The following is a 57,671-nucleotide window of genomic DNA, read 5'->3' as shown; positions in this document are numbered from 1 at the left end:
AAGGGCGAGAAGTTCGACGGCACCGGCAAGTGGATCAAGCTGGTCACCGTCAAGGAGGACGGCTCCGCCGAGTCCCACGTCGACGGCATGTCTGCCGAAGAGGTCATCGTCTTCACCCGTGAGGCTGGCGACAAGGTCGGTGCTACCAAGATGGACCGCCCGGAGGATGTCGAGCCGCACCCGACCACGGGCAAGATCTACGCTGCACTGACCAACAACAAGTACCGCGGCACGCAAGAAGAAGGCAAGAACAAGGAAAACGTTCGCGAGTACGCCCCGGTCAAGGAAAACAAGAACGGTATGGTCATCGAGATCGAAGATGACTTCACCGGCGAAGACCTCAAGTGGAACCTGCTGCTGGTTTGTGGTGACCCGGACGAGGCCGAGACCTACTTCGGTGGCTTCGACAAGTCCAAGGTCTCCCCGATCTCCTGCCCGGACAACGTCACCTTCGACTCCTTCGGCAACCTGTGGGTCTCCACCGACGGCAACGCCCTGGAATCCAACGACGGCCTGTTCGCCGTCTCCCTGGAAGGCGAGACCCGCGGCCTGACCAAGCAGTTCCTGACCGTCCCGGCCGGCGCCGAGACCTGTGGCCCGCTGGTCTTCGACAAGCGCGTGCTGGTCAACGTTCAGCACCCGGGTGAGGATGAGGAAGCTACCGTCAAGACCTCCAAGTCTCACTGGCCGGATGGCGGCGACTCCATCGCCCGCCCGGCTACCGTGGTTGCGTGGAAGGAAGACTTCGGCACCATCGGCGCCTAAGTTGTTGGGTTAGCTGCCTAACCCTCCCCAGCTCCCTCTCGCGGTTTTCCTCGAGAGGGAGCTTTTCTATACCGTGGATCGAGTAGAGCGAAAGGAGCACCAACGGTGACCGGCCCCCGCGAAGACACCGAGACCACCAACGGCATTCGCCCTCTCACACCGGAGGACAACGGCTACAAGAAGGCCCTCATCGCCTCCCTTTGCTCGGGTCTGGCCTCGTACAACGCCCTGTACGCCACCCAAGCAGTCCTCCCGGCACTGTCGGAGGACTTCGGTGTCTCCCCCTCGCTGGCTGCGCTGACGGTCTCCGCCACCACGGGTGGCCTGGCGCTCATGGTCATTCCGCTCAGCATCGTCTCCGAGCGCTTCGGGCGGCGCCGGGTGATCCAGGCATCCGTCCTGGCAGCTACCCTCTTCTCCCTGGCGCTAGTCACGCTGCCGTCGATCCAGTCGATCATCGCGGTGCGCCTCCTGCAGGGCATCGCCGTAGCGGGCGTGCCAGCCGTGACCATGGCCTTCCTCTCGGAGGAAATCGACCGGCGCTACCTCCCCCGCATCATGGGCTTCTATATCGCGGGTAATTCGCTGGGCGGCCTCATCGGCAGGCTTATCCCAGGCATCGCCCTGGAGTTCACGGATTGGCGCCTAGCCACCCTGCTCAGCGCCCTCTTCGCCTTCGCGATGGCCTTGATGACTACCTGGGTGCTGCCCAAGCAGCGCTTCTTTACTCCGAAGAAAATCACGCTCGCCCACGAACTGCAGGCCTTCGCCAATCACCTGCGCGACCCTATCCTGCTGAAGCTTTTCCTGTTGCCGTTCCTACTGATGGGCAGTTTCGTTTCCCTGTACAACTACATGACCTTCCGGCTGATCAACACCTTCGGCCTGCCGGAATCCCTCGCCGCGCTCGTGTTCGTCATCTACCTGTCGGGCACCTGGACTTCCACGCGCACGGGCACGATGGTCAATCGCTACGGCCAGGCAAAGGTCGTGGTCGCCTGCATCGCCCTGGCGCTGGTAGGCCTCTTCCTGGCCTTCATCCCGACTGTCCCCACCACGCTCGCAGCCGTGCTACTGTTCACCGCCACGTTCTTCCCCGCCCACTCGATCTCCAGCGCGTGGGTCGGCGAGGTCGCACGTCAGGATCGCGCCGAGGCTTCGAGCATCTACATCCTGAGCTACTACCTCGGTTCCTCTATCATCGGCTGGGTCTCCGGCTATTTCTTCGCCCACAGCTGGGGATTGCTGGTCGCTTGGTTGATTCTGTTGACCCTTATCGCCCTGGTCACGGCCGTTGCCGCCATGCGGCGCGATAAGGCTATTTCTTCTTGACGCCCCACGCGCAAACCGCTCTTTAATCCAGAAAAATATTAAGAATAGTTGATTTTTTTACATAGAAAACCTCCTACCGCCGAGCTGTGTGTCTAAGATCACTCGCATGGGACATACTCGCAAACTTCGATTCGCATCGATCCTCGGTGTAGGGATGCTGGCTACCGCTGGGATGGGCGTCGCAGTCGCCCAGGGTGGCGTCTCTGCACACCTCGCACTATCCGGCACGATCTTCAACATGGAGGTCGGTGAGCTGGACGGTAAGGGCTTCGACCTCTTCACCGACGTTGACGAGATGCACAACGGCAAGGAAGCTATCTCCCGTCTGCGCATTAAGGATGCCAAGGTGACTGACGTCTGCATGACGGCGCCGATAAAGATCCCCGGCGTTGGGGAAAAGAAGTTCCAAATGACCGTTCCGGGGCAGAACTTCTCCGCGGAGAACATGCTGATTGGTGCGCGAAAGCTCTCCGGTGATCTAACCCTGATTAACCCGCAAATCGGCGTTGATGCCGGCAAGATTGATAAAGACGCTCCGGACGGTGGCTGGGGTATCTTCGCCGACTCCCTGCAAGCGAAGGGGCAGGGAATCGAGGCGACCTCTCTGTCTGCGGATAAGATGACCGCCGGCGGCAGCAAGATTGCAATTGTGGATAGCGACAATGCCGAGTGCTAACCCCAGCGGTTTCGGTCATTGGCGCCGCAACCGCCCGTTCGGGGCAGGGCTATTCATGCTGCTGTCGGGCATCATCATGATCGTTCCGGCATACCTGTCGTTCGAGGTATCGAACATCGTCATCCAGGTCTCCACGATCTCCGGCGTGTCCACCCTGTTGATCGGCGCGTTGTTGATCACCTCTGGGCTGATGACGTGGTTCAAGCCAGACACTCGCCTGCTCACGGGCGTAGCCTCCCTGATCCTCGGAATCGTGGCGCTTCCCATGTCGAACATCGGCGGCTTCGTTCTGGGCACCTTGTGCGCCGTTATCGGTGGAGCTTTGGCGCTGTCGTGGACGGAGGAAGAAAAGCCGCCTAAGGGCGTCAAGAAAAGGAAGGTAGATGAGCAAGCAGCGTAAACGCGGCGGCTCCAGCGCTGCGAAGGCCGTCGTTGCAGCGGCGTCGATGTGCGGGCTGGTGGCGGCGCTGGCGGTCGAGGTTGCCCCGAGCGCCGAGGCGCAATTGCAGCTGCCACCGCCTCCTGCGCTTCCGGCTCCGCCAGCACTTCCGGCTCCGCCGCCACCTCCGAAGCTTCCGCCACCCCCGAAGCTCCCGGCGCCCCCGGCTCCTCCCGAGGTGCCGGAGAACCTGCGGGTGGACCTCACCCCACCGGGGCCGATCAAGGGCGAGAAGCCCGTTCAGCAGGGCACCTACGTCATCAAGGCGGACAACACGCGCCTGCTCGGGCACGTCAAAATGTCGCTGGTGCAGCAGCCCACACCCCAGGGGCCTAAGCCGGCACTGCGCATTGATGCGGACAAGGCGATCCTAACGAACCTGTCGGTGCAGTTCCCCACGCCGGGAGCTGGGCCTGAAGGCGGAATCTGGCAGCGGACTGGTCCGGGGCAGACTACGACGCTCACCGGGCATTTTCACATCGTGGTGAGTTCGCTGAACGTCACGCCTCGCGTGGCTGGACTGCCTCTAATCCCGCTGCCGATCGATGCCAACATGGCACCGAAGGAGCTGCAGGAAGCAGCAAAGAAAATCGGCCTTGGCACTCCGGATGCTCTCTCCGAACACCTGGAAATGACCAACGGCACGATGCACACGTATTTCGTGAAGGCCGACGAGCTGAAGCTGCCTGCCAGCACCAAGATCGGGATATAGTCGGCCACAGCGATGCTGCATGCATTCATCGATGAGTCAGAGTCGGGAGCCAACTATTTCTTTCTTGGCGCGCTCATTGTCCGCGAAGAAAACCTGGCCAAACTAAACCAAGCGCTGGACAAAATAATGGTGGAGTTTTCCTCCACGACTTCAGTCCAACCGGAGGCTGAGTTACATGGCTATGACATGATGCAGCAAAAAGGTGACTGGAATGGCATCCCCCTCCGACTTGCCACAGCAGTCTTTACACAGGCGATGAAGGCGATCGACGCCTATGCGGATGCATTTTATGGAGAGGGGATAGACAGGGTTAAACAGGCCGAGCGGTACAGAGTTCTTTACCACCACCGCACGGTCGCTATTGGTTACGTCTTAGAGCGAATTCAAGAGCATGCAAAGCGTCTAGACGAAAGGGCAATTGCCTACCTGGACAACCACTACACCGCACCCGAAGGCCGCAAGGAGTTCATCCAATACAAGAGCAAGGGAACCTTCGGCTACAGAAGCTCAAAACTCGACAGAATCGACGAGATGGATTTCTATGATTCCCGAAGCTATCGCGGGCTCCAGGCGGCAGATCTCTGCACCTATATTTACAACCGCACTGTGACCTGTACGCACGCCGCTCCCAAGGCACTCAAAACACAAAACTTACTTTGGGAAATGATCGCGACAATTCGAAACGAAGGGCGCTGCCGGATCTGGCCTTAGATGCACGAAACCCGCCGGTCAATCCGGCGGGTTCGGCGATGTGGAGTCGCTTACAGGCGATCTCTACATTCATCATCCTACGGGCAGCAATCCAGTGGATCAACTACTTTCACCGATCAAAACCAGCTACATCGGCATGATGGTGTGCTTCTTCGGTGGCTCCTGCACCTGCTTGTTGCGCAGCTGACGCATCGCTTGACGCAGTCGGATACGTGTCTGGTCTGGGGTGATCACAGAGTCCACGTAGCCACGCTCGGCCGCCACATAAGGGCTGGTCATGTTGGCGTTATAGAAGTCCATGAACATTTTCTTGGCGGCGGGGCGCTGCTCCTCCGGCATGGCAGCCAGGGCCTTGCCCTGCATCATCACCACGGCAGCCTCCGCGCCCATCACGGCGATCTGCGCAGTCGGCCACACCAGGTTGATGTCCGCGCCCAGGTTCTTCGAGCCCATCACGGCATAGCCACCGCCGAAGGCCTTGCGTACCACCACGGTCACCTTCGGAACCGTCGCCTCCACCGTGGCGAAGCCCAGCTTCGCTCCGCGGTGAATCAGGCCAGCCTTTTCCTGCTCCACGCCCGGCATGTATCCGGGTGTGTCCACAACCCAGACGAGGGGGACGTTGTAGGCGTCACAAATACGGATAAAGCGCGCAGCCTTATCCGCAGCGTCGGCGTCCAGGCAACCGGCCAGCTCCATCGGCTGGTTCGCCACCACGCCCACCGAGTGTCCGTCGATACGAGCGAAGGCGGTGACGACGTTCGAGCCGTAGTCGCCCTGGACCTCCAGCACGTTGTCGTCGTCGAAGATGCGAGTCAGCACCTCCATGATGTCGTAGCCCGCGTTCGGGTCATCCGGGATGATGTCGTTCAGTTCGAAGTCGCGCTCAGTGAGCTCGTCGTTCGGCGCCCAGAACTCCGGAGTCTCGTCGAAGGTACTGGCAGGCAGGAAGTCCAGCAGATCCTTTACATAGTTAAACGCATCTTCTTCGCTGCTCGCGACGTAGGAAACGTTGCCGTTGCGGGCCTGTTGACGCGCACCGCCGAGCTCCTCCATCGAGATCTTTTCGCCCGTCACCGATTCGATCACGGCCGGGCCAGTAACGAACATCTGCGTGCGACCTTCGACGGCCACCACGAAGTCGGTGGTCACGGGCGCATACACGGCACCGCCGGCGGACGGGCCAAGCAGAATGGAAATCTGCGGGGACTGGCCGCTCAGCGGCAGCTGGCGGCGGGAGATCTCGGAGTACATCGCCAGGGACATCACGGCGTCTTGAATGCGGGCGCCACCGGAATCGTTAATGCCGATCACCGGGCAGCCAATGCGAATGGCCATGTCCATGACCTCGCAGACCTTCTTGCCGAAGGTCTCACCTACCGAGCCGCCGTACACCGTCTTATCGTGGGCATATACCGCCACGGTACGGCCGCCGACCTGGCCGTAACCGGTCACCACGCCATCGCCGTAGGGGGCATCGTCCTCGCCGGGGGTGCGACCCAGGGCGCCGATCTCCACGAACGTGCCCTCGTCCAGCAACGCGGCAATACGCTGGCGGGGCGTGGTCAGCCCCGCTTCGTCGCGCCTTGCCTTTGCCTTCTCAGAGCCCGGATCCTGCGCCTGTTCCAGCCTGCGGTGCAGCTCCGCCAGCTTTTCGGCGGTGGTGCCGGTGGTGCCGGTGCCGTTGGCGCCGGTTGCTCCCTCGTCGGCAGCAGTCACAGTGAAAGTCCCTTCGTTTCTCGACAAGCCTGGTTAAAGGTTATCTAGTTAATCGCCGTCTAGTCGCCATCCGTGATGTGCTTGGCGATCACACGTCCCACTTTAGAGATCTCTGGTTCATCCACAATAGCCAGGTGGTCGCCGCGGAGCTGGATGATTTCCAGGTCCTTGACGATCTCGCCCCAGCCACCGTCCGGCGCTACCTCGGCGTAGGCCGGCTCCAGCTCAATCGCGCCGTCGTGCATTCGCTCCGCGCGGAACAGCGTGACCGGTGCCTGCACGTCCGCCCAGGCTCCGAAGTCCAGGGATTCCAGGATGCGGTTGTCCACGAAGCTGGCGCGCTGGTGCTCCAGCACGCCCGCGGGCAGGCCGAGCCCCTTGGCCTCCGGGGAAGCCAGGAACTGCTGGAACATCTGCATCATCACGCCTTCGCCCTGCTGGTCCAGCAGCTCGTGCGGCACCTCCAGGGGCAGCCCGTAGGTCTTCTGGGCGAACGCGGCGTAGCGGTCCCAGCGCGCGTGCATTTCTTCCTTCGTATCCGGTGCGGGGTTCTTCGGCTGCACAGTATCCAGCAGCACGATGCGCTCGACCTCTGCGCTCGGCTCACCTGCGGTGGCTCGCTTGCCTAGCTGGTAGGCAACCTCGTAGGCCAGGGCACCGCCGAAGCTCCAGCCACCCAGCACCACCGGGCGGCCGTCGGACAGCTCGATGATCTCCGCCAGGTAGGCGCTGGCACGATCCGCCAGCTCGCCCTCGAGGCGCTCCACGCCGTACACCGGCACGTCCTCCGGCAGGCGGCGCATCAGCGGCGCATATACCACGGACGAGCCACCAGCCGGGTGGAATAGGAATACCGCCGGTCGGGTGCTGCCTTCGGGGCGTGCCCGCAACACGCGGATGTTGCCCTCCACTTCGCTTTCCAGGCTGCTGCGCACCTTTTCGCTCAGCGGCTCGAGGGTCTCGGCAGCCAGCACATCTTCCGCGCTGACCTCCGCCCCGGAGCGTTCGGACAGGCGCTCTGCGATCCCGCGCGCCTGCTCCTCGTCGATCTTCGGCAGCTCACTGGTCACGCCCGCGGCGGCCTTGCCGGTCACCTTTGCCCAGGTCGCGAACACCAACCTTTCGCTCGCGTCGCGCGGGGCCACGCCGCCGGCGGTGGCGGTGTAGTCGGTTGCCGCCTCGCCGCCGTTGTTGTCGCTATTGCTTTCTTCCTTAGTGACGCCACCTTCTCCACCAGCAGCCGCATCAGCCGACTCGCCGGTCTCCCCGGCGTGACGCTCCGCGATCATCTGCTCCACGAGTGCGATCACATCGTCCACCGAACCATCGCGCAGCGCCTGAACCTGCAGCGGTGGCAGGTCGAAGTCGTACTCCACACGGTTCTTGATGCGCATTCCCATCAGGGAATCCAGCCCCAGGTCAATGAGGGGAAGCTCGCCGGGCAGATCCTCGATGTCGTAGCCCATGGATTCGGAGACGATGGCGCGCAGGCGGTCACCGGCGGACTCCCCGGAGTTGGGATCCCAGCGGTCAGCGGTCTCGTCGACCTCGGGCAGAGTGTTGCCGGCGCTCTCCTTCGCGGAAGCCTTGGCGGCGGAAGCGCTCAGCTCCTCGTTGACAGCGGTGGCGGCTGGGGCCGAGGTGGCGTCATTAACCCCAAGAGTGGCGATAAAAGCCTCCGCAACCAGCGGCATTGCCTGTCCGGCAGGGCCATCGGCGGCGTAGACGGACAGGGACCAGCCGCCGAGGGAACCGGTGGCGATAGTCGTCAGCTGGCCTGCGGTCGGCAGTGGGGAGTGCTCGCGCGTGGCGGCGACGGTGGCGTTCTCGGAAGCGCCAGTAGTGCTGCCAGAAAGCACCTCGGCGGCGGCCTCGGCGAGCAGCGCGATGCTGGGTACGTCCTCCGCCGCAGCGCTGAACACAACGCGACCATCGGGCAGGTTCACGCGAGTACCGGGCAGCTCCACGGCAGGGTCCGACGACGGGCGGGCGCTGGTCCAGTAGCGCTGCAGGTTCCAGGTAGTGCCCGGCACCTTCGGCAGCGCCTTAGAGCGGGTATTAGTGCCAGCGCCAGCGCCAGTGCCCGCACCGGTAGCCGAGCCCTGCGCGCCGCCCATCGCAATGTCCTGCAGGGTCCGCGAGCCCGCAGCCAGAGCCTTGAGGTTCAAGTTAGCGCCCTGAACGTACAGCTCCGCGAGGGTGGACAGCAGAGTCTGCGCGACCGGCTCCTTGCGCTTCAGCAGGAACAACAGCTTGGAATCGCTGGCGTTGTGCGCGAAGGAGTTGTTCATCAGCGGCATTAGGGCCACCGGGTTCGGGGAGATCTCGATGAAGGTGCGGAAGCCATCGTCGAACTGCTTACCCGTCGCCTCCGAGAACCAGACCGGCTGGCGGGTGCAGCGCAGGAAGTAGTCGGCATCGTGGACGACCTCGCCCGGGGTGTACACGCGACCGCGATCCACGGTGGAGTACAGCGGGGTGTGGATCGGCTGGGGCTGCAGATCACAGATCTCGTAGTGCAGCTCGCCCAGGATGGGGTCCAGCATGGAGGTGTGGCCAGCGCCCTTGACCTTCAGCAGGCGGGCGAACTTGCCCTCGCCCTCCAGGTATTCGACCAGCTTCTGCACCGGCTCCGCGGGGCCACCGACGGTGGTCATGCCCGGCGCGGCGTACACGGCGGGCTCCACCTTGGCGTATTCCGGGTGCTCGGAGGTAAAGGTGGCAAGTTCCTCCACGCCGAACTCCACCACAGCCATGGCACCCTGCTTGTCCTCCGGCAGCAGGCGCTCCCCCTCGCCCATCAGGCGGGCGCGGTGGCAGGCGATGCGCACGGCTTCCTCGGCGGAAATGCCGCCCACGGCGTAGGCCGCTGCGATCTCACCCATCGACTGGCCGACGACTGCGGCGGGCTGCGCACCCAAGGTGCGCAGAAGGTCGTTCAGCGCGATCTGCACGCAGGTGATGCCCACCTGGGCGCGCTCCGTGTCGTAGTTCTGCTCGTCGTCCAACACCATCTCGGTGAAGGACCAGCCGGACTCGGCCCGCACGACCTTATCCAGCTCGTCCAGGCGGGCGGCGAAGAACTCAGAGAGTTCGTATAGGTCCTTGGCCATCTTGCGGTGCTGCGAACCGAAGCCGGAGAACACCCACACCGGACCATTGGCCGACGGAGAATCAGCGGTCTTTACCGTCGCGCCCTGCTTACCCGCGGCGATGCGCTGCAGGCCAGCGATAGCTTCGTCGACAGTGGCGGCGGACACCACACCGCGGGAGCGACCGTGGTTGTGCCCTGCCAGCGCCAGTGCCAGGTCGCGCAGGTGCAGCGCTTCCGTGGCTCCGTCGCCAAAGGATGCCCGGTTGTCCTCCAGGTATCCGGCCAGTGCTTCGGCGGCCTGGCGGCGGCGCGAGGGCAGCAGGCCACTGACGGGCAGCAACACACGCGGGGCCTCCCCCGCCGCATCCTCACGGTCCAGCCCAATCGGGGCACTGTCCTCGGTCTCAGTGACAGCCGCGTAGCCCACTCCCGCCGCAGCTTCCTCAGCCAGGTTCGGCGCCGCGATCACGACGTGCGCGTTCGTGCCACCGAAGCCGAAGCCAGAGACACCGGCGATGGCGCGCCCGGAGTACTCCGGCCATTCGCGCGGATCCTCCACGACTTCCAGGTGCTCGCGGTCAAAGTCGATGTACGGGTTCGGGCCGCTGTAGTTCAGGCTCGGCGGCAGCACGCCCTCGCGCATCGCCATGACAACCTTCATCACGCCCGCGACACCCGCAGCGGCTTCAGTGTGCCCGAAGTTAGTCTTCGCGCTTCCCAGCAGCAGCGGCTCTGCCACGTCGCGCTGGCGCCCCAGCACGGTGCCCAGCGCGGTGGCTTCAATCGGGTCACCCAGAATGGTTCCAGTACCGTGAGCCTCCACGTAGTCCACCGACTGCGGGTCGATCCGCGCGTCCGCGTAAGCACTGCGCAGCACGTCGACCTGCGCATCCGGGTTCGGGGCGGTCAGACCGTTGGAGCGGCCATCGGAGTTCACCGCCGAGCCCTTAATCACGGCCAGCACATTGTCGCCGTCGCGGCGGGCATCCTCCAGACGCTTTAGCACCACCACCCCGGCTCCGTCGGAGCGCACAATGCCGTCCGCGTCGTCGCTGAAGGCACGGATGCCACCCGTCGGGCTCAGCACACCGAGTTCGGAAAACGCCACGGTCGCAAAAGGACTGCATAGGAGGTTGACGCCACCCGCCACAGCCACATCAGAATCACCATCGCGCAGGGAACGCACCGCCTGGTGAATTGCCACCAGCGACGAAGAGCAGGCCGTATCCATCGCCACGGACGGACCACGGAAGTCGAAGGCATAGGAAATGCGGTTGGCAATGATGGAGCTGGAGTTACCCGTCAGGGCGTAGGGGTGCGCCTCCGCCGGATCGGCGGAGATCAGCATGCCGTAGTCGTTGTTGGTATTACCCATGAACACGCCGACGGGCTTGCCGCGCAGCTCGTTGGCGGGGATGTGCGCATCCTCCAGCGCCTCCCACGTCAGCTGCAGCACGATGCGCTGCTGCGGATCCATGTTCGCCGCTTCCAGTGGAGACAGGCCGAAAAACTCCGCGTCGAAGGAGGCGATGTCCTCGATGTAGCCACCCGTCAGCTGGGCTTGCTCCATGCGGCGGGTCATCTCCGGGTCGCGGGAGTACTCCGCCCAGCGCCCGGCGGGCAGCTCGCCCACGCCGGAGCGGTAGTTGGAAAACAGCTCCCACATCTCATCGGCGCTATCGGCACCGGGGTAGCGGCCTGCCATGCCGACCACTGCGATATCCCGCTTACCCAGCGGCAATGGGCCACCTGCGCTGGCATCGGTGGTTGCGGAGGCGGTGGCGTCACTACCCAAAACAGCGCCAGAACCGCGGCCGTTCATCAAGTGATCGGCCAGCGCGGCAATGGTGTTGAACTCGTAGGCAATCGTGGCATCCAGGGTGGTGCCCAGCAGGCGTTCCAGGTCGCCGGACAGCACAACGACATCGCGGGAAGACAGGCCGAAGTCCTGCATAGAGCGTTCGTCGGAAATCTCGGCGGCATCCAGGCCAGTAGCGTCCGCAACCCACGCGCGCAACCATTCCCGCATCTGCTGAATCGTCGCGGGGCGGGGGTGCTGGCTGTTCTGCTGGCTGTTCTGCTGGCCGTCCTTCTGGTCGCCCTGCTGATTGTCTGCCATGGAAAGTCGCCGTTTCCTTTCGTGCATTAATTCGTGAGTGAGCCGTGTGCAGTTATGTGGGTGTGTGCCACAAAGCAATAAACGACCACCGAGATACCGGCTTAAACGCTGTCGAAGGCCGCACGGGGGTCGCTAGTATCGCTATATTTTAACGCGCCTGAAGCGCTTTATGGATTAAGCGCCCAGCGTGCCCTCCAGATACGCCTTCGCAGCTACGCGGCGGGCGATCTTGTTGGCGGAAGAACGCGGGAGGGTGCCCGGCGCGATGATGCGCACGTCCGAGGGCTGCACGCCGTGGGTGGCGGTGACGGCGGCTCGCATGGCCTCGATGGCCTCCGCATCGCCATCTTCGGTGGCCTCCGGGTCGCGCTCGGCGATGATGACCAGCCCCTCGACGGATTCGCCGTCGGCGCCACGGGCCGCAGCGGTGCCCTCGCCGGCGCCCACTGCGAAGGCGGCGATAACGGCCGGAGCGGTCTGCGCGGTGGCTTCGTCGGCGGTGGCCTCGATGTCCTGCGGGTAGTGGTTGCGGCCTGCGACGATGATGAGGTCCTTCAGTCGGCCGGTGATAAACAGGTGCCCGTCGACGATGACAGCCAGGTCGCCGGTGCGCATCCAGTTGTCCTCCGGCACGTCGCCCGCGTGGCCACCAGATTCCAGACGGTTGGCTACGGGCAAGTTGTTGCGGAAGGTTTCTTCGGTTTCCTCGGGGCGGTTCAGGTAGCCCGCTGCCATATTGTCGCCGTGCACCCAGATCTCGCCAACGTTGCCGTCGGCGAGCTCCTTGCCGGTCTCCGGATCCACGATGGCCAGCGTCTGCGGGGAACAAACCTGGCCCAGGGAAACCAGGGAGAGGCTGTCTGCGTCGTCCGCACTGCCCTCTTCTACGGCTCCGGCGGACAGCTCTTCGCGCTTAAACCACTTCGTCAGCGGGCGCTCGTCAGTCTGCGGGGTGGTGACGATCAGCGTGGCCTCGGCCAGGCCATAGGACGGACGCATGGCCTCCTTCTTAAAGCCGTAGGGGCCGAAGGTATCCAGGAACTTCTGCACAGAGCTGTGGTGCACCGGCTCGGAACCATTGATGATGCCGTCGATAGCGGACAGGTCCACGTCGGCGAGCTCCGCGACCTTCGCCGGGTCGGCGTAACGGACGGCCAGTTCCAGGGCGAAGTTCGGAACGACGGTGTAGATGTTCTCGTCCTCGCTCTTGCGGTTCAGCTGACGGACCCAGCGGCCCGGATCCTGGATGAAGTCGCGCGGGGACATTAGCTCGAAGGGAAGTCCCAGGATGATCACGAAGGCGGACAAGATCACGCCCATGTCGTGATGCAACGGCAGCCAGGTGGAAAGACGCAGAGGGGTCTTCAGGTTAACGGCCTTGAAGATCTGCAGAACGTTGGTGACGATCGACTTATGCGTCAGCACCACGCCAGCCGGGGTGCGCGTGGAGCCGGAGGTGTACTGCAGGAATGCTTCCTCACTGGACTTCGGGGCCAGGGATGGATCCGCCATGATGGCGGCCATGGGGTTCTGCCAATCGTCGGCCAGCGCATCCGGCAGCGCGTCCACCGTCAACACGCGCGGGCGCTCGGTCGCAGGGATGGCAGCGAAGTGCTTGCGTACCGCAGCCGCGGAACGCTTGTTAGTCAGCACTACCGTCGGCTCGGAGGAACCCAGCACGGCGGTTAGATGACCGGTGTGGCCCGGCTCGTTGGGGTCGTACAGCGGAACCGGCACCATGCGGGCGTACATCGCGCCGAGGAAGGCGTACATGTACTCCGGGGAGTTATTAGCCAGAATCGCCACGCGGTCGCCGGGCTTGGCGACCTGCTGCAGGCGCACGCACACGGCCTTAATGCGGGTGTTCACTTGCGCGCGGGTGATCTCGTGTACCGTTCCCTCGCGCGACTCGGAGAAGTCCCAGTGGCGGATCAGCACATTATCTACGGTGCCTTCCATCTGCGCCATCGTGTACAGCATCTCGCACATACCGGAAAGGGTCAGCTGATCAGGGATGTTGATATTGCCCTGCTCGTCGTAAAACTGCCCCATTGCCGAAGTGATATCCACTGAGATCTCCTCTATCTGTTTCTATAAACACTTAGTTTTACTTGTGAAACACATCGTACCGGGAAAGGCATTCGTTACCCTGCAATTGCGCAATGCTGTGTCTCGCACCCGGCGGCATGTGGTGCCCTCGCCCCCGGCGGCATGCCAGCTACTTCCCTGTGCGCTCGTTAATCAAATCCCGAGCCCAACCAACGATGTACTCCGGCACGGTCTTCCCGTCCACGACCGCGCCATTCGTCGCGTACTGAGAGTGGACAGCATTGGCAGCCACCAGGTCCTTAGCTCGCACAAGAGCGTTGCCCAGATCCCCTGGGGCGTCACAAATAAGATCGGCAGGCGCACAGAAGTTATTCACGCGATCGTTGAGTTCACCAAAGCCATCCGGGCGCGGACCGCGCATCGTCGCCCCGGGGACGATCGTCTGGATCAGCCCGCTCACCGGGTTCAGCGCAATCTCCGCGCCCGTACCGCGGATGCCCTTCGCACCGACCAGCGTGCCCTTATCCAGCTCCTGGCGACCATCGGCGATCAGAGCCACACCCAGGATCCTGTCTGCAGGAACCGGCCCCCGGTTGTTGCCGATCTCCCCAGCCATGTCGCCCGTAATCACCGCACCCTGGCTGAAGCCGGTCAGCACGAAGGACGTCGCCGGGCATGCCTTGTGCATCTCCCGCAGCTCGTTTTCCAGCCGCTTGAAGCCCTGGTTACGGGAGTCGTCGTAGGTCATCTCCCCTCTCGCGTTGATGTTGCGGAACTGCGCGGTGTACGGCAACGTCCACACCTTCACCTTCTCCTTGGGGAACTCCTCGGTCAGGGGGCGGGTGACATTCAGCAGCAAGGACCGCGGGTTGGCGCGCGGAGCCAGCGGATCATCGTCCGCCTTGGATTCCCACGTACCCGGGGCCGCCAGCACCTCTACATCCGCACACCCCGGCGGGTTCTGCGCTTCAGGGCTCGGCGGTGCAGCGGGCTTGCCCGGACCGGGGCCTCCCGGTTGATCATTTGTGAGTAGCCAATTCCCCACGCCCACCACGATCAGAGCAAGGAGGACGAGCACGGCCAGAATGGTCAAGACCTTTTTCATAAATTCCTTCTAGAACAAAACCAGGCTGCCCGCGCGTAAGTGTGGACAGCCTGGTTACTCGAGACTTCGGAAGCGCTGAAGTCCTAACAATACGCCGATTTCGCTGCGTTGCGAATAGCTTCCTCGGCCTTTTTCGGATCACCGTCGATCACGCCGTTCTCCTTCAGCTGCCCCGCAGCCAACGGAGTGTAGACGTCCGCCTTGCCGCCGCCTTCGGCGGTGCAATGCGCTTGACCAGCTGCAATGACCTGATCTTCCAGGCCACCAATATCGGAGGCATCATCGGCCTTCGTCAGGTCAATGCCGCCATCCTTCAAGCGGTTCAGGAAGTCCTTGTCCTTGTCGCTACGCTGCGCGCCAGTGGGGATCTCATCCACCTCATCCACGCCGCCGTCGTGCGCTGGCGCACCGCCTTGGCCGGCGGAGCCTGGGGCGTCACTACCTTCCGTAGAGCTAGAGCCCGACTCACCGTCACCGTCCTTGCCGTCTTTGTCTTCGTCAGACTTGGACTCAGACTCGGGCGCAGACACCGACGGCACTGAGGATTCGGTGGAATTGTCCACCGTCTCGTCGTCGCCGCAGGCCGTCAGCGCACCGAGGGACAGCAGTGCCACGCACGCAGCACCGACAACGGCACCGCGGGACGTGCGTCCGGTGTTTTTCTTCGTGACGCCCACCGTTAGAGCACCTCTACGCGTCCGTTGACCTCGCGGATCTCACCGTGCTGGAACTTGATCCGCGTTCCGCCGGCCGGGATGTCCTCGTGGTCGCTGGTCGGGTAGCCGAGCTTGCCCTGCTCCCAGCCACGCTTGCCCCACTCGTCGAACACGTTGCCGTAGTAGATCACGTGCGCGCCGGTGAACGGGGACCAGTAGATGTTGCCGTGCTCGAACTCGGAGAAGCGGCCGCCCTTGATGGCCTTTTCGCCGCTCTTCGGCTTGCCCAGCTTGGAGGTCAGGCCACCCAGCTGCAGGTACTTCTCGGCGATCTTGCCCTGGACGTAGTTGGTCTTGTTGTCCTTATCGCGGACGATCAGGCCGTTCTGGAACTTCTGCATGTAGCTGTCGCCGACCTTCTCGACCTCAGCGATCGGGTAGCCCAGCGGGCCGTTCTCCCAGTTGGTCTTACCCCACTCGTCGACGAAGTCCTTCGGCACAGCGAAGGCGCCGGTCTCGTGGGTCCAGTAGATCGCGCCATTCTCGAAGGCCGTGAAGCGACCGCGACCGTTGGAAATGACGTGCTCTTCGGAGGTCGGGTAGCCCAGCCAGGAGTCCGGGCCGTTCATCGACGCGTAGCGGGCGCCAATGCGGCCCCATACGAAGTGGGCGCCGGTCTTCGGGGACCAGTAGGCACGGCCACCACGGAAGTCCTGAACCTTGCCGCCGTCCTTAGCGTCGTACTCGTTAGAGATGCAGGCGCCCAGGTTCGGAACTTTCTTAACGTTCTCGGCGATAGCGCCGCCGACCTGGCACTTCGCACCGCGGTCAGCTTCCGACAGGCCGAGGGCATCGGCGATGTGCGGCCATGCCTGGATCATCTCGTACTGCCAGTACGGCCAGTCGTGGGTGCCGGACGGACGGAAGGCGGTGATCGGCTTGACGCCCGCCTGCTTAGCGCGCTTGACAAAGGTCTCGGTGGTCATACGGGACATGGCTTCCAGACCGAAGCCCGCCATGTTGCTCGGCAGCCCGGGGATAGCACCCGGCTTGTCGTACTTGCCGGCGTTGCCGTTGCCTGCGGAGACGTAGACGGTCATCTTCTTCAGAGCTTCAACGCCCAGCTTCGGATCGTGGTCGATCCAGTCCTGGGAGCCGAATTCGCCCCACATCTTCTTGGCGTCGTAGCCATTGCCGTCATTGGTGGCATAGGCGATGGCCTCGGGCATGCCGTAGGAAGTCGTATCTAAGTAGCCGGAGAAAGAACCAACGAACTTCCACATCTCCGGGAAGCGCTCGGCCAGGTTCATCGCGGCGGTGCCGCCCATGGACAGGCCGGTGATGGCGCGGTCTTCGTTGGCACGCCAGCCTTCGCGCAGCACCGGCGGCAGTTCCTTGGTCAGGAAGGTCTCCCACTTGTAGTGCTTGCCTTTGTCTGGCTGCTGCCAATCGGTGTAGAAGGAGGACTCGCCGCCGACGGGCAGAATCACGTTGACGTTGCGGTCCGCGTACTGGTTAGCAATGTTGGTGGACAGGGTCCAACCCGACTCGTCCTCGCGGGCGCGCAGGCCATCGAGGGCCCACACGGTCGGGAACTTGCGGTCCGGCTGGGAGTACCAGTCGCGAGCCAGCAGGATCTGCACCTTGATCGGCTTGCCCGGCATGGCGGCAGAGTTAATGAAGACGTTCGCCCAGCGCTCGGTGATCCACTCAACGCGATCCACGCTGACACCCTCCGGCAGGCCCTGCAGGTGCTGTTCGGTGACCTGGCGCGGGGTGCGCTTCGGGATGCTCTCGGGGTCCAGGTAGCTGGTGCCGGAGCCGGGGCCCAGAGATCCGCCCAGGGAGCTCTGGGCGGCAGCGACCGGGGTTAGCGGCATTGCAAGTGCAACGGAAAGCGGCAGTGCCAGGAACGCGGCGCTTCCGCGGCGGAGGTTGCTGCTGTTCGTGCTACCGGTCTTGCTGCTGGCGGAGCGAGTGCGACGGGAAATTTTCGCTGCAAGGCGCATAGTCTTCATTCTTTCTGTTGCTCTTTGGTTGTTTGGTTGTAGTTCTGCAGTTGCCCTGGAGCCACCCTGCAGTTGTGCTGGTCGTGCGTAGTTGTAGGCCAGCTCAGCGCTGGTGCTGTGTCAGCCGAAGCAGGTTCCCCTCCTGCTTCGCACTGCCGGCCATTACTGAACTTTTCGATCCAGGTACTCTATTCAGATTCTGTTTATTGCTGTCAATCACGGCCTGGGGCTTCCCGCCGGGACGCCTCGCTGAGCAGTCACGGCAAGCACTTCCCACAGGCGCGCTTCAAGCACGTCAGTAATTATGGCAAGCAAAAGCGTATTCACATGGACAACACGCGGATCATTTAAAGTTTTACTTTAGGGTTAGCCTAGCACGTAACCACTGTTACCCATGTGACCCTTTTTACTCTTCCTTTTTCTTGACGCCGCCACGCCCCAACCGCCCCGCCCCAACCACCCTTCAACCATGCTCAGCCACCCCAACAACCAGCCTTCACCAACCGCCGCCGAGTCAGAATGTCGTTAGAACGAGAATCTGTTACCGACCACCATTGCCAACACCATAAAAGCGCAGGTCAGGCGTCTAAGACATTGAGCAAAGATTCTTTCATCAGCCACACATTCTCGTTCTAACGACATTTACCCTCCAAGAAACGCAAAAAGCCACCGCCGAAGGCGACCGGCTATTCAAGCCGGCACCTCAGACAGTGGCTTCGGGAGCCTGGCAAGCCCCCAGTTAGCAAGGCCTCCGTTTAACAAGACCCCAGGCTAACTAGTCACAAAATTAACTAGGCACCCAGCGCGCGGAGGATGTGCGGGCGAGCCTTGCTCAGCTCCGCATCCCAGTACGGCCATGCGTGCAGGCCGTTGATCGGGTAGCTCACAACTGGGCGAGCACCAACCGCACGAGCAGCCATCTCAAACTTCGCAGTGGAGGTGCGCGCCATCCACTCCAGGCCGATGCCGGCAGCAACGCCACGCGGGTTCTCCAGGAACTTCTCGCCGCGAGCCGGAACTCCACCGGATGCAGCCAGGTACAGCGGCATACCGCTGAAACGGCCAGCCTGAACAGTCGGATCGTTGCGGAAACGCAGCGGGTCTACCGGGCTGCCCCACATGTCCCAGATGTTCGCACCCTTGTCCGCATCGGACATCGCGTACTGGATTCCGGCGTACATGCCCGGCCAGGTCGGGTTCAGGTAACCAGACAGGGAGGTCGCCTGCTTGAACTGGTCGCGGTGCCACGCAGCCAGGTTCATCGCGGCGGTACCGCCCATGGACAGACCGACAATGGAGTTGCGGTTCGGGCTCACGCCGAAGTTACGCTGCAGGTAACCCGGCAGTTCGCGGGTCAGGAAGGTCTCCCAACGCGGCTTCTTCGGGCCACCCTTGCCACCGTACGGGCCCTTCCAGTCCGTGTAGAACTGAGCCTGGCCACCAACGGGCATAACCAGGGTCACGTTGTCGTTGACGAACTTCTTCACAGCGTTGCCAGACCAAACCCACGCGTTGTAGTCCTGGCGTGCGCGCAGGCCGTCCAGCATGTAGACGCCAGCGTTACCGCCACGCGAGGAAGGCTTGATCTGCACCTGGATCTTCTGGCCCATCGCCGGGGAGTAAACCCAGCAGTTCTGCAGGTAGTACTTGTGCTTGCTCCAGCTGCAGCCCGGGCGCAGGTGGCCGCGGTTATCCGCAGCAGCCGTAGGTGCAGTTACAACAGCCATGCCCAGCGCAGTGGCCACTGCAACCAGGAATGCAGTGAGCTTCGCGCCCAGTCCCTTACTCTTCATCGTCGAATTCATACAGTCCTAAACAGCTCTAGTCAGTCTTGAAATCTCTCGAAACGCAGTTGCTCTGCCGAGAAACACAGAATGCGAGTACGTTATCAAATCTTTACGATCCTGCTCAAGGTAACTATCGAATCCACTAAGCGAATCGCTACATCTTCCAAAAATTAAGGCCTCTCCTCCCCTCCACCGTCACAGCAGCCACACATCTATCTCTCGACGCCACATTTTCACCCCCAAAAGTGTAACGTCGTCCACGCCCAGCCCGGCTGCTTAAGAAAAGCAAAAGACGCCAACCTTCCGCGGGGGAAGAGTCGGCGTCCAAAAGAAAACAGCTAGAACATCGGCACGATGTAGACAGCCATCGCCACACAGAACAACCAGGCCAGCGCCAGCAACTGCAGGGTGCGATCCTCGAGGGCGATCTCGTCGGGCGCGCCACCCTCGCCGCGGTCAACGTCCGCGGCATAACGCAGAATCGCGATGGTAAACGGCACCATCGAAACCTGGTACCACACGGCAGCCACTCCGGAATCGACGGTCTGCGCCAGACCAAAGCCCCACAGCGCGTAGCTCAGCACCACGGCGGTGGCGGCCAGAGTCCAGACAAAGCGCAGGTAGGTCGGGGTGTAGCTCTCCAGGGACTTGCGGATCTTCGCCCCCGAACGCAGCGAAAGCTTCAGCTCCGCATAGCGCTTACCCGCCGCCATAAACAGCGAGCCGAACGCCGCGACCAGCAGGAACCACTGCGACAGAAGAATCGCCGCCGCCACACCGCCGGCCATGGCGCGCAGCATAAAACCGGAGCTCACCAGTGCAATGTCGATCACCGGCTGGTGCTTCCAACCGAAGCAGTAGCCCAGCTGCAGGGCGATGTACACAGCCACGACGATCGCCAGGTTCGTGCCCGACGAGGCCAGCAGCGAGCCGCCGATCGCCGCCAGGATCAGCACCACCGACATCGCATACGCCAGCCCCACCGGCAGCACGCCAGCCGCAATCGGACGGAAACGCTTGGTCGGGTGCGCGCGGTCGGCTTCCACGTCGCGCGCGTCGTTGATCAGGTAGATCGAGCTAGCCGCCAGGCAGAAAGCCACGAAAGCGATCAGCACGTCCAGCAGCACGCGGCTGTGGAAGAGCATGTCACTACCCGCAGCCGCCGGAGCAGCGACGACCAGCACGTTCTTCACCCATTGTTTCGGGCGCAGTGCCTTGATCATCGCCTCCGGCAGGTTGCGCGGCGGGCGCAGCTTCTTCGTGTCGGTGGCGGTGCTGGTCGCCTGGTTCGGGTCTTCCAACCCGGACGTGTGTGGCTCCGCGCCGATCAGCGGCTCCGGGCGGCCGTCGCTACGCTGTTCGCTCACTGGCTTTTCTCCTCACTGTTTTTCTTTGTGACGCCCCCACGTCCCCCATCCACAACCCTGCGCACGGCGATGGCCGTGGCAGCGCCGATGCAACTTCCGAGGGCTACGTCAGAGGGATAGTGTACGCCTAACACCAGACGCGACAGCGCCATCGCCGGGATTCCCACGAGGGGAAGCGCCCCGGTGCGGTTGTTTGCCGACTGGGTAAATGCCACCAGAGCTGCGGTGGAGCTGGTCGCGTGGGAAGACGGGAAGCTCAGCTTCGAGGGCGTGCCCACGCCGATCTTGATCCGCGGGTCGTGCGGGCGCGGGCGGCGGACGATGCGCTTGAGCACCACGCTGGCGGCGTGGGCGAAAAAGGCGCTGGCACCCATGGTCAGCCAGCCGCGGCGCTCTGGGCCGTCGGCGGACTTGCCCTGCGCCAGGGCCAGGCCGTAGCCCAGAGCAGCGGTACCCATCCAGCCGAGGGCGTGCTCACCGAAGTGGCTCATGCCACGGGCGGTGGGCAGGATTCCCGGCTTGTCGGCCAGCTGCTTTTGCAGCGCGACCAGAATGTCGGATTCGCCCAGCGGGTCGCCACTGACGTGTGTGGAGCTCATTGTCTTTGCGTTGTCCTTACTTCGGTCTGGCTCGGTTTCGGTCTGGCTCAGCTTCGGTGCAGCTAGCGTCGGCTCGCTACCTGTTTTCCACGCTCTCAGGCTCGAAGATCTGTGCCCAGCCTTCCCGACTTGTCAGGTGCGGGTGGGCTGCACGGTAAGCGTTGCGCAGCTCGTCGAAGCGGGCGTAGACCTGCTTTTCCAGGCGCGCATACTCCTTCACCAGCGCCAGCATCTGGCCGCGGTCGCGCTTGCGGTAGAACACGCCCTTGCCATCGGCGGTGGTCACGGTCGCGCCGTCGACACGGGAGAGGCTGAACCAGCGGGCCTCGACAGGCGGGAGGTTCACCTGCGGTGCGTGGTGATGGCGGGCGTCGGCAGGCTTGGCGTTGTGCAACAGACCCTTGGCAAGAGTGACGATCTTGGCCTTCTTGCTCAACGGGATGCGCGTGAGGCCCGCCGGGCCACCCGTCGCTGGGGGCAGGTCGGTAGCAGATGGGACGACAACCGCATCGGAATAGTTCTTACGCAGCTTCGCGATGCGCGGCAGGGAGGTATCCAGGATGTCAAACAGCTGGTCCGGGCCTGCCAGGAAGTCCTTCATTGCCTCGATGTGCAGGGCAACTGTGGAGTATTCCAGGCACAGGAGGTGCTTGGTCGCGAGCTTGGCCAGCGAGACCAGCAGCCCGCGCGGGGAACCTTCCATCTGCATGGCCGCCACGATCAGGCGGTTGCGGATGTGGAAGTAGGATTGCCAGTCGATGGCATCGTCCTTGCTTGACCAGGCCATGTGCCAGATCGCGATGCCCGGCCAGGAGGCCGTGGGGAAGCCAGCATCCTTTGCACGCAGGCCGTATTCGGCGTCATCCCACTTAATAAACAGCGGTAGGGGCTGGCCGATGCGATCAGCGACATAGCGTGGGATCAGGCACATCCACCAACCGTTGTAGTCAACGTCGATGCGGCGGTGCAGATCCTTGGAGTTCTCCGAGTTATTCGGGGTGCCGTAGCCCTTGTCGATGACGTCCCGGGCCACCGGCGCGATCGGCTGGCCTGCAGCGTTGTGGGCAGTGCCGTCGCCCAGGTCGCGCAGCGGGTGGCGGTAGAAGTCGTGAGTGTAATGGGTGTGCGGTGCCCCACCCCACATGAACACGTCGCGATGGACGACCTCGCCCATGCTGTGCAGGAAGCTGCGCTCCTGCAGATCCAGCATCTGGCCGCCGATCAACATCGGGGACTTCGCATAGCGGGCGGCCGCCAGGGCGCGCAGGACGCTATCGGGCTCGATGGCGATGTCGTCGTCCATGTACAGGATGTACGGGCTGGTGGTGCCACGCTCCGGGTGGCGGGCTTCGTACATGATGCGGGAGTAGCCACCGGAGCCACCCAGGTTGCCCTGCTGCACGATGCGCAGGCGATCGCCAAAGTGCTCCGCGACCTCGTCGAAGTCGGGCTCGTCGGCGGGGTGCTTGTCGCCCTGGTCAGGCATGATGATGGCCTCGATGCGTCCGTCGACCTCGGGGTCGGAGGCCAGCGCGTGTAGCGCGGCCACCGCGTCGGTCGGACGGTTGAAGGTCGGGATGCCGATGGTGACGCTCGGCTCGGCGACCGGCAGCGTCTCGCCCTCGAAGGCCTGTTCGCCGGCCTCGACGGTGGCGTACCAGCCAGCGGAGTGTAGGCGGGTTTCCTTCTCGCAAGTCAGATCGAACCAGATCCAGCCGCCGTCCTCGAACGGGGCCAGGGAGATGATGAACTCAGCGATACCGTGGCCGTTCTCATCTGTTTCGATCTGGGCACCCTCGATGCCGATGCGGGAGCCGTCGTACTTGGAGCGGTACAGGTCAACGCGAGCCTCGCCCGTGATCTCGATGCGCAGCTTGACCTCGTCCAGCTGGGACCAGCGGCGCCAGTAGGAGGCGGGGAAGGCGTTGAAGTAAGTCTCGAAGGAGGTTTCGCTGCCCGCAGGCAGGATCGCCTCGGTACGGGAAACGGCGTTAACGCGGCCGGGGGTGGTGGCCTCGTTCTCTACGAAATACAGGGAACGCACGTTGCGCGGTTCGCCACGCTTCGGCAGCAAGATGCGCGCTAAGCGGGTGGCGTCGAACCCATCGTTGGTACTGGCTTTCACTGGCTGAGCGTTCATATGCTGAACACAAACCTCCGCATAGACATAAAGACATTGGAATATATCCGATTATCCATGAAAGCCGGTCACAAGCGCTTGCGCGACACAGCCCCAGTTCAGCCCGAGTTGGACTCTTAGTCGAGGAGCGCCCGCTAAGTGGCTGAGAACTTCCCACCAGACATAACACTGTGGGAAGTTAAGTGGGAAGCTAGGCGTGATGCTCTCGCCACCCCCTCATCTAGCTGTAGTTTTCCACTTTTCCACTATCAATTAGGGGAGTTCTGATCTTCAAGCATTCGATAACGTTGCTTCGGACTCCTCGCAGGTTCGGTTCGTTCTACCAAACCTTCGTTAATTAGAGCGTTGACTGCTTTTTGGACAGCTGTCCGGCTCAACTGGGTTCTCTCTACGATTTCGCTGGTCGAAGAAGAGGATTCTTCCTCCAGGATTGCCAAAACATGATCCCGCGCCGTCGTGTACCTCTCCTGAGTAGCAACCCGCCGGCGGCGGAATATTATGGTGAAACTGTCAAGCCGATTGATGTACTCAGGTTTTGGCATAAGAGCATCTTCCAAAGACTGATTTATCGTTGCAATGCCCGTACCACGATTTTCAGCCACGCGCCCCGCCTGTTTTCCTTCACCCGGCAGGGAAACTTCCTCTAAGAAACTTGAAATCCGTTGGTTGCGAGTCGAGCTAACTCCGGGTTCACCCAAATGACGAACCGTTACGCCACCGTATAGACCACCTGGACTTGTAATCTCTAGCCGATCTACAAACATATTGATCTGCACCTGGCTCCCCTGAGCCGACGGCGAGTAATCTCGGTGCATCAGCGCGTTCACCAGGGCTTCACGCACGGCAATTGGTGGATAGTCGGGAAGATCGGTCCGGAACTTTTCACTAATCATGGATCCAGTGCGCATATTTCTTTTAACTATATCGACACCGGCTTCTACAAGTTCGGGAATAGTACCTGTCAGCCTTGCACTGTCGAGAAGCCTCAAACCAGTGGTTACACTACCTTTACTTGCCCCTGGAAAAAGCGCGAATGTAACAGTCAAACGCGGGAAGAATTCTTGAGGATAGTCCCCCATGACCAGCAAGGCAGCCAAAGTCGCACCCCCATCCTTAGTAATTCGGAGCCTTCTTAGCGCTACTTCACGACCATCTTTGAAAGTCTTTGGACGTTGCCGTTTCTGTGCTTGCAGATACTCCTCGAGCACCTCTGGAGCTAGATCCTCGACAGTGGCCTCTGGAACTGGACTTTCGTCCCATTTTGGTTGAGTATGCTCTTCGATAAGCTTGTCGATTTCGTAGCTCGAAAGCTTGGTATCCCCTTCCCCTGTACGAATGTAGCTTCCCCCGTATCGGCCTTGATCCGTTACATAGCAAGGTTTGTCGAAGGGGCTGAATTCCTCCATTTCCGCCACGACGATACGGCCTCCTTCAAAAGGAAGCACCGAAATTTGTGGTCGCACCGGTGGTGTCACTTGTCTACAGCGCGTCTCTAGCGCATCTTGCGCCTTGAGAGCATCGAATTTGTCTACTGGAGCAAATCCAGCACTTTCGTCAAGCCCGACAATAATGAGACCGCCACCAGCATTAGCAAAGGCGCTCAGAGTTTCACGAGTATTCTTGCCGACGTTGCTCTTAACTTCAACAGCCTGAGTGTCTGAACCTACTAACCGAAGATTCGCGACGATTTCCTTCAACGAACTGTCGTCCATAGCGGATCCACCTAATCAACTTCCCACTCAACTTCACACCTAACATAACACTGTGGGATGTTAAGTGGGAAGCTAGGTGTTATGCTTCTCTTCCCGCCTAGTGCAAGAATGACAAACTCACCGACAAAAGCATACGTCTATAGAAGTTGGTGAAGACGTGAAAGAACCCGGCGGAGGCAGACTGGATTCGATCTAGTCCTCTGAAAACGGGGACGGCACCAACTCCCGCGATTCACGCGCCCCGCGCCACGTAATCATCGCGCCGGCCATCGCAATCAGCACAATGCCCGCCGCCATGGACCACGTCACCTGGTCTCCGGAAAAAGCCCAGCCCAGGATCGCTCCGATCACAGGATCCAGAGCGAAGAGCGTGCCGACAACCGCCGCCGAGACAATTCCGGCGGCGATGGTATCCACCACATAGGGCACAACGGCGCCGATAAAGCCAGAGATGACAATGATGCCCCACATCGTGGCGTCAACATGCGGCACCGCCGGGACAGAGAACGGCGCGAGCACTATCGCGGCGACGACCACAGACAGCGCCAGATCCGGCATGCCACCACCCTCGGTCTTCCCAACACGGGCTGCAAACAATGTGTATGCGCCAAAGAAGATCGCGCCGACCGCGCCGAATCCAATACCGACAATGTCCAGGTCATTGGAGGGCTGCGCGATAAGTGCAACGCCAACGAACGCTGCAATGGCCCATAGGCGGGAGCGCCACATCGTCAGCCCCAGAAAAGACACGACGCTGGGGCCAAGGAAGTCAATAGTGAAGGCAACCCCCTGGGGCAGGCGGGCGATGGCTGCGTAAACCATCATGTTCATCATGCCCATGGCGATGCCGTAGACCACGATGTTGAGGGCGCGGGCGCGCGTCATGCCAGACAGTTTCGGGCGGAAGACAACCACCATGATGATGGCGGCGGCGGTCATGCGCAGGCCCGATACGCCCGGCGCGCCAACCGTAGTAAGCATGTCTGTGACCAGTACCGCCGCAGCTTGGGTACCCAGGGACCCGACGAGGACCAAGAGGACCGGCGCCACTGGTAGGGCGAGGAACTTGCTCACGCCCCGCGACGATGGCTCTTGCTGGGTTGCCTTTGTTTGGGTTTTCTCACGCGACACCCGTGAAATATTAGTGCAGCTTCCTTCGGCTGTTTTAGCCAGGCTCTAGCGACAAAATAGTAAAGATAGTAAAAATAGTAAAGATAGTAAGAGATAGTAAGGAGGCAAGATGCCGTCCATTCCAGCTCGACCTAGAAACCCCTTCACTGCGACAGTTGGGAAGACACCACTGGTTCTCGCAGGACGCGATCAATACCTCCGCGACTTCGATGCCGCCATCCAAGATGGCCCTGGAAGCCATGAACGTATCTCCATAGTTACCGGCCCTAGGGGTATCGGCAAGACTGTTTTGTTAAATGAATTCGAAGCGGTCGCGAAAACCCACTCGTGGTACGTCATATCCGAAACCACGACCCGTGGTTTCAACGACCGCATCCGCGACCGCGCCTTTAGCCTGCTGCAGGATCTTTCCGACGAGCCTAAACAACGCCTATCGGGCATCAAGCTCCCTTACCTCGGCTTCGACACCGAAGCCATTCCCTCTTTTTCACCCACACCGACGCTGAGGTCAATACTTGAAGAGCTTTTCGACCGCCAGGCTGAGCTTGATACTCGGCTCGGTCAAGAGCCAGTCGGCTTGCTGATCACCTTGGACGAGCTGCACTACGCCCACATGGACGAAATCATTGAATTTGGAACAACAATTCAACATCTCGTCCGCGAGAACCGTGAGATTGCGATTGCTATGGCTGGCATTCCCGGTGCTGTGAAACCACTTCTCGCAGCTGACGAAGGTCGCAACCCAGTGACCTTTTTACGTCGGGCAAACAAAATTGAAACCGGAATGGTGCCGATTGAAGAAGTGCGCACTGCGCTTGACAAGACCACCGAACAGGTCGGGATCTCTTGGACCCCGCAGGCACTCGACCACGCGACCAAGGCGACCGGCGGCTACCCCTTCATGATCCAACTAGTCGGGCAACACGCCTTCCGCAACTACACCGGCAACACGATCGACGAAGAAGCAGTATCTCGTGGAATTGGAGATGCCCGGAGAAAACTTGGACAGCTCGTGCATGAACCATCGATTGCGGATCTGTCTGAGGTTGACCGGACTTTTCTCATCGCAATGTCGACCGACGATGGCCCCTCGCGTATGTCGGACATCGCAGCACGCATGGGCGTAGACGCGCAATACGCGGGGAATTACCGCAAACGCCTCATCGATGCAGAAATGATCCGCCCAACGGCCCACGGGTTCGTCGATTACGAACTGCCGTACATGCGCGAGTACCTGCGCTCCCATCACGCGGCCGAAGCAATGGAGCAGTTCTCCATCTGGCCGGAGTAGCCCCCCCAAAAAACCGGCCCTAGTGCCCGCGCTCCTGCTCCAGCGGCTCACCCGACTCGAAGTACGGCGCCAGCTTGTTGTCGTACATCGACAGTGCCGCGCCGATGGCCATGTGCATGTCCAGGTACTGGTAGGTGCCCAGGCGCCCGCCGAACAGCACCTTGTTCTCCGCAGCCTCCACCGCGGCCAGCTTGCGGTAAGCCTCCAGCTTCTCGCGATCTTCCGGGGTGTTGATCGGGTAGTACGGCTCGTCGCCCTCCTCCGCGAAGCGGGAGAACTCCTTCATGATGACCGTCTTGTCCTTCGGGTACTTGTCGCCCCGCTCCGGGTGGAAGTGGCGGAACTCGTGGATGCGGGTGTACGGGAACTCGGCATCGTTGTAGTTCATCACCGGGGTGCCCTGGAAATCACCGGTGTTCAGTACCTCGGTCTCGAAATCGAGGGTGCGCCAGCCCAGGTGGCCTTCGGCGTAATCAAAGTAGCGGTCCAGCGGGCCGGTGTAGACAACGGGCGCATCCGGGTTGGCCGCGCGGATCTCGTCGCGGATCTCGAACCAGTCGGTATCCAGGCGCACCTCGATCTTCTCGTCGGCGGCCATGTTCTCCAGCCACGCGGTGTAGCCCTCCACCGGCAGGCCCTCGTAGGTGTCGTTGAAGTAGCGGTTGTTGAAGGTGTAGCGCACCGGCAGGCGGGAGATATTAGAGGCCGGCAGCTCCTTCGGGTCGGTCTGCCACTGCTTGGCGGTGTAGTCGCGCACGAAGGCTTCGTACAGCGGGCGGCCGATCAGGGCGATGCCCTTTTCCTCGAGATTCTTCGCGTCCTCGGGGTTCAGCCCGTCGGTCTGGTCCTTAATCAGCTGGCGGGCTTCGTCCGGGCTGTAGTACTTGCCGAAGAACTGGTTGATCAGGCCCAGGCCCATCGGGAACTGGTAGGCCGTACCCTTGTGCATGGCAAACACGCGGTGCTGGTAGTCGGTGAAGTCGGTGAACTGGTTGACGTAGTCCCACACGCGCTTGTTGGAGGTGTGGAACAGGTGCGCGCCGTACTTGTGGACCTCGATGCCCGTCTCCGGCTCGGCCTCGGAGTATGCGTTGCCGCCGATGTGGGAACGCTTCTCCACCACCAGCACGTTCTTGCCAGCTTGGGTGGCTGCGCGCTCGGCCACGGTGAGGCCGAAGAAGCCGCTGCCCACAACGATGAGGTCGTAGTTATGTTCATTGCGTGTTTGCTGTGTCATGCCTGCCAGGGTACCGCGCTCACTCGTTGTTTCTTGGGCATGACGCCACCTCGGTGTGCCACTGCGCCAGGCGTTCTCAGGCAAGCGGTTATTTAAGCCCGATCCAGTCCGGAAGCTTATCCACCCATGGCTCTAACCAGGTTTTAGTAAAGCCCAGCATGCCCGTGTTCCACATCACCCAGAAAATGCCACTGAAGACGATGGCACATCCGACCAAGAAGACCACGATGATCAGGGATTTCATGGCTGTGCCTTGACGCTTCCAATACTCCTCGGCGCGGTCGTATTGCCGCAGGCCGTAGTCCAGCAGCCGGTTGGGCCACGTCAGTTCGAAGGAGAGCACTCCGATGCCGAAAAAGAGCAGGAACCATCCCGGTCCCGGCGTGGGGATGATGAGGATGCCGCCAACCACGAACAACCAGCCCGCCAATAACGTCAACGGACGGACCAGGAAGCCATAGCTTTTCTTCTTCAAGCCCTCGTGGCGCACCTGCAGTTGGGCTACTTTCCGGCGGACGTTCTCGCTCAGCTTGGACATGACTACTTAAAACCACCGCTCAAGGACGGCGGCCACGCCGTCCTCGTCATTCGTCAGGGTGACCTCGTCGGCAATGCCCTTCAAGGACTCCTCTGCGTTGCCCATCGCCACGCCAAGCCCCGCCCACGTGAGCATCTCCGTATCGTTTGGCATGTCCCCGAAGGCCACGGTCTGGTTTGCATCCACGCCTATCTGCGCGGCAATCCATTCCAGCGCGGAACGCTTGGAGATCCCCGCCGCCGCGATCTCGACGAGTCCCCCTTCGTAGCTGTAGGTGGCTTTCGCCTGGGTGGCGTCAATAAAAGGGCGCACCGCGGCGTACAACTCAGCCGAGGTTCGGTGAGGGTCGCGGACCAGCAGCTTCACCACGGGTGTGGCGGTGAGCTCGTCGATGGTCTGGACGGCGTGCTCGGTGGAATCCCAGGCGTGGTCGTAGCCGGGGGAAACGGAAAACAGCTCGTCGGCGCGATCGAAAGCGCTGGTTCCGGCGCGCTCGACCGCGAAGCCCACGCCGGGAACTGATTCACTGAGCTGGTCAATCAGAGCGCGGATCGGACCGGGCGCGAAGGTGGCGGCGTGCAGGATCTGATCCCGGTTGGCGTCATAAATAATGGCGCCGTTGGCGCAGGCACAGATGGGGCGGACGGGCAGCTGCTCAAAGACGGGCATCAGCCAGCGCGGCGGTCGGCCGGTGGCGATCGTAAACACAGTGCCTTGGCGCAGCATCGAGCTAACTGCCCGGCGCATGCGCTGCGAAACGCGCTCCCTGCTGTCCAGCAGGGTGCCGTCGACGTCGCTGACAACCAGCAACGGGGAATCCTGCATCGCCTATGACCTACTTTTTGCGCAAGTGGTTAAGGCGCTGGCGCAGGGGCACCAACAGCTTGTTGATGCCGGTGGCTTCTTCGCGCTCGCGAGCCTCGGTGGCAGCGCGGAGTTCGGCTTCGGCCTTGTCCTTGGCGCGCTTCTCTTTGCGCGCCGCAGCATCGGCACGGTCCTGGACGGTGGCATCCTCCAGCGTCGGGGCAGTGCCGCCGAGCGCCGCGGGCACCCAGAACTCGCCCTTGGGCATGGGGCCGAAACGCTCCACCCAGCGCTCGCGGGTGAGGTCCAGCTGCTCGACCATGGTCTGGTGCAGGCGCTCCGTGGTCGCCTCCGCATCCTCGGTGACCTCGATCGGCGCGCCTACGGTGATGACCAGCTCGGTCTTCTTCGGCTTCCAGATCGGCTTACGGCCCTTCGTCCAGACGCGCTGGGAGCCCCAGATGGTCAGCGGGATCAGCGGCGCCCCTGCCTCGTAGGCAATGCGAGCCGCACCCTGGCGGAACTCCTTGATCTCGAAGCTGCGGGAGATCGTGGCCTCGGGGAAAATGCCCACCAGGTCGCCGGCGCGGAGCTTCTTGATGGCCTCGTCCACAGAGGCCTGGCCGTCTGCGCGATCAACCGGAATGTGGTGGTAGGAGCGCATCAGGGCGCCCACACCCTTGACGTCGAAGATTTCCTTCTTCGCCATGAAGCGCACCAGTCGGCCGCCGCGCACGTGCGCCGGAATGCCACCGTAGGTGAAGTCCCAGTAGCCCGTGTGGTTGACGGCGATCATGGCAGAGCCGTCGGTGGGGATGTTCTCCGCACCGTAGATAGCGCAGTCCAGGTTCTGCATGACGCGGAACCATAGCTTGGCAATACCGATTGTCGGGAAGCCATAGGGGAATTCCTTTGCTTCCTTGTGGCCGGTGGTTGTGGGCTGGTAGCCATCGGGAAAGCTGAAGCTATCGAGCAACGACATGGGTGGCGGTTACCTCTCCTGGAAATTCTGCGGGCGCACTAAGCGCCGGATTCGTTGGGCTTCAGGATATCTTTACCAACGAAAGGACGCAGCGCCTTTGGCACCACAACGGAGCCATCGGCCTGCTGGTGATTCTCCAAAATAGCCACCAACCAGCGGGTAGTTGCCAGCGTGCCATTCAGCGTGGCGGCGGTCTGCGCCTTGCCATCAGCATCGCGGTAACGGGTCTTCAAGCGACGGGCCTGGAAGGTCGTGCAGTTCGAGGTACTGGTCAGTTCGCGGTAGGTCTGCTGGGTAGGAACCCAAGCCTCCGTATCGAACTTGCGGGCGGCAGAGGATCCCAGGTCGCCACCGGCGACGTCGATCACGCGGTAGGGAACCTCGATGGCAGCCAGCATCTCGCGCTCCATGGCCAGCAGTTCCTGGTGGACCTCGGTGGCTTCCTCCGGCTTGCAGTAAACGAACATCTCCACCTTGTCGAACTGGTGCACGCGGATGATTCCGCGGGTGTCCTTGCCGTAGGAGCCGGCCTCGCGGCGGAAGCAGGAGGACCAGCCGGCATAGCGCAGCGGCCCCTTGGAAAGGTCGATGATTTCCTCAGAGTGGTAGCCGGCCAGGGCAACCTCGGAGGTGCCGACCAGGTACATGTCGTCTTCTTCTAGACGGTAAATCTCGTCCGCGTGGGCTCCGAGGAAGCCGGTGCCGGACATAACCTCCGGGCGCACCAGCACCGGCGGGATCATCAGCTGGAAACCGTGCTCCACAGCCTTCTGGGCGGCCAGCTGCAGCATGCCCAGCTGCAGCAGCGCGCCGTCGCCGGTGAGGAAGTAGAAGCGGGCGCCGGAAACCTTCGTGCCGCGCTTCATGTCGATCAGGCCCAGCGATTCACCGAGCTCCAGGTGATCCTTCGGCTCGAAGTCGAACTGCGGAGGCTCGCCCACCACGTCTAGAGTGACGAAGTCGTCTTCCCCGCCAGCCGGGGCGCCTTCCTGAACAATGTTGGAAATCTGCATCTGCAGGTCGTTGACGGCCTGCTCTGCCTTTGCCTGGGCTTCCTCCAGCTTCTTCACCGAGTCGGCCTTCTGCTTGCCCTCTTCACGCAGCGCCTGCTTTTCCTCGTCGGAGGCAGAGCGCATCTTCTGCCCCATCTCCTTAGAAAACGCCTTCTGCTCCGCCCTGGCGGCATCGGCGGCGCTGATGGCCTCGCGGCGTTGCGCATCGGCTTCCAGCAGCTGGTCGATCAGCGCTGGGTCCTCCCCACGAGTGCGCTGGGATTCACGGGCAACATCGGGGTTTTCGCGCAGAAGCTTCAGATCAATCATGGTGTTTAGCTTAGCCGGTTCCCCCACCAGCTTGTCCGGCCAGTTCCCCCTTATCCATATCCCCTACTACACTAGCCCCCAGTTACTAACCTCTAGATAACGAAGCCCTCTAGATAACGAAGCGAGCCCCATGTCCCTCAGCGAAGCGAAGATCCACCGCCGAGCGCGGAGCCTCACCATCGCCCTGTTCGCCGCACTGTGCGGCGGTGTGAGCGCCGCGGCTTTCACCTTCGTAGCTCCCGAGGGCAGTTCGCCACTGGTTCCGATGGACGAGAAGCAGGGCCAGCACGTAGATAACTCCACATTTACCCAGGCCAGCAACGGCGATTGTGTGAATTGGAAGCCCAGCGCAGACGGGGTGAACAAGGACTTCACCACCGTCAGCTGCGACCAGCCCCACCGCTTTGAGGTCAGCTCTCGGGAGGATCTCGGCCAGTATCCCACCAGTGAGTTCGGCCCAGACGCGAAGCAGCCGGACCTGCGGCGTCAGGAAGAGCTCACCGCAGAGCTATGCAACGGCCCAACGATGCAGTACCTGGAGGGAAAGCTCGACCCCGAAGGGCGCTACTCGATCTCCCCGATCCTGCCGCCACAGTCCGCCTGGGCTGACGGTGACCGCACGATGCTGTGCGGCGTGATGGTCCCGGACTCCACCGGCCGCACGACGGAGACCACGGGCTTTGCCGCCGAGCAGGATCAGGCTCGATACTTTGAGAAGGATCACTGCGTGCGCGCGGACGGCGACCTGACCAACGAGGTTCCGTGCGAAGAAAAGCACTCCTGGCAGGTGACCTCGGTGGTGAATCTCGGCGAGAAGTTCCCCGGCCCCTGGCCCAGCATCAAGGACCAGAACGAGTTCTTAAACAAGGTGTGTACGAAGGCCGCCCAGGATTACCTGGGTGGCGACGATGCCCTGTACAACTCCACACTCACCCCGTTTTGGAACACCCTACAGCGCCAGTCCTGGGATGCGGGTTCGCGTACCGTGAACTGCGCGTTGACGTTCGGCCGTCCCGGTGGTGGATTCGCAGCAATCAAGGGTGATGTGCGCCAGGAATTCACCATCGACGGTAAGCGACCGGCAACCCCGCCGAAGCGCAATCCGCTGCGCCGCTCCCCGCGGCCGAGCGATGCCCGTGGCGCCGAGGCCGGCCCGAATACTGAGGCCAACCCGAATGCCGCGCCTGGAACTAACGCCGGAACTAACCCGGGCACCAACGCCGGAACCAACCCCGGCGCCGCCCCCGGAGCAGCGCAATAACCCATGGCCATCGACGTTTCCCCAGAGCGCTTCGAAGAGCTCGTTGACCTTGGCTTACGGCGGATCCCCCGCGAGTTACTTGACAACGTCAGCAACGTCGCCATCGTCACGGAGGACTATAACCCCGAAAGCCCGGAGATCCTGGGGCTCTACGAGGGCATTGCACTGACCGAGCGCGACTCCGAATACACCGGCGCGCTGCCCGACAAGATCACGATCTACCACCATGCGCTCGAGGACATCTGCGACACCGAAGAGGAACTAATCGAGCAGGTCGCCATCACCGTCATCCACGAGCTTGGCCACCACTTCGGCATCGACGACGATCGCCTGCACGAGCTCGGCTGGGGCTAAGCGCCCGACCGTCCGGAGCCCGACCTATAGCGTGGCCGCGCCCCACCCCAGCACCTCGAACGCCCCCTCCAGGCTGTCGAGCACGCCCGACTGAGTTGCCCCTGCGGCGTTGTTTCCTGCGGCGCTCTTACTTTGGGACGCCCCAGGCCTGCCCACAGCAACATCAGCCAACTCACCAATGTTGTCCGGCACGCGCAGTGTAATGACGTTGCCGTTGGCCAGGTAGTGCATGAATGCCCATTCCGGATCTACCCCGCCGAGGAAGCGGGCGACCAGGCGGATCACCGCGCCGTGGCTAACTAGGGCTACGTCGGTGGCGGCCTCATTCGTCGCGTCATTCGCCGGGTCATTCGCCGCCTGGTTCTCCGCCAGAGTGCCGAGCAGCGTGGCCAGGTATTCGCGGAGAACCTCCGCTCCGGACAATCCACCCGGCACCGCCTTATCCACCTTGCCGAGCATCCAGGCGCCCAGAATGGAGTGGTAGGCCTCGTGGGAATCCTCGTCGTTTTTCATCTCGTACTGCCCGGCGGGGATCTCCGATACTCGTGGCAGTCGCTGGAGCGATGCCTTGGTGTGATCCGTTGCGTTGTCGCAGGCTGCGGCGTCATCTAAAAGCTCACCGCGAGAGAAGGCCGCAGGAACTAGCTCGCCGCCGAAAGCACCGGCCACGCCCACCGCGGTTTGCTGGGCGCGGGCGGCAAAGGAGGAAACGATCTTTAGCCGCTGCGTGCGCTCGGTGAGCCACTGCCCGGCCTCGGCGGCCTGCTGCCACCCCAGGTCCGTCAGGCTAGCTCCCGGCAGTGCGGTATCCAGGGCGTGGATGGCGTTAGAGGTCGTCTGGCCATGCCTGACCAGGAAAAGCCTTGTCGATCGTCCCATTCGCTAGCTACCCTTTCGCACCGCGCTTCAGCGCCTCTATCCACCTACTGGATTCAGCGTAGTTCGGCGGGGCACTGCCCGCATGGCGATGGAAAGGATGTGGCGATTGAGAATCCGCAGCCTGTAGCGGCTCCGCGGACGGCCAACTTCCTAGGAAGCGCACATCCTCGGCGCGGCGGTAAAGTCCGGCCAGCGCTTCAGCCACAGCGTCGTCTTCAATGTGGCCGACGATGCCAATGTGGAAGACGTAGTTGCCATTCGCCGCGCCCTCGCCCTTTTCCCCGGTGCGGCGGGGCCGCGATCCGATGCGAACCATATCGACCTGCCGGGTGGATAGCTCCGCGATGGCATCTAGCAGGCTGGAGGGCACATTCGGCAACCAGAGGATCATGCCACTGCGGTCGCTGCCCGTGCGCTCGGTGGGTTTCCCGGGTTTGCCGACCAAAATGAACCGAGTCTGGGCGCCGGAGACATCCGCCACCCCTTTAGCGACGGCATCCAATTGGTGAATCTCGCCCGCGCGTGCCGGGGCTGCGGCGGCATCCGCCTGCCCCGCTTGCACGGCCGCGGCAGCCGCGGCGTTGCTGGCAGCGGGGACGAAGGAGACATCCGGCAGGTGCTTTTCCACCCAGTTGCGCACCTGCGCCTCGGCTACGGGATGGGTGGTGAGGGTCTTCACATCCTCCAGGGCAGTGCCAGGGCGAACCAGAATGGAGAACACCACGGGCACCAGAACCTCACGGTAGATCTGTAGCGGCGCGCCGTAAGTCAGTGCGTCCTCGGTCTGGGAAACCGGCCCGTCGACGGAATTTTCCAATGCCACGCACGCGAAGTCGGCCTCCCCATCGCGCACCATGTCCAGGGCGACGCGCGGCGAGGCGACGGGGATCTCAGTGGCGCCGGCGGGCACAGCGCCGATCTCCTTGAACTGCTTCAGCGCCTGTTCGGTAAAAGTGCCCTCGGGGCCCAGGAACGCAACGCGCACAGTGGACTGCACGCTGGATTGCTCAGTGGAATCAGCCATAAGACGGAGTCTAATGGAACCCACAGACAAGCTAGCCCCAAGGCCAATCACTGCGGGTATATCCTTGTTAAACAATGAATCCCGCGCCCAACCACCCCCAGCCCGACCGTGCGAACTCCTTCGCCGACCGCCTTGCCTACGCCCGGCGCGACACGGGTCTGAGCAATGCCCAGCTGGGGGTCACCCGGGTCTACGACAACCCCCACAGCTACGACTTTCTGCGCAGCCACCCCGACCTTCACGACCACCCTAACCACCCCAACAACCCAGACCTACCCTTAATCGGCGAGGAAGTACTGATCAAGGACCTGCAGCAAGTCGCGGGCGAGGTCACCACGATGGGGTCCGTCCACCACGGCTTCACGGCGGCCTATCACGATACGACTGCGCACCGCCTGCTAGCGGGTGGCGCAACGCTGGTGGGCGCTTCTGCCTCCGCAGAATACGGCACCACGGCCTATACCGAACCCGTCGGCATGCCCCACCCCGTCAACCCGCTGCACCCGGAGATGATGGCAGGCGGTTCGTCGGGCGGAGCGGCAGTAGCTGTCGCCCGCGGGCTGGTGAACATCGCCCACGCGACCGACGGCGGCGGGTCGATCCGCATCCCCGCGGCTTGCTGTGGCCTGGCTGCCCTGAAGCCCGCGCACAATCACCAGTTCGGCACGTTTACCCCGGTGGCCCAGGGTTTCATCGCCGCGGACATCCCCACGACCGCCCGCGCCTATGGCCTGCCTGCACCAGATCGGGGCACGTTGCACCGCAGCCACCCTTCCCAGCCCCTACGCATTGGCTACACCAATAAACCCTTCCACACCCGCAGCCGCGTCTCCCCCGACATCGCCGCTGCCACAGCCGCCGCTACCGCGCTGGCTACCACGCACCCACTGGTCGAATCCGTCTCGCAGGCTCCCGCCCCGTACCCGCCAGCCACATTCCAATTCTTCCGCGAACTCATTGCTTCCCGCTGCGCAGACCTTCCCGGCACGCTGTCGCCCATCACCGCGTGGCTCCGCGAGGAGGGGCGTCAGGTGCCGAAATGGCGGCGTCAACAATTAGAACAACAAATAGTCGGGCTAGACCCACAGCGGGCATGGCAACACTTCGACGTGATCGCGACCCCTACCCTCGCATGCGCACCCCCTCCCAATGGAGCGTTTTCGCAGCTCACCCCCGTTGATAACTTCTGGGCCCAGACCGCCTGGACCCCATGGGGCACACTGTGGAACCTCACGGGCTGGGCCAGCGTCACCCTCCCCCTCATCGCCCCGGAACGCGTCCCCGGCCGCTGGCCCATCGCACTGCTACTGGGCGCCGTCGGCAATCGAGTCAGCGCTGCGACGTTGCTTTCCCTAGCGGGCTTTCTTATGGACGCCACCTCGCACCTCCCCGCCGAAAGCCTCAGCGTCGCGGTACCGGGCGATATCGAGGCCCTGGATTTTCGCGCCAAGCCGGACAATAGCCACAACCACCATGAGCACTAAGAACGAACCAACCATCCGACACGGCGCGAGCGCCGAAACCAACCGCAGCGCGCTGTGTTGGGAGATCCTCATCGTCCTGGCGATCACCTTCGGTACCAGCGGGCTGCGCGCGATAGCGCGACTAGTGGAGGCCAGTGTCAGCCCACAAGCCCTCAACCAACAAAGGGCAACGCTCAACAAAGCACAGTCCACGCTGGCCTGGCTGGATCCGGCGCTGCAGTTGCTTTCCAGCGGAGTGCTGGTCGCATGGGGTGGGCTGGCGATGTTCCTTCTGCTGCGGCACGCGCCCACTCCTGCGCTGGTGCGCCACTGGCGGCTGCGGACGCGAGACTGGCTGCACGGCGCGGGGCTGGCGGCCATCATTGGCCTCCCTGGCCTGGCGTTCTACGCGGCTGCCGTGCATCTGGGGCTGTCGAAGCAGGTGGTTCCGACGGGACTTGCCGAAACCTGGTGGCGCATCCCGCTGTTGGTGGTGAACTCCTGGGCCAACGGTTTTGCAGAGGAGCTGGTGGTCGTCGCGTGGCTCAGCACTCGCTTGCGGCAACTGCGTGTTGGTTGGGCGTGGGTTTTCGCCGCAACCGCCATCCTGCGGGGCAGCTATCACCTGTACCAGGGCTACTCCGCCGGGGTGGGCAACATCGTGATGGGCTTGATTTACCTGTGGTATTTCAAGAAAACCGGGCGGATTTGGCCTTTGGTGATCGGCCACGGCCTGATCGATACGGTTGCCTTCGTCGGCTACGCTGCACTGTACTGATCCGAGCTTGCTGGCGCCGAGCGTGCTGCAATTCAGCACAGCACAGCGACTGTCGTTGTCCTAGCCTGCGAGGCGCTTGCGGTTAGTATTGTGCCCATGAATTCTCGCGACAATTACGGCTCGGGCCGCAATCCTGGCAATTCCGATGGTTCGGAGTTTGCCCGGGATCGCCACGGCAAGCCCCTTCTGGATCGCTATGGGCGACCTGTGCGAAAGGGCGGGGGCGTGATCCCTCCTAGCAATAACCAGTCACCGCGTCGCGAAACGCGCAACTTGTCCGATTCGATGCATGCAGAGCGGTCGGCCCAGCCGGAACGACCAGCGCAGCCGGAAGAACCCCAGTACCGCCGCGCAGAGCCGCAGGCGGCTCCCCCGGCAACCCATCCGCGGGCAAGCCAATGGCAGGCGCCGTCGGCACAGCCGGGGCCAGCGGATCACGCGGCTCAACCTGGCCAAACGTTCGGCGATCCGCAGTTCGGCAGCTCCCCTGATCGCGCTGGGCGACGAGGTGACTCCCGCCCGGCGCGGCGCCCCCGCAGTCGCACGGCGCCACGGCCAAAGCGGCGCAAACGCTTCGGTTTCTTCAAAACGGTCGGCCTACTGCTCGCGATCGTCCTAGCATTCACCATCGGCGCGACGGTATGGATTGATACGAAGCTACAGCGCACGGATGCTTTGCAGGATTACGACGGCCGACTGGGCGGCACTAAGGGCACGAATTGGCTGCTGGTGGGTTCGGATTCCCGCGCAGGCCTCAGCAAGGAGGACGCCGACCGGCTCATGGCCGGCGAGCTCGACGATTCGGTGGGGCGCACCGATACGATCATGGTCGTTCACATCCCACGCTTCGGCGGGGACGCGACCATGCTGTCCCTGCCCCGCGATAGCTGGGTGGATATCCCCGGCCATGGACAAAATAAGCTGAACCAGGCATTCTCCCTCGGCGGTCCTGCGCTTTTGCAGCGGACGGTGGAGCAGGCGACGGGTATCCACTTGGATCACTACGCAGAGGTTGGCTTCGGCGGCTTCGCCAATGTCGTCGATTCCGTCGGTGGCGTGGAGATGTGTCTGGATGAACCGCTGGATGACCCGATGGCGGGCATCAAGTTGCAGGCCGGTTGTCAGGAGCTCGACGGCCCGACCGCGCTGGGTTATGTCCGCTCCCGCTACACCTCTGCTCGCGGCGACCTGGATCGCGTGGAGCGCCAGCGGAAGTTCCTGGCGGGGTTGTCAAAGAAGATCAAGTCCCCGGGTGTCCTGCTGAACCCATTTAAGAACCTGAAGGTCGCCGATGCGTTGAGCTCAAATATGCAGGTCAACGAGGGCGACCACGTGTGGCATCTTGCCTCGCTCGGCCTGGCGCTGGCCGGTGGCGCGAAGCAGGAGACCGTGCCAATTGCGGGCTACCAAGACACGTACGCCGGCAACGTCGCACTGTGGGACGAAGCCGGCGCAGAGGAGTTGTTCTCAAAGCTCCGCTAATTGCTCGAGCTCCGCTAGTTACTAGCGGATGGTGACCTCGCGGGACTGGATGGTCTGCTTGGCCTTCTGTTCATCGGCGCTCAGCGGCGCATCCTTGGCCAGAGCTTCCTCGATCTTCGCGTCCAGAGCCTCCAGGCCTTCCTTCCAGGAAGCGGACTCGCGAGTGCGATCCAGATCCCACACCGGAACCAGGATGCCGTGGGTGCGGAACACGCCAGCGAACTTGGAACCCTCGCCCAGGTGTAGCTCACCAGCGCCGTGCAGTCGGGCCAGAGCCTCCAGCAGCTCCTCTTCACCCTCCTGGCGAACCCAGCGGATGTGCGCCTTGTCGGACGGGTCGATCCACCACGCCGCACCCTTGATGTCGGCCTCCACGCGCTCGGACGGCAGCACGGAGTCGTTGGCGCGCTGCAGAGTAGCCGCTACCTGCGGGTTGTCACGGCTCTCCTCTGGCAGCCACCAGTCAAAGTCCTGTGCAACGTTGATCTCCGCCTGGGCGTCCTTATCCAGGATGTCCGTCAGCGCGGGCTCGGTGCCGTCGGACAGGCCGACCTCCAGGGACTCGCCCGGCTGAGCCTGCTTCACCCAGTTCAGGACGTAAGCCAGGTCGCGGTTCGGGTTGTCTCCGCGGCGCTGGGTCTGCAGCGCTACGAAGCCCTCCCCACCGTCTTCTTCCGAACGGCGCAGAGCTGCGACGGCACCCGGCAGAACGGTAACGATGGAGATCTTGTGCTCCGCGTCCTTGACCGAAGCGACGAAGTGCGCCGAAGGAACGAATTCCTGTAGGGCGATCAGGTCAGCCTCCATGGCGAAGCCATCGAAGGGGCGCGCGTCCTTTTGCAGTTTGGCACGCTCGGCAGCTCGGGCAGCCAGCTTCGCCTGACGGCGGCTCATGCCTTCGGGCAGATTCTCTTGGTTCTTTTTCTTCTTAGCCACGATCCCTTATTGTACCTGGCCATACCTAGGAGATCGCGGTGACGCCCGGTTCTTCAACTACTGTCGGTGCGCTCGCTTTGTTTCCGAGATCCACACCATTCTCGCTATCGCGCCACATGCGCGCCCTGCCCGGGTAGTTCGTCGCCAGCCAGGTCACGCCCTGCCGTGTAGCCCACCGCACCTCGTCTTCCTTGTCCGCGGTCCACATGTAGGTGCCATCGCCGAAGCGGCCGATAATGTCCGGGCGAATCCGACCGCGGGCGACGGACAACCCGTGGGCGTCAACAACATGCAGCGCCTGCAGGCCAGGGTTGAGCATGCGCTGGTACTCACGGCGCAGCAGAATGCGGTGGATCCCCGGGTTGATCATCTTGAAACGCACCAGAGATTGGGGGCTAAAGCTGATGAGGTGCACGTGCGGACTGTCCGCCAGGTGCGCCCGCTGTAGCTCGTAGTGCAGCGCGTGTTCAACCTTGGGGCCGTAGCGGTTCGGGTGCTTTGTCTCGATAAATATCTCTTTTTTTATGGACGCCCCGCCGCCCTCCGCGGACAGACCTCCCGGCCGCTGGCTATGCCCCGGCTCGGCGGACACACGCGAGGAATTGATGTCGTTGAAGAATGTCAACAGCTCGCGGAGAGTAAGTACCTGCGCGGGCTCTTCCGGGGTGCCAACGTTGAGTTCCCGCAGCTCGGCCAGCGTCATTTCGCTGATCACGCCGCTGGACTTCTTAGGCTTTTCCACCGCCACCCGGTCGATGGTGCGGTCGTGTATGCACACCAGCTCGCCGTCCCTGGTCAGGCGAATGTCGCACTCGAAGCCATCCGCGCCCCTTTGCTCGGCAAGTTCATAGGCTGCCAGGGTGTGTTCAGGGCGCTCCTTGGAGGCTCCACGGTGGGCGACAATTTTCATACCCTCCATTCTTAGTGCGCCGGGGCGCAACCGGCATCCGCTAAAGGCCGGTCGCCTCCAAGTTTCATTTACTGTTTACTTAACCAGCCCCGCCTCGGCCATCACCTTGCGCAGCACGGTGGCGGAGTGGTCGAACTTCTTCTTTTCCTCCGCATCCAGCTGCAGCTCCACCGCGTGGCGCACACCCTGACGGTTGATCACTGCGGGGGTTCCGATGTAGATGTCCTCGAAGCCGTATTCGCCCTCCAACAAAGTGGAGATTGGCAGCACAACATCTTGGTTGCTAAATACTGCCTGCGTGATGCGCGCCAGCCCCATGCCAATGCCGAAGCTGGTGGACCCCTTGGCCTGGATGATCTCGTAGGCCGCGTCGCGGGTCTTCACGAAGATCTCGTCGACGTCCTCGCCAGCCGATTCCCCCATCATTTCCAGCCGGTGCTGGATGGAGGTGCCCGCTACGGATCCGGCGGAGAGCACTGGCAGCTCCGTATCACCGTGTTCGCCGATGACATAGGCGTGCACGGAGGTCGGCGCCAGGTCGAAGTAGCGCCCCAGCGAGTAACGGAAACGTGCGGTATCCAGGATCGTTCCGGAACCAATCACGCGGCTGGAATCCATGCCGGAGAACTTCCACGTTGCGTAACTGAGGATGTCCACCGGGTTGCTGGCGACCAGGAAGATGCCGTTGAAGCCGTGTTCCATTACGTCGCCGACGATCTTCTTGAAAATGGAGGTGTTCTTCGCAACCAGGTCCAGGCGGGTCTCGCCCGGCTTCTGTGCCGCGCCCGCGCAGATGCAGACCATGGCGGCGTCTCGGCAGTCCTCGTAGGTGCCGACGGTGACGCGGGTGTTGTGGTGCGACCACGGCACTGCGTGGTTGAGGTCCTGCACGTGCCCCCAGGTCTTGCGTTCATCCAGGTCGATGATGGCCAGGTGGTCGGTCAGCCCCTGGTTAACCAGGGCGTATGCGTAAGCTACGCCGACATCACCCGCGCCGATCAGGACGATCTTGGTGCCGGGGGCCGGAGGAGTGGTGGCGTTGTTGGTGGATACTGGTGTTGGTTCCGGAGCAGTCACTGTGGTGGCCTTCTTCCTTGTTTGTTGCTTTCTAGGTTGCCTTATTGAGTTGACGCCCACACGCCAGCATAACCCGGGTGCCAGTCACGCTCACCGCAGACTTTTCTGATAATTGAACTTCCGAAACATGGCGTCAATAACTTAATTTTTCGTAAGAAAAAACCTTGCAGGAACAATATTTTCGCGTCACACTTGTTGTCATAAGCACATCCGACGTGTGAAAGGAACTTTAAAAACAATGGCTAAGTACGAACTTCCCGAGCTGGACTACGCTTACGACGCACTGGAGCCCCACATCTCCGGCGAGATCATGGAGCTGCACCACACCAAGCACCACCAGAACTACGTCAACGGCGCAAACGCTGCTCTGGAGAAGCTGGAAGCTGCCCGCAAGGACGGCTCCATCGCCGGCGTAGTTACCGCACTGTCCAAGGATCTGGCTTTTAACCTGGGTGGCCACACCAACCACTCCCTGTTCTGGAAGAACCTCTCCCCGAACGGTGGCGGCGAGCCGACCGGTGAGCTGGCGGAGGCAATTAACCGCGACTTCGGTTCCTTCGAGGCTTTCAAGGATCACTTCTCCGGCGCGGCTCTGGGTCTGCAGGGCTCCGGCTGGGCAGTTCTGGGCTACGACCACATCGCTGGCAACCTGGTTGTCGAGCAGATGACCGACCAGCAGGGCAACCTGTCCATCAACCTGACCCCGCTGCTGCTGCTGGATATGTGGGAGCACGCCTTCTACCTGCAGTACAAGAACGTCAAGGCAGATTACGTCAAGGCTGTCTGGAACGTCTTCAACTGGGACGAGGTTGCTAAGCGCTTCGAGGCTGCAAAGAAGTAAGCCTCATGCGCTGCTGATCGCAGAGCCCATTGCAATATTTATTGCAAAGCCTATTGCAATCGAACTCCAGCAAGCGTAATACTGGGTATACAACTGAATAACTTCGAAAACTCAAAAGCGAAGACCCTGTATCCGCAGTAAAAGAAAACTGCGTTCGATACAGGGTCTTTTGCGTACCCTAGCGAAGAAGCTTTCACCCACTCTTATTCGCTTATTCGCCAAGGTACAAAGCGTGCGCAGCGTGTTCCGCAATGTGCAGACTTTATGCAGACAAAGTGCAAACAATGTGCAGAAACTGCGCACACATTGCGCACAGTCACACACTCACACACGATCTGAGATTGGAGAAGAACCATGAAGGCTCACTCTCGAAATTTCAACATTCCCCACACTGAACGCACTCATCGCCCGCGCCGCGGCCGTCGCACCCGCCAGTTCGGTGCAGCGATCGCGCTGACCGGCCTGCTGCTCGGCACCGCCGCCTGCGGCGATGACGATGAATCCCAGGCTTCCGGCAATACCAACACTCCAGCAGCCACCGCCGCCGAGGCAGAGTCCGGTGCAGCTGGCGCGGCCGACGCACCCGAAGGCGCCAATGGCGCCAATGGCGAGCAGCCGGACACTCAAAACGTCGCAGCCTCCACCGCCGAAGCTCCCAAGGGCGACCAGAACAATGGTGAAGAAAGCGGTGGCGCAGAAACCGGTGGCACAGAAGGTGGCGGCAAGGAGTGCCGCGTGAATTCGACGGCGCCGGAGATCACCAACAACATCAGCAAGCTGCCGCCGAACCCACACGGCTGGAAGCTGACTAATCAGACGAACTACAACGCGTGCTCTGACCTCAGCTACGCGCTGATCACTCAGGCCAGGCAGGGCAACGCCCAATTCGCCACCCAGCTGATGCTGTTCCACAAGGGCAACTACATCGGCATCGCCTCCGACACGGTTCAGCAGACAGAAATCCTCAAGACCACTCCGTCCTCGGTTACCGTCCGCATGCGGGACTGGGAGGCTCTGCACGAGTCGGGTGAAGCCAACGTGGCCGCCAGCAAGTACTTCTCGGACGTAACCTTCCGCTGGGATGGCGGCAAGGTCGTGCCCGACGGCCGCATTCCGAACCAAAACCTGCCGAAGAAGATAGGCGTCTAGTTCGCCGCCCTAGCTAGCTTCGGCAGCTAGTCCCCCAGCACCCCGACGGGGCAACTCACGCCATTGGAACCGTGGTTGCAATACCCGTCGGGGTGTTTGTGTAGGTACTGCTGGTGCTCGTCCTCGGCCAAGTAATAGTGCCCATCGCCGATGTTCGCCAGCTCGGCAACCTCGGTGGTGATGGCCCCAAAGCCCGCGTCGGTGAAGCGCTGCTGCCAGCCCTCGATAGCTCGCTGCACGCGCCCTAGCTGCTCAGCATCTTGTGTGTAGACGCAGGAACGGTACTGGGTTCCCACGTCGTTGCCCTGCCTGTCGCCCTGTGTCGGGTCGTGGTTTTCAAACGCGATCTGCAGCAGCTGCTCCAGGCTCACGGCTGCTTCGTCGAAAACGATCCGCACAACTTCGGCGTGCCCGGTGCGCCCGGTGCAGACCTCGCGGTAGGTGGGGTTCGGGGTATATCCGCCGGCGTAGCCCACGGAGGTTCCCCACACCCCATCCACTCCCCAAAACATGCGCTCCACACCCCAGAAGCACCCCAGCCCCAGCACTATCTGCGCAGGTCGTTCCAGCTTCCCTTCCCAGTATTTGTCTTCCAGCCCGGTCAGTGCCGTGCCCAGCACCGCATTGGGCTGCGGGTCCACCAGCACGGGCGTGCGGCCGCCCTTCAGCGCGTCATCCGGCCCTACTCTTTCGGCTCGGAAAGGCCCCTGGCTGTTGAGCGCCAGGATGCGATCGAAGAAGTTCGTCATGTCCTTTGTGCCCTCTCTGCTGTTTGTTGTTGCCGCTGTTTTTATTGACGCCGCAGTTCCCGCAGTCCCGGCGCGCCTCTGCGCAGCCACGCGCGAACCGCTGACGTTGCCACACAATCGTCGGCGTTGTAGCGCTCCAGCTTACGCCGGGCAGCTTGGGCGGTGGTGCGGGATCCGCCGATGGCCTGCTCGAACAGTTCCACTGCCGCTTTGCCGTTGATGCCCGCCTGGCTGAACTCGAAGCCAGCCAGCGGGGCGACTGTCTTCAGCCCTAGAGAATCCGTGGCCGCCAGAGCCTTTTTCACCAGGCTAAAGCAGTCGCACCAGTGTTCGGAGGTGATAAAGGCATTGACCTCCGCCAGCGTGGGCATCGTGACGCGCGCACTCGTGCCCGGAACCTCGTAGCTGCGCCCGCCGTAGCGCTCGGCGGCGTGGCGCAACCAATAGTTCTCCCCCTGCGCGGCATACACCCAGACCTGGAAGCTCTTTTCCTCCGCCAGTGCCTGATCCTTCTGTGCTTGCAGCCATTGCCAGAACTCGGCAACGTGCAGCCCTTCATCGCCGTCCCGACTGAAATCCCCGAATCCTATGTACCGGGAGCCGTCGAAAGTGCCCCAGAGGAACGTGCCGCGGTTCGGGTGAGCCTCCATGTCCACGTCGATTTCCACCCAATCCCGCTGGTCAGTGGCCGCCCCTGCGGTCTCGCCTACCCTCCGGGGCGCTCCACCCCACAACTCCGGCGCCTCGAACCAGCGGTTCTTCGGCCTGCGTAAAGCGACCTGCCCGTCCATCCATGCCTGCGCCAACTGGGGCTGTTCCCCGCTGCTCTGTGCAGCCAATTGCGGCAGGGTCTCGATACCCTTTTCCCGCCACGTGCGAGCCTTATCACCTGGCAGCAGCAGACTGATTTCTTGCGCCTGAAGCAACTGGGCACGGCAGTGATTATGGAATTCGCAGGTCCGGCACTCTTTAATCCGCCGCGGGGTGGAGGGAATCGGCTCCTCCAACGCAGCGTAAAGGCCAGGGAGCACGGAGGGGGCGTCAAAAAAGAAACAGCGTGGCTTCCCCGGCCCAGCGCGACCAATCAGCGCCACGGTGTTGGCGGCAAAACCCCATTGCTGCAGTACAACGTGGGCCATAGCGATCTTCTGCGCATCCCCAGCCACCGCGCGATGGCGATAATCAGTCGGCGCCGGCACGGCCAAACCCAACGCGTTGATGTCCGCCACTCGGCAATCCGCGAGCTGCGTTGCCTTCGCCCGGCGCGCCACGGAATGAGAGGAAATGGCGACGGGGGTGTACTGCATGAACTCATCCACGCCTTTGCCCTGATCCGCGCGCACCAGAAGATCCAGCTCCACACGGAAGGGCCCCTCCGCTAGGACGGGGCGGGTGATCAGCCGCGCGCCCGAAGCCAAAGCCTCCAGGGTCTGCTCCACGGCAGTATCCCGATCGATCGGGTCGATGTCCACGCGGCTGGGGAACAACTTGTCCCCGATCCGCGGCTTGGTCGGGAGGAGTTGGAAAACCAGATTGCGGCGGATCTCGGCGTTCGCCCGGTGCTGTACGGCCTCCACATAGGCCTCTAGATCCTGCGGAGTGTGTAGCCGCGGCCGCTGTACCTCTGGCCGTTGTGACTCTGGCCGCTGCGCCTTTGCCCCGCGCCGAAGTACCGCCCGGTGGCGGCAGCCCACGCAATCGCTGGGGCTGAGAGGCGGAAGATCTTCAGGCAAGCTCACAATAGTTTCTAAGCCTAGCGCGTCGGCCGGACGTGAACGCACCGTGGCTGGCACCTCCATAGCGGCCTGCCCGGGTGTCGAAGTAAGGTGAAGCGCGTACAGTAAAGATGTTTCTTAAGTAATCTGGTTGAACAGTAAGACAGATCAATACGCATCGGAGTGACATGGGACTGCTCAGCGGTATGCGCAAGCGCCGTCAGGAAAAGAAAGCCGTCGAAAAGGCCGCGAAGGTTCGGGCCAAGGCTCAGGTGAAGGCCGACTCGAAGCTGGAGAAGCGCAAGGAGGCCTACCTGCGAAAGACTGCTAAGCAGGTGCGCAAGATGGATGCCAAGGAGATCAAGGCACAGCGCAAGCACAACGAGAAGATGGCGAAGGCCTCGCTGGAGCAAATCAAGGCCGGGCGCTTCAACTCCAAGAACGTGCTGCGTATTGCGGGGGCTGCCCGCGTTGCCGCTCCTTTTGCCATTCCGCTGTTCTACCGCGGTGTGACCGCGCTGCAGGAGGCCACGAACGGCGCTACTGCCCGCCGCAGCGGCCTGGCCACCAAGGCCACTGCCCAGTTCCCTGGCGACGGCGGCCTGCAGCAGGCTCGCATCAATCGCATCCGCAAGTCTCTGGATAAGGGGCTGCCCTCGGGATTCGCCAAGGATATTTCCGAGCGCATGGATGATCTGGATAATGCGGTCGAGAATTCCCGCTCGATGAACGAGGACCAGGGCAAGCGCGTGCTGCGCTCTGTGTCCAACGAGCTGGATCTGGTCGAAGCGCAGATTAAGGCTAAGCGCGACTAAATAGGGCGCAGCTAAAGCTGAGCCAGACCCCAGAAGACGGGGGGCGTTCGCCAAGCAAAACCTGAGTGAACATGGTTTTATAAATCCATGACGAACAACCCCACGGAAAATTCCACCCCGGCTCAGTCCGGGCAGTTTACCCGCCGCCAGGTTCTGCAGACTGGCGCCGCCGGTGCCGCCGCAGTCGGAATCGGTTCTATCGCAGCTAACTCCGCCGCTTCGGCCAGCCCATTGGGCTCCTCCAAGCCGGCCAACCCGCCGATCAATATGAAGATGGGCAAGGAAGCATTCCAGCACGGCGTGGCCTCCGGCGACCCGTACCCGGATAGTGTGCTGCTGTGGACCCGCGTTACCTCCAACGAGAACGACTACCCCGGCCTGGAAAAGGGGCAGACCACCACCGTGAAGTGGGAGGTCGCCACCGATAGCAAGTTCACCACAGTCGTCACCTCCGGCACCGCGAAGGCAGAACCTTCCCGCGATATGACCGTGAAGGTCGAAGCCCGCGGCTTGAAGCCTTTCACCGGCTACTTCTACCGCTTCATCACCATCGACGGCCCACGCAAGGGCCAGACTTCCCCCGTGGGCAAGACCCGCACCGCACCGGCCAAGGGCGCGGACGTTTCCGAACTCCGCTTCGCCCTGTTTAGCTGCTCTAACTGGGAGGCTGGATACTTCAGCGCCTACCGTGACATGGCCAATCGCGGCGATATCGACTACGCCCTGCACGTCGGCGATTACATCTACGAGTACCCGCGCGGCGAGTACACCGGTAAGACCGGTTCGGTTCGCCTGCACGAACCGGCTAACGAGATCAAGTCCCTGGCCGACTACCGCCAGCGCTACGCCCTGCACCACACCGACAAGGATCTGCAGGCCGCACACGCTTCCTGCCCGTGGATCGTCACCTGGGATGACCACGAGGTCGCCAACGACACCTGGTCCAACGGTGCGGAGAACCACCAGCCGGACAAGGAGGGCGACTTCATCGCCCGCCGCAACAACGCGATGCAGGCCTACCTGGAGTGGCTGCCGATCCGCGCTACCCCGCTGTCCGAGAAGGGCCACATTTACCGCAACCTGTCCTTCGGCAACCTGGTCGAGTTGAACATGCTGGATCTGCGCACCTACCGCAACGAAAAGCCCGGCTTTACCTCTGCACGTAAGACCGACGACAAGTCCCGCACCATGCTGGGTTCGGAGCAGTTCGGTTGGCTGACCAAGAAGCTGTCTACCTCTTCCGCCCGTTGGAACTTCATCGGCAACTCCGTCATGATCAGCCCGGTTCTGATCCCGCCGCTGGATCCGGAGGCCACCAAGGCCGTCACCCAGCTGCTGGGTCTGCCGGAGGAAGGCATGCCGTACAACCTGGATCAGTGGGATGGCTATGCCGCCGAGCGCCGTCGCGTGACCAAGTACCTGCTGGATAACAACATCCGCAACACCGTGTGGCTGACCGGCGACATTCACTCTTCCTGGGCCTGCGACATTCCCGCTGCCCCGGGAACCTACCCGCGCGGTGGTGTTGCAGGTGTGGAGATCGTCTGCACCTCCGTGACCTCCTCCAACATCGACGACATCCTTAAGCTGCCGGAGGATAACGCGCTGTCCCACACTGTGGAGTACGCCTTTACCAACATGAACCGCCACGTGAAGTACCTGGACTTCGATTCCCACGGCTACACCGTTGTGCGCGTGACGAAGGATGCGGTGGACGCAAACTGGATGGCGCTGGGCCCGGACGGCAAGCTGAAGCCGAACCAGCCGCTGCACTTTGCCAAGGCAGCCAGCGCGAAGTGGGGCGAGGGAATCCACACCTCCAACGTGCGAATCAACCCGGCTGATCACTCTGCTCGCTAAAAACTGCCCACTTAAAGCCTTTTAAGTGCTTTAAGCAAATGCCTCCAGGTCACCCCCTGGGGGTATTTTTTATGTCGATATATCTTTTATCGACGCCCCGTTTCCAGCACTTTTCATATTCAATAAAGATTATGCAATACATTGCATTGCAATCTGTCGCTCAGTTACTACACTAAACATCAGAACATTAACAATCCTTAAAAGAGGGGAATGCACTGATGGCACGCCGCGAAATTACCCAATTCTTTGACGACCTGGACGATACTCCATTGGCTGAGGATCAGGTCAACGTCGTCGATTTCAGCCTGAATGGCGTTGATTACACGCTGGATCTGTCCGCAAAGAACCGCGAGGCATTTGATAAGGCCCTGGAGCCTTTCATCAAGGTCGCCCGCCGCAAGACCCGCGCCGGTGTAGCCGGTCGTCGTGTGGCTTCCCGTAGCGCTAATCCGGAGCGCAACCGGATGATCCGCGAATGGGCTAGGGAAAACAACATCGAGGTCTCCGAGCGCGGACGCATTTCCGCCGATGTTATCGAGAAGTTTGAAAAGGCCCAGGGACAGTAAAGAAATCACCGTCTAGGGTATTTTCGGTTTTATGGGAGATCTGAGGAATCCGATACTGGGGCGTCACAAAGCAAAAAGGGCACCCCTTGCACTGGTAGCAGCGACCGCAATGGCATTTAGCCTGAGCGCCTGTGGGGATAACTCGGGGAACGGTCCGGCAGACAGCGCCACCTCCTCGACGGAACGCACCGTCGACCCCGTCAAGGGGACGGAACTGCCGATTGAGGCAACCCCGGAAAAGGTAGGCCAGGGCGGCCAGGAGGTCTGCCCCTACCTGGACGGCGACTGGCTGCAGAATACTAACGGCCAGCGCCTCACCGGCACCGGTACGGATGAACGCTTCGACCCCCCGGCCTGCGTGTTCTGGTCCTACGAGGATTACCCGCAGGTAACGGTAATGGTGCGCCACATGCGCACGAACTCCGACGCAATTGCGGTGGTCGACCACGCCGCACCGATCGATTCAACCCTGAAGGCGCTAGAGCCAAAGGGATGGAGCGGCGGGCGCCGCGGTGGTGACGGTAAAACTGGTGCCGTGTACGCCGTGTGGAAGGACGAAACGGCAGTGGTGGTGACTACCGCTCAGGAACAGTCCGTGAAGGCGCAGAAGATCGCCGAAGAGACGATCAAGAACCTGAAGCTCTAGCCGCTAAAGCCCCAGCACCCTTTGCGCGTCCGCAATGCGCAGCAACCCCTCCGAGACCCCCACGTCCGTCCACGGCATCATCGGCCCCACCCAGGGGAAAACGACTTCCATCAGCAGGAAGAAGATGCCCACCAGCAGAACCAGGACGATAAATAGCTTCACCCACCACGGGCCTGGCAGGTTGCGCCACAGCATCGCATACATTTAGGCTCCCTCCGTCAGCTCTTTAGGTGTACTCCCGGCCTTCTTCGGCTCGGAGCGGACAAGTGCCGCGTGGACGATCATGCGCTCCTTATTGGAGAACTGCGGGTGGCACGTCGTCATTGTCAGCAGCCCCGCATCCCCCGGGCGCACCTCGACACGCTGTTGTCCTGGGACGGGGTTGATCACGTTAATGTCGCTGGGGGTGGTGATGTATCGGCCATTGACGCCCGCGTATTCGCCGCTGGAGATCTTCTGCGCCAGCTCGGAAGGCATGCATTTTTCGGCCTCCGCCTTCCGGTTTCCGGGGGCGGCGTCGATCGGCAGCACACGGTAGATGTTCCAGGTGCCTGCGGTCTCCACAACCACGGCATCGCAGGTGTTCAGCAGGCCGAGGTCATTGAAGGGGGAACCGCGCCCCACGCGGTGGCCCGCCATGGCGAAGTTGCCCGGCTTTCCCGGGGCTTGGCTGTCCTCGTAGTGGCCCGGCCCTTTGTTCAGATCGTCGTCGGCCACGCCCTTGACGATGGAAAAGTTGAAGTCCGATCCGAAAGAGGGGATGTAGAGCCGGGCAAACGCCGCGCCCTCCGCCGGCTCAGTCAGCGGGCGGGGATTCTTGTCATCCCATTGGTTGTCTAGCTCTCGGGCAACGGCGGCTTGTTCGCGACCGGACTGGATGTCGGTCCAAAAGACGTCCCAGAATCCAAATAGCAGCGCAATCACGCCGAAAGTAATAAGGAGTTCACCGATTACGCTAATTGGATCGAGTCGCTTGCTCGTTCTCGCTGCCTTCCGGTGTCGTCCCATGCGACACATCGTACTACGTTTCCCCGTTTCTTATGCTTCCCAATCTGGCATTAGTAATGCCCCCTCCATATCCCGCAAGGTACCTGGTTGGCGGGTAAGCTCCTCTGCATGAAGATCGTCGAGTATCCCGTTGCGCTTTTCTTGAAGGCTTGGCACTATCTTTTTGCTGATATCTTCGGTTGGGATGCTGCGCAGTCGTGGCTGTTGGCACTAATTCTTCTTATTGTCACTGTGCGTGGTTTGCTTTTGCCCTTCGTCTACCGGCAGTCGTATTCCAGTCGCATTTTGGTGAATATCCGCCCGAAGGTCTATCGGCTAGAGCAGGAATACAGCGGGAAGGATCCCGAGACCCGTAAGGAGCTGGCTAGGAAGCGCCGCGAACTGCAAAAGGAACACGAATACCGATTTTCGGATGGTTGCATTCCTGCGCTGGTTCAGCTTCCTGTTTTGCTGGGCCTGTACCGCATGCTGATCCACGTCACCAGTCCGGATCCGGAGGTCAAGGCGGCAGTCAATGGCTTCGGCCCGCTCAATGCCGAAGAGGTCCAGTCATTGCTTTCCGCAAAGCTCTTCGGGGTTCCTCTGGCGGCCTATGTGCAAATGTCAGATGAGCAATTTGCAGAGATCCACACCACGATGGAACAGGTCTTTTGGGTAGTGTTCCCCATGGCCATTCTGGCCGCAATTTTCACCACCTCTAACTGGGCTTATTCCATGTACCGCAATTACCGCACGGTCGACCACAACTCTGTGTTGGCCCGCGGCTTGCTGAAGATGATGTGGCTGATCGGCCCGGTTGTGCTGATCGCGCCGTTCACTATCGCCCTGGGCGCGGTGGGCCCGGTCGCGCTGATGATCTACTGGGTGGGCAATAACCTATGGACCACCACGCAGACAATCACTCTGCAGCGCCACCTGGACCGCAAGCTCCCCTACACGGAGGAGTTCCTGGAACACCACCAGAAGATGAAGGTCAACCTTATCGAGCGGAAGAAGGATAAGAAGGCGGGTCGCAAGGCGAAGAAGCGAGCTACGGCGGACTCCCCTGAGGAGCCTGCCGAGAGCTAGATGTTGTAGCTCATCGGCGCGGTAAGCAGCAGCTGCTTCGCCAACCCGCGTGCGGTTTCTAGTGGCACAGTGTTGCGCGACATTTTCGCACCGCTAAGGCCACCGTCCATGAACACCATCAGTTGGTCGGCCAGCGTCTGGGACGCATAGCCGAAGCGCTCGGTCAGCAGCTCGGCCATCGTGTCGCGGCACCAGCGCCGGTAGTCCATCGCCGCGTCGCGGATGCGCTGCTCCGAGTCCGTCTCTGGGCGCGGGTATTCGCTGGCCGCGTTTTGGAAGTGCGAGCCGCGGAAGTTATTATCCGGTTCCTGCTGAATGCACAGGTCAAAGAAGGCAATGATGCGATCCTCGGGGCTTTCGCGCGGGTCAGCCAGCGCGTGCCAGTCGTCGCGCCATTTCTGGTCGAGCTCCCGCAGGTAGGCAACCACCAGATTGTCCTTCGACCCGAAGAGCGAGTACAGGCTGGCTTTCGCCACGTCCGCGTCGCGCAGAATGCGGTCGATGCCGATTACGCGGATTCCCTGGGTAGTAAAGAGGTTCGTGGCGCTGGCCAGCAGGCGTTGCCGAGGGCCAGGGCGGTTACGGCGACCGGAGCGAGCAGCCTGCTTGGTTGCCTTCTTCGCCGTTTTCTTCACTGTCTTCTTGGTAGTTTTTGTGGCGGTTTTGGCGCTCGTCTTTTTTGAGGACGCCCCGTCGCGTGCGCCGGCGGAAGAATCAGAGGTGGCCGCGGATCCCGACTCGCGGGATTTGTCGTCTGCCGTTGCCATCCACTTGTCTCCTTCTCTACATGGCTACTTTTCAGGTTTGTTTACTTGCTTAAGTCTACAAAATCCTGCAGGGCCACCAGAACCCTACAGGACTTGTAGTTTATTCCCTAGCGCTTCTTGCTGTCCTTTGGGCGTACAACCATCAGCGGGCACGGGGAGTACTGCAGCAAGGTGCGGGAGGTAGATCCCAGCAGCATTCCTTTGAATCCGCCGCGGCCGTGGGAGCCGACGACCAGCAGCTGAGCGTCCTTGGCGGCCTCGGTGAGGGACTGCACTGGGCGCTCGCGCTCCACGATCTCCTCAACCTGCACGCTGGGGAACTCCTTGATGAGGTCCTTCAGCTCGTCCTCCATCATGTCCTGACGCTCGACGATCATGCGATCCATCTGGTTCTGGGCATCGACCAGGCCGACGTAGGAGGTGTGGATCTGGGAATCGGTCCAGGAGTGGATTGCACGCAGCAGGGCACCACGCGCCTCGGCCTCGCGGAAAGCGATACGCAGTGCCTGACGCGATACCTCGGAGCCGTCCACGCCCACCACGACGGGACCGTACTTGTTTTCCGCGGTCACGTCGTTATCCTTGCGGACCACCACGACCGGGCAGTCGGCGTGGGAGACCACGGCGCTGGAAACGGAGCCCATGACCAGGCCGGACAGGCCACCGAGGCCACGGGAACCCATGACGATCATCTCCGCGGTGGTGGATAGATCCAGCAGCGTATCGATCGGGGCGCCTTCCTTCACCAGGTAGCTAACCTCAACCTCTTCACTGAAATCGCTGACGATCTTGTGGGCGTTTTCGATCTTGTCAACCGCCTCGCTTTCGAGCTCGTCGTAGAGTTCCTGCGGGGGCACCATCCCGTCGGCGTACATGAATTGCGGCATGGTGTAGGCGCTGACCAGCTTCAACGGCTGCTTGCGCTTGAGGGCTGCGTTCGCTGCCCACCTAACGGCTTCGTTGCTGGCATCGGAACCGTCAACCGCAACGATGATTTCCTTATCGCTCGTGGTAGCCATGGGAAATGATCCTTCCTTGCAGGGCATTATTCGATTTGTCCTTCAACACTTCCCATTATCCTGAAAAGCAGTAATGAATGCAGGAAGGTGCCTGATTCGCCCCTATTTTCGGGACATATCAGGCACCTTGTGAGTGATTCGTGAATGGTCGGTGTAGTTGGTCAGTGAGTGTGGTCGGTGTAGTTGATCAGATGATTAGCGACGAGTGGTGTCCGGCAGCGGAACGTCGTCAGCAGCAGGGGCGTTGGACGGGGAGAAGAACTCCAGCAGCGTGCGGAAGATGTTCAGCAGAACACCGCCCAGCTCGCTCTTGAACAGGTTAGACAGGGAACCGGTAATTGCAGCAATATCCATGCCGGGTAGCATAACGGATTGATGGGACCTTTACCAGTAAAAAGGGGCTTAAATCCTACGCGGATCCTTGTTCCCCCAGCTACCGACACGCCGTGGGTGGCAAAAGATTTTTTGTGGCACCTCATTTCTTCCCAGCGTCACCGCGCAAAAGATGATGATTTTAGTGCTGTTTTAGATCGCTTTGCTGCAGGGGAAGTCTGCCTGGATTCCGGCACCCCCATCGCCCCGGACGACGTCCTGCGCCCGGGAAGCTTCATTAACTTCTATCGCCGCCCAGCCCCGGAGCGTCCAGTCCCCGGCGAGATCACGGTGCTGCACCAGGACCGAGACATTGTCGTCATTGATAAGCCACCTTTCCTGGCGACCCTCCCGCGTGGCCAGCACATCACAGAAACTGCGCTAGTGAAGGCTCGCGTTCAGCTGGGCATCCCAGAGCTCTCCCCTTCCCATCGCCTCGATCGCCACACCCGTGGTGTGCTGCTGATGACCGCCCGCCCAGAGGTCCGCGGCGCCTACCAGACGATGTTCGAGCGCCGTATCCCCCACAAGGTCTACGAGGCGCTCACTCCCCTGCCCGACGAGGCTCCCTTCGCCCCGATCGCCCCTCTGGCCGATTGGCGTTCGTGGGATCCACCCACGCCGGAGCGCCCCTGGCGCCTAGAGCACTGCATGTCGAAGACGCGCGGGCACCTCAGCACCGTCCTCACCGATGGCCCTCCCAATGCGCTCACCGTGGTCTCTGGACTGCGCACGGAGTGCCGCGACGGCCACGACGTTCTGGTTTGGCGCCTCGAGCCACACACCGGCAAAACCCACCAGCTGCGTGTCGTCCTGCGCTCGCTGGGCTTGCCGATTCTGAACGATCCTCTCTACACCGAGCTCACGGACGCAGCGCTGTTTAGTATGGACGCCCCTACGCCCCGGCCGGTTTACGCGGAGGACGAGGACTTTAGCGCTCCCATGGGGCTCATCGCCAAGGAGCTCCACTTCCCCGACCCGTTGACTGGCCAGCAGCGAAAGTTCATCAGCAACTTCTAGCTTTAATCTTCCAGCTTTACGGTAACGCCCCGCAGGATCCGAGCCGTGTAGAGGGAACCCGCCGCCAGCACGACCACGACCAACCCGGAAACCAGGGCGAAGGCATGTGAGTAGGCCGTACCCGCAGCGGCGAGCAAAGGTTCAGTCCAGCTAGCTTCGGTGGAGTGCGCGATGTGCACGGCAGAGTGCAGGCTCTCCCCCGCCGACTCGGGCGCGCCGGCCGGCAGAACAAACAGTGCCGAATACAGTGCCGTCACCAAGCTGCCCAGAACGGCAATCGAGGTCAGAGATCCGAATTCGTAGCTGACTTCCTCCACTGAGGAGGCCATGCCTGCCCGGTGGCTGGGCACGCCAGAGATCATTGCGATGGAAGCTACGGCCATCACCGCGCCCAGCCCCATGCCCTTGATAAATAGGCCGCTGAGAAGAATGGGCGTCCAACCCCAAAAACCATAAAGGCACACGATCGCCGCACCGATCGTGGCTACGCCGAACCCTCCGGCGATCAGGCGGCGAATGCCGAACTGCGCCAGGCGCGCGCCGGCGTAGATCGATGTGGCCAGAGCACCCATGGCCGCGAAAGTCACGTACACACCGGAACGCAGGGGGGATAGACCGTCCGCGAGCTGCAGCTTCTGCGTGATGACGTACTGCAGACCCGCGAGGGCGAACATTGACAGGGCGGCTCCCAAAGCGCCGCAGCGGAACGCGGGGTAGCGGAAAATGTCGAGGGTGATGAGGGGTTGTTCTAACCCTTCTTGACGCCGCGTAAAAGCCCAGCCACCGAGGAGGAGCAGTACGACAGCCACGCCGATGACTGGCCAATTCTGCGGAGCATGCGTGCCTTCCTTGATGAGCATCACCGCACTGACCAGGGTGATCATCGCGTAGACGGAGGAACTGAAATCCCAGTGCTTGTCCGGGTTTGCACGGTCGGGCGGGGCCACAAAAGGCACCGCGACAAGGGCTGCGATCACCAGCGGGACGTTAACGAGGAAACAAGAGCCCCACCAATACGCTTCCAGCAATAGCCCGCCGACGATGGGGCCGAGGGTTGCAGAGACAGTGGACAAGCTGCCCCATATGCCGATGGCCAGGTTCAACTCTGCGGGATTGGTGAAGGTAAGCCGGATCAGCGATAACGTGGACGGCATCATCGTGGCGCCTCCCACGGCAAGCAAGGCTCGCCCCAGAATGAGCATCGCGGCGCTTGGCGCAAAGGCCGCCAGCAGTGAGGCGCATCCGAAGATGATTAGGCCTGCAATGAACATCCGCCGGTGACCGATCTTGTCCCCGAGCGTGCCGGTCCCGAGCAGTAGGCCAGCGATGACGATCGCGTAGATATTGACGATCCATAGCTGTTGCGTGCTGGTCGCGCCAAGGTCTTCGACGAGACTAGGGAGTGCTGTGTACAGAATGGTGTTGTCGAGCGTAATGATGGTGATGCCTACGCCGACGGTGGCCAAAAGCAGCCAGCGTTGGAGGGGACCCGTATTAGCCGACTGCGCGTTCATAGGGGTGACTTTACCAATGCCGATTAGGACTGGAAAATGGGAAAATAGGGCATGAAAAAAAGGGAGTGTATACGCGTAAAACGTACACACTCCCTTAATCTT

Annotated in this window: 50 protein-coding genes (1 of these 50 running past the window's edge); 20 read left to right on the top strand and 30 right to left on the bottom strand. The window is 61.8% G+C overall.

The features are described from left to right. The 6 genes from L8U58_RS08585 to L8U58_RS08560 form a co-directional block, all read left to right on the top strand. Nucleotides 1–765 carry the end of a PhoX family protein gene (locus tag L8U58_RS08585; protein WP_034972605.1) on the top strand. It extends 1,338 nt beyond the left edge of the window, so the window shows 765 of its 2,103 coding nt (coding positions 1,339–2,103); the start codon falls outside the window, past its left edge; the stop codon is at nt 763–765. A 105-nt stretch (nt 766–870) separates the two neighbouring features. Then, nucleotides 871–2,097, top strand: coding sequence for an MFS transporter (locus L8U58_RS08580; RefSeq protein ID WP_269955138.1), 1,227 nt, complete (start codon nt 871–873; stop codon nt 2,095–2,097). A gap of 106 nt (nt 2,098–2,203) precedes the next feature. After that, nucleotides 2,204–2,773, top strand: coding sequence for a DUF6230 family protein (locus L8U58_RS08575; protein WP_034976328.1), 570 nt, complete (start codon nt 2,204–2,206; stop codon nt 2,771–2,773). After that, nucleotides 2,760–3,173, top strand: coding sequence for a DUF6114 domain-containing protein (locus L8U58_RS08570; RefSeq protein WP_230580282.1), 414 nt, complete (start codon nt 2,760–2,762; stop codon nt 3,171–3,173). Before L8U58_RS08575 ends, L8U58_RS08570 begins: the two co-directional genes overlap by 14 nt. Beyond that, complete coding sequence (locus L8U58_RS08565; protein ID WP_035008034.1) at nt 3,157–3,924, top strand: hypothetical protein; 768 nt, start codon at nt 3,157–3,159, stop codon at nt 3,922–3,924. The genes L8U58_RS08570 and L8U58_RS08565 overlap by 17 nt, the downstream gene beginning before the upstream one ends. A gap of 12 nt (nt 3,925–3,936) precedes the next feature. Further along, nucleotides 3,937–4,635 carry a DUF3800 domain-containing protein gene (locus tag L8U58_RS08560; RefSeq protein ID WP_035002771.1) on the top strand — a complete coding sequence of 233 codons (699 nt, stop codon included), beginning with the start codon at nt 3,937–3,939 and terminating at the stop codon, nt 4,633–4,635. Between the two features lie 126 nt (nt 4,636–4,761). Here L8U58_RS08560 and L8U58_RS08555 read toward each other — a convergent pair whose 3' ends face one another. From L8U58_RS08555 to L8U58_RS08500, 12 genes are all read right to left on the bottom strand, one after another. After that, nucleotides 4,762–6,354, bottom strand: coding sequence for an acyl-CoA carboxylase subunit beta (locus tag L8U58_RS08555; RefSeq protein WP_034976258.1), 1,593 nt, complete (start codon nt 6,352–6,354; stop codon nt 4,762–4,764). Between the two features lie 59 nt (nt 6,355–6,413). Further along, nucleotides 6,414–11,567: a polyketide synthase Pks13 gene (gene pks13, locus L8U58_RS08550; RefSeq protein ID WP_269955137.1), complete on the bottom strand. Its 5,154-nt coding sequence runs from the start codon at nt 11,565–11,567 to the stop codon at nt 6,414–6,416. 174 nt (nt 11,568–11,741) lie between these two features. Then, entirely contained in the window at nt 11,742–13,637 is a 1,896-nt protein-coding gene (locus L8U58_RS08545) for a FadD32-like long-chain-fatty-acid--AMP ligase (RefSeq protein WP_269955136.1), read from the bottom strand. Nucleotides 13,638–13,785: 148 nt separating this feature from the next. Continuing rightward, complete coding sequence (locus tag L8U58_RS08540) at nt 13,786–14,721, bottom strand: cutinase family protein (RefSeq protein ID WP_034981578.1); 936 nt, start codon at nt 14,719–14,721, stop codon at nt 13,786–13,788. An 83-nt stretch (nt 14,722–14,804) separates the two neighbouring features. Next, a complete protein-coding gene (locus L8U58_RS08535) occupies nt 14,805–15,398 on the bottom strand; it encodes a DUF732 domain-containing protein (protein ID WP_034968482.1) in 594 nt (197 codons plus the stop codon). Nucleotides 15,399–15,400: 2 nt separating this feature from the next. Continuing rightward, nucleotides 15,401–17,386 (bottom strand): alpha/beta hydrolase-fold protein, encoded by a 1,986-nt coding sequence (locus L8U58_RS08530; protein WP_192816812.1) that lies wholly within the window; start codon nt 17,384–17,386, stop codon nt 15,401–15,403. Between the two features lie 791 nt (nt 17,387–18,177). Beyond that, nucleotides 18,178–19,191, bottom strand: a complete 1,014-nt coding sequence (locus L8U58_RS08525; RefSeq protein WP_035008016.1) for an alpha/beta hydrolase — start codon at nt 19,189–19,191, stop codon at nt 18,178–18,180. A 320-nt stretch (nt 19,192–19,511) separates the two neighbouring features. Further along, the gene (locus L8U58_RS08520; protein WP_034981568.1) at nt 19,512–20,540 is read right to left on the bottom strand and encodes a decaprenyl-phosphate phosphoribosyltransferase; all 1,029 of its coding nucleotides are present in this window, start codon (nt 20,538–20,540) and stop codon (nt 19,512–19,514) included. Next, the gene (locus L8U58_RS08515; RefSeq protein ID WP_034972213.1) at nt 20,537–21,139 is read right to left on the bottom strand and encodes a phosphatase PAP2 family protein; all 603 of its coding nucleotides are present in this window, start codon (nt 21,137–21,139) and stop codon (nt 20,537–20,539) included. The genes L8U58_RS08520 and L8U58_RS08515 overlap by 4 nt, the downstream gene beginning before the upstream one ends. A 76-nt stretch (nt 21,140–21,215) precedes the next feature. After that, nucleotides 21,216–23,279, bottom strand: coding sequence for a glycosyltransferase (locus L8U58_RS08510; protein ID WP_034981566.1), 2,064 nt, complete (start codon nt 23,277–23,279; stop codon nt 21,216–21,218). A gap of 248 nt (nt 23,280–23,527) precedes the next feature. Continuing rightward, nucleotides 23,528–24,991, bottom strand: a complete 1,464-nt coding sequence (locus tag L8U58_RS08505) for an ATP-binding protein (protein ID WP_269955135.1) — start codon at nt 24,989–24,991, stop codon at nt 23,528–23,530. Nucleotides 24,992–25,183: 192 nt separating this feature from the next. Next, nucleotides 25,184–26,065, bottom strand: coding sequence for an EamA family transporter (locus tag L8U58_RS08500; RefSeq protein ID WP_269955134.1), 882 nt, complete (start codon nt 26,063–26,065; stop codon nt 25,184–25,186). Between the two features lie 166 nt (nt 26,066–26,231). Between L8U58_RS08500 and L8U58_RS08495 the strand changes: the two genes are divergently transcribed. Beyond that, complete coding sequence (locus L8U58_RS08495; protein ID WP_269955133.1) at nt 26,232–27,413, top strand: ATP-binding protein; 1,182 nt, start codon at nt 26,232–26,234, stop codon at nt 27,411–27,413. 19 nt (nt 27,414–27,432) lie between these two features. Here the strand turns inward: L8U58_RS08495 and glf are convergent, their stop codons facing one another. The 5 genes from glf to serS form a co-directional block, all read right to left on the bottom strand. Next, complete coding sequence (gene glf, locus L8U58_RS08490; RefSeq protein ID WP_269955132.1) at nt 27,433–28,650, bottom strand: UDP-galactopyranose mutase; 1,218 nt, start codon at nt 28,648–28,650, stop codon at nt 27,433–27,435. A gap of 88 nt (nt 28,651–28,738) precedes the next feature. Next, on the bottom strand, nt 28,739–29,188 hold the full coding sequence (locus L8U58_RS08485; RefSeq protein WP_034972218.1) for a TIGR02611 family protein: 450 nt from the start codon (nt 29,186–29,188) through the stop codon (nt 28,739–28,741). Nucleotides 29,189–29,194: 6 nt separating this feature from the next. After that, complete coding sequence (locus L8U58_RS08480; RefSeq protein ID WP_269955131.1) at nt 29,195–30,013, bottom strand: HAD family hydrolase; 819 nt, start codon at nt 30,011–30,013, stop codon at nt 29,195–29,197. Between the two features lie 10 nt (nt 30,014–30,023). Then, on the bottom strand, nt 30,024–30,974 hold the full coding sequence (locus tag L8U58_RS08475) for a lysophospholipid acyltransferase family protein (RefSeq protein ID WP_034976283.1): 951 nt from the start codon (nt 30,972–30,974) through the stop codon (nt 30,024–30,026). Between the two features lie 38 nt (nt 30,975–31,012). Next, complete coding sequence (gene serS / locus L8U58_RS08470) at nt 31,013–32,296, bottom strand: serine--tRNA ligase (protein ID WP_269955130.1); 1,284 nt, start codon at nt 32,294–32,296, stop codon at nt 31,013–31,015. A 130-nt stretch (nt 32,297–32,426) separates the two neighbouring features. Here serS and L8U58_RS08465 point away from each other — a divergent pair, with 130 nt between their 5' ends. Together L8U58_RS08465 and L8U58_RS08460 are read left to right on the top strand one after the other, a co-directional pair. Continuing rightward, entirely contained in the window at nt 32,427–33,557 is a 1,131-nt protein-coding gene (locus L8U58_RS08465) for a septum formation family protein (protein WP_269955129.1), read from the top strand. A 3-nt stretch (nt 33,558–33,560) separates the two neighbouring features. Continuing rightward, nucleotides 33,561–33,911, top strand: a complete 351-nt coding sequence (locus tag L8U58_RS08460; protein ID WP_034968434.1) for a metallopeptidase family protein — start codon at nt 33,561–33,563, stop codon at nt 33,909–33,911. Nucleotides 33,912–33,935: 24 nt separating this feature from the next. Here the strand turns inward: L8U58_RS08460 and L8U58_RS08455 are convergent, their stop codons facing one another. Next, nucleotides 33,936–34,790 (bottom strand): histidine phosphatase family protein, encoded by an 855-nt coding sequence (locus tag L8U58_RS08455; protein WP_269955128.1) that lies wholly within the window; start codon nt 34,788–34,790, stop codon nt 33,936–33,938. 7 nt (nt 34,791–34,797) lie between these two features. Next, nucleotides 34,798–35,814, bottom strand: a complete 1,017-nt coding sequence (gene pheA, locus L8U58_RS08450) for a prephenate dehydratase (RefSeq protein ID WP_051892184.1) — start codon at nt 35,812–35,814, stop codon at nt 34,798–34,800. A gap of 74 nt (nt 35,815–35,888) precedes the next feature. Between pheA and L8U58_RS08445 the strand changes: the two genes are divergently transcribed. The 3 genes from L8U58_RS08445 (at nt 35,889) to L8U58_RS08435 (ending at nt 39,537) form a co-directional block, all read left to right on the top strand. Then, on the top strand, nt 35,889–37,298 hold the full coding sequence (locus tag L8U58_RS08445) for an amidase family protein (protein ID WP_269955127.1): 1,410 nt from the start codon (nt 35,889–35,891) through the stop codon (nt 37,296–37,298). Then, nucleotides 37,288–38,055 (top strand): CPBP family intramembrane glutamic endopeptidase, encoded by a 768-nt coding sequence (locus L8U58_RS08440; RefSeq protein ID WP_051898445.1) that lies wholly within the window; start codon nt 37,288–37,290, stop codon nt 38,053–38,055. Before L8U58_RS08445 ends, L8U58_RS08440 begins: the two co-directional genes overlap by 11 nt. A gap of 96 nt (nt 38,056–38,151) precedes the next feature. Next, nucleotides 38,152–39,537 carry an LCP family protein gene (locus tag L8U58_RS08435; RefSeq protein WP_080720163.1) on the top strand — a complete coding sequence of 462 codons (1,386 nt, stop codon included), beginning with the start codon at nt 38,152–38,154 and terminating at the stop codon, nt 39,535–39,537. A 21-nt stretch (nt 39,538–39,558) separates the two neighbouring features. Here the strand turns inward: L8U58_RS08435 and L8U58_RS08430 are convergent, their stop codons facing one another. From L8U58_RS08430 to L8U58_RS08420, 3 genes are all read right to left on the bottom strand, one after another. Further along, nucleotides 39,559–40,431: a DUF5926 family protein gene (locus L8U58_RS08430; RefSeq protein ID WP_274706563.1), complete on the bottom strand. Its 873-nt coding sequence runs from the start codon at nt 40,429–40,431 to the stop codon at nt 39,559–39,561. A gap of 67 nt (nt 40,432–40,498) precedes the next feature. Continuing rightward, nucleotides 40,499–41,383 carry a glycerophosphodiester phosphodiesterase gene (locus L8U58_RS08425; RefSeq protein ID WP_269955125.1) on the bottom strand — a complete coding sequence of 295 codons (885 nt, stop codon included), beginning with the start codon at nt 41,381–41,383 and terminating at the stop codon, nt 40,499–40,501. Nucleotides 41,384–41,458: 75 nt separating this feature from the next. After that, on the bottom strand, nt 41,459–42,460 hold the full coding sequence (locus tag L8U58_RS08420) for an L-lactate dehydrogenase (RefSeq protein WP_051879651.1): 1,002 nt from the start codon (nt 42,458–42,460) through the stop codon (nt 41,459–41,461). 238 nt (nt 42,461–42,698) lie between these two features. On the opposite strand from L8U58_RS08420, the gene L8U58_RS08415 reads away from it, so the two are divergent. Both L8U58_RS08415 and L8U58_RS08410 read left to right on the top strand, forming a co-directional pair. After that, nucleotides 42,699–43,301, top strand: coding sequence for a superoxide dismutase (locus tag L8U58_RS08415; protein ID WP_034968400.1), 603 nt, complete (start codon nt 42,699–42,701; stop codon nt 43,299–43,301). Nucleotides 43,302–43,655: 354 nt separating this feature from the next. Then, complete coding sequence (locus tag L8U58_RS08410) at nt 43,656–44,450, top strand: LppP/LprE family lipoprotein (RefSeq protein ID WP_034981543.1); 795 nt, start codon at nt 43,656–43,658, stop codon at nt 44,448–44,450. Nucleotides 44,451–44,476: 26 nt separating this feature from the next. On the opposite strand, the gene msrA is transcribed toward L8U58_RS08410, so the two are convergent. Further along, nucleotides 44,477–45,199 (bottom strand): peptide-methionine (S)-S-oxide reductase MsrA, encoded by a 723-nt coding sequence (gene msrA / locus L8U58_RS08405; RefSeq protein ID WP_034976300.1) that lies wholly within the window; start codon nt 45,197–45,199, stop codon nt 44,477–44,479. 41 nt (nt 45,200–45,240) lie between these two features. Further along, nucleotides 45,241–46,698 (bottom strand): TM0106 family RecB-like putative nuclease, encoded by a 1,458-nt coding sequence (locus L8U58_RS08400; RefSeq protein WP_420839872.1) that lies wholly within the window; start codon nt 46,696–46,698, stop codon nt 45,241–45,243. A 404-nt stretch (nt 46,699–47,102) separates the two neighbouring features. On the opposite strand from L8U58_RS08400, the gene L8U58_RS08395 reads away from it, so the two are divergent. From L8U58_RS08395 to L8U58_RS08380, 4 genes are all read left to right on the top strand, one after another. Then, nucleotides 47,103–47,729, top strand: coding sequence for a DUF6474 family protein (locus tag L8U58_RS08395; RefSeq protein ID WP_034968392.1), 627 nt, complete (start codon nt 47,103–47,105; stop codon nt 47,727–47,729). An 87-nt stretch (nt 47,730–47,816) separates the two neighbouring features. Further along, nucleotides 47,817–49,589 carry an alkaline phosphatase D family protein gene (locus L8U58_RS08390; RefSeq protein WP_269955123.1) on the top strand — a complete coding sequence of 591 codons (1,773 nt, stop codon included), beginning with the start codon at nt 47,817–47,819 and terminating at the stop codon, nt 49,587–49,589. A 218-nt stretch (nt 49,590–49,807) separates the two neighbouring features. Then, the gene (locus L8U58_RS08385; RefSeq protein ID WP_034968386.1) at nt 49,808–50,155 is read left to right on the top strand and encodes a histone-like nucleoid-structuring protein Lsr2; all 348 of its coding nucleotides are present in this window, start codon (nt 49,808–49,810) and stop codon (nt 50,153–50,155) included. A gap of 109 nt (nt 50,156–50,264) precedes the next feature. Further along, complete coding sequence (locus tag L8U58_RS08380) at nt 50,265–50,801, top strand: DUF2020 domain-containing protein (protein WP_237743949.1); 537 nt, start codon at nt 50,265–50,267, stop codon at nt 50,799–50,801. 3 nt (nt 50,802–50,804) lie between these two features. Here L8U58_RS08380 and L8U58_RS08375 read toward each other — a convergent pair whose 3' ends face one another. Continuing rightward, entirely contained in the window at nt 50,805–51,005 is a 201-nt protein-coding gene (locus L8U58_RS08375; protein WP_043012789.1) for a hypothetical protein, read from the bottom strand. Beyond that, nucleotides 51,006–51,809 carry a class E sortase gene (locus tag L8U58_RS08370; RefSeq protein ID WP_269955122.1) on the bottom strand — a complete coding sequence of 268 codons (804 nt, stop codon included), beginning with the start codon at nt 51,807–51,809 and terminating at the stop codon, nt 51,006–51,008. It abuts the gene before it with no gap. Nucleotides 51,810–51,917: 108 nt separating this feature from the next. On the opposite strand from L8U58_RS08370, the gene yidC reads away from it, so the two are divergent. After that, the gene (yidC, locus tag L8U58_RS08365) at nt 51,918–52,877 is read left to right on the top strand and encodes a membrane protein insertase YidC (RefSeq protein ID WP_051898442.1); all 960 of its coding nucleotides are present in this window, start codon (nt 51,918–51,920) and stop codon (nt 52,875–52,877) included. Here the strand turns inward: yidC and L8U58_RS08360 are convergent. The 3 genes from L8U58_RS08360 to L8U58_RS08350 all read right to left on the bottom strand — a co-directional run bounded on the left by L8U58_RS08360 (nt 52,874) and on the right by L8U58_RS08350 (nt 55,017). Beyond that, nucleotides 52,874–53,644 (bottom strand): TetR/AcrR family transcriptional regulator, encoded by a 771-nt coding sequence (locus L8U58_RS08360; RefSeq protein WP_269955121.1) that lies wholly within the window; start codon nt 53,642–53,644, stop codon nt 52,874–52,876. The two genes, yidC and L8U58_RS08360, sit on opposite strands and share 4 nt — an antisense overlap. Nucleotides 53,645–53,751: 107 nt before the next feature. Further along, complete coding sequence (locus L8U58_RS08355; protein ID WP_034972234.1) at nt 53,752–54,663, bottom strand: universal stress protein; 912 nt, start codon at nt 54,661–54,663, stop codon at nt 53,752–53,754. Between the two features lie 195 nt (nt 54,664–54,858). Further along, nucleotides 54,859–55,017 carry a hypothetical protein gene (locus tag L8U58_RS08350; protein ID WP_168163070.1) on the bottom strand — a complete coding sequence of 53 codons (159 nt, stop codon included), beginning with the start codon at nt 55,015–55,017 and terminating at the stop codon, nt 54,859–54,861. 96 nt (nt 55,018–55,113) lie between these two features. Between L8U58_RS08350 and L8U58_RS08345 the strand changes: the two genes are divergently transcribed. After that, nucleotides 55,114–56,055, top strand: a complete 942-nt coding sequence (locus L8U58_RS08345) for a pseudouridine synthase (protein ID WP_269955120.1) — start codon at nt 55,114–55,116, stop codon at nt 56,053–56,055. 2 nt (nt 56,056–56,057) lie between these two features. Here the strand turns inward: L8U58_RS08345 and L8U58_RS08340 are convergent, their stop codons facing one another. After that, the gene (locus L8U58_RS08340) at nt 56,058–57,569 is read right to left on the bottom strand and encodes an MFS transporter (RefSeq protein ID WP_269955119.1); all 1,512 of its coding nucleotides are present in this window, start codon (nt 57,567–57,569) and stop codon (nt 56,058–56,060) included. Between the last annotated feature and the right edge of the window lie 102 nt (nt 57,570–57,671).

The sequence above is a fragment of the Corynebacterium macclintockiae genome, from assembly GCF_027570165.1.
Lineage (GTDB): Bacteria > Actinomycetota > Actinomycetes > Mycobacteriales > Mycobacteriaceae > Corynebacterium > Corynebacterium macclintockiae.
The sequence above is the reverse complement of the archived record's forward strand: the minus strand, read 5'-3'. Positions and strand labels throughout refer to the sequence as shown.

What these genes read in the sequence shown, in the direction of transcription:
- L8U58_RS08485 (WP_034972218.1), bottom strand. Translation starts at nt 29,188, where the DNA reads ATGTCCAAGCTGAGCGAGAACGTCCGCCGGAAAGTAGCCCAACTGCAG.
- L8U58_RS08515 (WP_034972213.1), bottom strand. Translation starts at nt 21,139, where the DNA reads ATGAGCTCCACACACGTCAGTGGCGACCCGCTGGGCGAATCCGACATT.
- L8U58_RS08575 (WP_034976328.1), top strand. Translation starts at nt 2,204, where the DNA reads ATGGGACATACTCGCAAACTTCGATTCGCATCGATCCTCGGTGTAGGG.
- L8U58_RS08570 (WP_230580282.1), top strand. Translation starts at nt 2,760, where the DNA reads ATGCCGAGTGCTAACCCCAGCGGTTTCGGTCATTGGCGCCGCAACCGC.
- L8U58_RS08475 (WP_034976283.1), bottom strand. Translation starts at nt 30,974, where the DNA reads ATGTCGTTGCTCGATAGCTTCAGCTTTCCCGATGGCTACCAGCCCACA.
- L8U58_RS08340 (WP_269955119.1), bottom strand. Translation starts at nt 57,569, where the DNA reads ATGAACGCGCAGTCGGCTAATACGGGTCCCCTCCAACGCTGGCTGCTT.
- serS (WP_269955130.1), bottom strand. Translation starts at nt 32,296, where the DNA reads ATGATTGATCTGAAGCTTCTGCGCGAAAACCCCGATGTTGCCCGTGAA.
- glf (WP_269955132.1), bottom strand. Translation starts at nt 28,650, where the DNA reads ATGACACAGCAAACACGCAATGAACATAACTACGACCTCATCGTTGTG.
- L8U58_RS08565 (WP_035008034.1), top strand. Translation starts at nt 3,157, where the DNA reads ATGAGCAAGCAGCGTAAACGCGGCGGCTCCAGCGCTGCGAAGGCCGTC.
- L8U58_RS08435 (WP_080720163.1), top strand. Translation starts at nt 38,152, where the DNA reads ATGAATTCTCGCGACAATTACGGCTCGGGCCGCAATCCTGGCAATTCC.
- L8U58_RS08460 (WP_034968434.1), top strand. Translation starts at nt 33,561, where the DNA reads ATGGCCATCGACGTTTCCCCAGAGCGCTTCGAAGAGCTCGTTGACCTT.
- L8U58_RS08415 (WP_034968400.1), top strand. Translation starts at nt 42,699, where the DNA reads ATGGCTAAGTACGAACTTCCCGAGCTGGACTACGCTTACGACGCACTG.
- L8U58_RS08525 (WP_035008016.1), bottom strand. Translation starts at nt 19,191, where the DNA reads ATGAATTCGACGATGAAGAGTAAGGGACTGGGCGCGAAGCTCACTGCA.
- L8U58_RS08350 (WP_168163070.1), bottom strand. Translation starts at nt 55,017, where the DNA reads ATGGATATTGCTGCAATTACCGGTTCCCTGTCTAACCTGTTCAAGAGC.
- L8U58_RS08390 (WP_269955123.1), top strand. Translation starts at nt 47,817, where the DNA reads ATGACGAACAACCCCACGGAAAATTCCACCCCGGCTCAGTCCGGGCAG.
- pheA (WP_051892184.1), bottom strand. Translation starts at nt 35,814, where the DNA reads ATGGCTGATTCCACTGAGCAATCCAGCGTGCAGTCCACTGTGCGCGTT.
- L8U58_RS08560 (WP_035002771.1), top strand. Translation starts at nt 3,937, where the DNA reads ATGCTGCATGCATTCATCGATGAGTCAGAGTCGGGAGCCAACTATTTC.
- pks13 (WP_269955137.1), bottom strand. Translation starts at nt 11,567, where the DNA reads ATGGCAGACAATCAGCAGGGCGACCAGAAGGACGGCCAGCAGAACAGC.
- L8U58_RS08425 (WP_269955125.1), bottom strand. Translation starts at nt 41,383, where the DNA reads ATGAAAATTGTCGCCCACCGTGGAGCCTCCAAGGAGCGCCCTGAACAC.
- L8U58_RS08355 (WP_034972234.1), bottom strand. Translation starts at nt 54,663, where the DNA reads ATGGCTACCACGAGCGATAAGGAAATCATCGTTGCGGTTGACGGTTCC.
- L8U58_RS08480 (WP_269955131.1), bottom strand. Translation starts at nt 30,013, where the DNA reads ATGCAGGATTCCCCGTTGCTGGTTGTCAGCGACGTCGACGGCACCCTG.
- L8U58_RS08395 (WP_034968392.1), top strand. Translation starts at nt 47,103, where the DNA reads ATGGGACTGCTCAGCGGTATGCGCAAGCGCCGTCAGGAAAAGAAAGCC.
- L8U58_RS08380 (WP_237743949.1), top strand. Translation starts at nt 50,265, where the DNA reads ATGGCATTTAGCCTGAGCGCCTGTGGGGATAACTCGGGGAACGGTCCG.
- L8U58_RS08455 (WP_269955128.1), bottom strand. Translation starts at nt 34,790, where the DNA reads ATGGGACGATCGACAAGGCTTTTCCTGGTCAGGCATGGCCAGACGACC.
- L8U58_RS08360 (WP_269955121.1), bottom strand. Translation starts at nt 53,644, where the DNA reads ATGGCAACGGCAGACGACAAATCCCGCGAGTCGGGATCCGCGGCCACC.
- L8U58_RS08505 (WP_269955135.1), bottom strand. Translation starts at nt 24,991, where the DNA reads ATGGACGACAGTTCGTTGAAGGAAATCGTCGCGAATCTTCGGTTAGTA.
- L8U58_RS08530 (WP_192816812.1), bottom strand. Translation starts at nt 17,386, where the DNA reads ATGCGCCTTGCAGCGAAAATTTCCCGTCGCACTCGCTCCGCCAGCAGC.
- msrA (WP_034976300.1), bottom strand. Translation starts at nt 45,199, where the DNA reads ATGACGAACTTCTTCGATCGCATCCTGGCGCTCAACAGCCAGGGGCCT.
- L8U58_RS08510 (WP_034981566.1), bottom strand. Translation starts at nt 23,279, where the DNA reads ATGAACGCTCAGCCAGTGAAAGCCAGTACCAACGATGGGTTCGACGCC.
- L8U58_RS08465 (WP_269955129.1), top strand. Translation starts at nt 32,427, where the DNA reads ATGTCCCTCAGCGAAGCGAAGATCCACCGCCGAGCGCGGAGCCTCACC.
- L8U58_RS08540 (WP_034981578.1), bottom strand. Translation starts at nt 14,721, where the DNA reads ATGAAAAAGGTCTTGACCATTCTGGCCGTGCTCGTCCTCCTTGCTCTG.
- L8U58_RS08385 (WP_034968386.1), top strand. Translation starts at nt 49,808, where the DNA reads ATGGCACGCCGCGAAATTACCCAATTCTTTGACGACCTGGACGATACT.
- L8U58_RS08410 (WP_034981543.1), top strand. Translation starts at nt 43,656, where the DNA reads ATGAAGGCTCACTCTCGAAATTTCAACATTCCCCACACTGAACGCACT.
- L8U58_RS08445 (WP_269955127.1), top strand. Translation starts at nt 35,889, where the DNA reads ATGAATCCCGCGCCCAACCACCCCCAGCCCGACCGTGCGAACTCCTTC.
- L8U58_RS08430 (WP_274706563.1), bottom strand. Translation starts at nt 40,431, where the DNA reads ATGAGCCGCCGTCAGGCGAAGCTGGCTGCCCGAGCTGCCGAGCGTGCC.
- L8U58_RS08375 (WP_043012789.1), bottom strand. Translation starts at nt 51,005, where the DNA reads ATGTATGCGATGCTGTGGCGCAACCTGCCAGGCCCGTGGTGGGTGAAG.
- L8U58_RS08440 (WP_051898445.1), top strand. Translation starts at nt 37,288, where the DNA reads ATGAGCACTAAGAACGAACCAACCATCCGACACGGCGCGAGCGCCGAA.
- L8U58_RS08370 (WP_269955122.1), bottom strand. Translation starts at nt 51,809, where the DNA reads ATGGGACGACACCGGAAGGCAGCGAGAACGAGCAAGCGACTCGATCCA.
- L8U58_RS08495 (WP_269955133.1), top strand. Translation starts at nt 26,232, where the DNA reads ATGCCGTCCATTCCAGCTCGACCTAGAAACCCCTTCACTGCGACAGTT.
- yidC (WP_051898442.1), top strand. Translation starts at nt 51,918, where the DNA reads ATGAAGATCGTCGAGTATCCCGTTGCGCTTTTCTTGAAGGCTTGGCAC.